Origin of the sequence: uncultured Campylobacter sp. (assembly GCF_937921625.1) — a bacterium.
Lineage (GTDB): Bacteria > Campylobacterota > Campylobacteria > Campylobacterales > Campylobacteraceae > Campylobacter_B.
In genome coordinates this window covers 1-44,306 of record NZ_CAKZTI010000047.1, presented here as the reverse complement: position 1 = coordinate 44,306, position 44,306 = coordinate 1, and the positions used below count along the sequence as shown (strand labels likewise).

At 46.3% G+C, this 44,306-nt stretch carries 43 protein-coding genes; 20 read left to right on the top strand and 23 right to left on the bottom strand.

Translation table 11 applies throughout. The features are described from left to right. Positions 1 to 211: 211 nt before the first annotated feature. The 3 genes from Q0101_RS07665 (at position 212) to Q0101_RS07655 (ending at position 3,883) form a co-directional block, all read left to right on the top strand. Positions 212 to 781 carry a hypothetical protein gene (locus Q0101_RS07665; RefSeq protein ID WP_297943955.1) on the top strand — a complete coding sequence of 190 codons (570 nt, stop codon included), beginning with the start codon at positions 212 to 214 and terminating at the stop codon, positions 779 to 781. A 21-nt stretch (positions 782 to 802) separates the two neighbouring features. Beyond that, a complete protein-coding gene (locus Q0101_RS07660; RefSeq protein ID WP_297943952.1) occupies positions 803 to 3,250 on the top strand; it encodes a molybdopterin-dependent oxidoreductase in 2,448 nt (815 codons plus the stop codon). Between the two features lie 429 nt (positions 3,251 to 3,679). Beyond that, positions 3,680 to 3,883 (top strand): hypothetical protein, encoded by a 204-nt coding sequence (locus Q0101_RS07655; RefSeq protein ID WP_297943950.1) that lies wholly within the window; start codon positions 3,680 to 3,682, stop codon positions 3,881 to 3,883. Between the two features lie 66 nt (positions 3,884 to 3,949). Here the strand turns inward: Q0101_RS07655 and Q0101_RS07650 are convergent, their stop codons facing one another. Next, positions 3,950 to 4,084: a hypothetical protein gene (locus Q0101_RS07650; RefSeq protein WP_297943947.1), complete on the bottom strand. Its 135-nt coding sequence runs from the start codon at positions 4,082 to 4,084 to the stop codon at positions 3,950 to 3,952. A 94-nt stretch (positions 4,085 to 4,178) separates the two neighbouring features. On the opposite strand from Q0101_RS07650, the gene Q0101_RS07645 reads away from it, so the two are divergent. Then, entirely contained in the window at positions 4,179 to 4,397 is a 219-nt protein-coding gene (locus Q0101_RS07645; RefSeq protein WP_297943945.1) for a hypothetical protein, read from the top strand. A gap of 275 nt (positions 4,398 to 4,672) precedes the next feature. Here the strand turns inward: Q0101_RS07645 and tpx are convergent, their stop codons facing one another. After that, entirely contained in the window at positions 4,673 to 5,197 is a 525-nt protein-coding gene (gene tpx, locus Q0101_RS07640; RefSeq protein WP_297881845.1) for a thiol peroxidase, read from the bottom strand. A gap of 89 nt (positions 5,198 to 5,286) precedes the next feature. Here tpx and Q0101_RS07635 point away from each other — a divergent pair, with 89 nt between their 5' ends. The 6 genes from Q0101_RS07635 (at position 5,287) to Q0101_RS07610 (ending at position 12,763) form a co-directional block, all read left to right on the top strand. Then, entirely contained in the window at positions 5,287 to 6,765 is a 1,479-nt protein-coding gene (locus Q0101_RS07635) for an NINE protein (RefSeq protein WP_297943942.1), read from the top strand. A gap of 60 nt (positions 6,766 to 6,825) precedes the next feature. After that, a complete protein-coding gene (locus Q0101_RS07630; protein WP_297943939.1) occupies positions 6,826 to 7,269 on the top strand; it encodes a DUF805 domain-containing protein in 444 nt (147 codons plus the stop codon). A 216-nt stretch (positions 7,270 to 7,485) separates the two neighbouring features. Beyond that, positions 7,486 to 7,998, top strand: a complete 513-nt coding sequence (gene hutX / locus Q0101_RS07625; protein ID WP_297943937.1) for a heme utilization cystosolic carrier protein HutX — start codon at positions 7,486 to 7,488, stop codon at positions 7,996 to 7,998. 1,023 nt (positions 7,999 to 9,021) lie between these two features. Next, positions 9,022 to 9,621, top strand: a complete 600-nt coding sequence (locus Q0101_RS07620) for a disulfide bond formation protein B (RefSeq protein WP_297943934.1) — start codon at positions 9,022 to 9,024, stop codon at positions 9,619 to 9,621. 20 nt (positions 9,622 to 9,641) lie between these two features. Continuing rightward, positions 9,642 to 10,250: a cytochrome C gene (locus tag Q0101_RS07615; RefSeq protein ID WP_297943931.1), complete on the top strand. Its 609-nt coding sequence runs from the start codon at positions 9,642 to 9,644 to the stop codon at positions 10,248 to 10,250. Continuing rightward, entirely contained in the window at positions 10,247 to 12,763 is a 2,517-nt protein-coding gene (locus Q0101_RS07610; protein WP_297943928.1) for a molybdopterin guanine dinucleotide-containing S/N-oxide reductase, read from the top strand. Before Q0101_RS07615 ends, Q0101_RS07610 begins: the two co-directional genes overlap by 4 nt. A gap of 820 nt (positions 12,764 to 13,583) precedes the next feature. Here the strand turns inward: Q0101_RS07610 and Q0101_RS07605 are convergent. The 10 genes from Q0101_RS07605 to Q0101_RS07560 all read right to left on the bottom strand — a co-directional run bounded on the left by Q0101_RS07605 (position 13,584) and on the right by Q0101_RS07560 (position 23,513). Further along, positions 13,584 to 13,847: a Txe/YoeB family addiction module toxin gene (locus Q0101_RS07605; RefSeq protein WP_297901723.1), complete on the bottom strand. Its 264-nt coding sequence runs from the start codon at positions 13,845 to 13,847 to the stop codon at positions 13,584 to 13,586. Further along, a complete protein-coding gene (locus Q0101_RS07600) occupies positions 13,844 to 14,107 on the bottom strand; it encodes a type II toxin-antitoxin system RelB/DinJ family antitoxin (protein ID WP_297943925.1) in 264 nt (87 codons plus the stop codon). The genes Q0101_RS07605 and Q0101_RS07600 overlap by 4 nt, the downstream gene beginning before the upstream one ends. 124 nt (positions 14,108 to 14,231) lie before the next feature. Next, positions 14,232 to 15,545, bottom strand: a complete 1,314-nt coding sequence (locus tag Q0101_RS07595; RefSeq protein ID WP_297943921.1) for a sodium-dependent transporter — start codon at positions 15,543 to 15,545, stop codon at positions 14,232 to 14,234. A 657-nt stretch (positions 15,546 to 16,202) separates the two neighbouring features. After that, positions 16,203 to 17,516: a hemolysin family protein gene (locus tag Q0101_RS07590; RefSeq protein ID WP_297943960.1), complete on the bottom strand. Its 1,314-nt coding sequence runs from the start codon at positions 17,514 to 17,516 to the stop codon at positions 16,203 to 16,205. Positions 17,517 to 18,198: 682 nt separating this feature from the next. Next, the gene (locus Q0101_RS07585) at positions 18,199 to 19,008 is read right to left on the bottom strand and encodes a M48 family metallopeptidase (protein WP_297943918.1); all 810 of its coding nucleotides are present in this window, start codon (positions 19,006 to 19,008) and stop codon (positions 18,199 to 18,201) included. 1,110 nt (positions 19,009 to 20,118) lie between these two features. After that, entirely contained in the window at positions 20,119 to 21,378 is a 1,260-nt protein-coding gene (locus Q0101_RS07580; RefSeq protein ID WP_297943915.1) for a hypothetical protein, read from the bottom strand. Positions 21,379 to 21,389: 11 nt separating this feature from the next. Further along, complete coding sequence (locus tag Q0101_RS07575) at positions 21,390 to 21,650, bottom strand: DUF493 domain-containing protein (protein ID WP_297943912.1); 261 nt, start codon at positions 21,648 to 21,650, stop codon at positions 21,390 to 21,392. Beyond that, entirely contained in the window at positions 21,628 to 22,098 is a 471-nt protein-coding gene (moaC, locus tag Q0101_RS07570) for a cyclic pyranopterin monophosphate synthase MoaC (RefSeq protein WP_297943910.1), read from the bottom strand. Before moaC ends, Q0101_RS07575 begins: the two co-directional genes overlap by 23 nt. A gap of 605 nt (positions 22,099 to 22,703) precedes the next feature. Then, the gene (locus tag Q0101_RS07565; protein ID WP_297943907.1) at positions 22,704 to 23,150 is read right to left on the bottom strand and encodes a hypothetical protein; all 447 of its coding nucleotides are present in this window, start codon (positions 23,148 to 23,150) and stop codon (positions 22,704 to 22,706) included. Next, positions 23,151 to 23,513, bottom strand: a complete 363-nt coding sequence (locus tag Q0101_RS07560) for a DUF1508 domain-containing protein (protein ID WP_297921438.1) — start codon at positions 23,511 to 23,513, stop codon at positions 23,151 to 23,153. A gap of 116 nt (positions 23,514 to 23,629) precedes the next feature. On the opposite strand from Q0101_RS07560, the gene Q0101_RS07555 reads away from it, so the two are divergent. Continuing rightward, positions 23,630 to 24,109, top strand: a complete 480-nt coding sequence (locus tag Q0101_RS07555; RefSeq protein ID WP_297943905.1) for a hypothetical protein — start codon at positions 23,630 to 23,632, stop codon at positions 24,107 to 24,109. Positions 24,110 to 24,342: 233 nt separating this feature from the next. On the opposite strand, the gene Q0101_RS07550 is transcribed toward Q0101_RS07555, so the two are convergent. Further along, positions 24,343 to 24,468: a hypothetical protein gene (locus Q0101_RS07550; protein WP_297943901.1), complete on the bottom strand. Its 126-nt coding sequence runs from the start codon at positions 24,466 to 24,468 to the stop codon at positions 24,343 to 24,345. A gap of 70 nt (positions 24,469 to 24,538) precedes the next feature. Between Q0101_RS07550 and Q0101_RS07545 the strand changes: the two genes are divergently transcribed. From Q0101_RS07545 to Q0101_RS07525, 5 genes are all read left to right on the top strand, one after another. Then, the gene (locus Q0101_RS07545) at positions 24,539 to 25,381 is read left to right on the top strand and encodes a DUF3737 family protein (protein WP_297943898.1); all 843 of its coding nucleotides are present in this window, start codon (positions 24,539 to 24,541) and stop codon (positions 25,379 to 25,381) included. Between the two features lies 1 nt (position 25,382). Continuing rightward, positions 25,383 to 26,576 carry a MalY/PatB family protein gene (locus Q0101_RS07540; protein ID WP_297943895.1) on the top strand — a complete coding sequence of 398 codons (1,194 nt, stop codon included), beginning with the start codon at positions 25,383 to 25,385 and terminating at the stop codon, positions 26,574 to 26,576. Positions 26,577 to 26,773: 197 nt separating this feature from the next. Further along, complete coding sequence (locus Q0101_RS07535) at positions 26,774 to 27,097, top strand: hypothetical protein (protein ID WP_297943892.1); 324 nt, start codon at positions 26,774 to 26,776, stop codon at positions 27,095 to 27,097. Positions 27,098 to 27,346: 249 nt separating this feature from the next. Continuing rightward, positions 27,347 to 28,159, top strand: coding sequence for a DUF3137 domain-containing protein (locus Q0101_RS07530; RefSeq protein ID WP_297943890.1), 813 nt, complete (start codon positions 27,347 to 27,349; stop codon positions 28,157 to 28,159). Then, positions 28,156 to 28,284, top strand: a complete 129-nt coding sequence (locus tag Q0101_RS07525) for a hypothetical protein (protein WP_297943887.1) — start codon at positions 28,156 to 28,158, stop codon at positions 28,282 to 28,284. The genes Q0101_RS07530 and Q0101_RS07525 overlap by 4 nt, the downstream gene beginning before the upstream one ends. Before the next feature lie 465 nt (positions 28,285 to 28,749). Here the strand turns inward: Q0101_RS07525 and Q0101_RS07520 are convergent, their stop codons facing one another. The 5 genes from Q0101_RS07520 to Q0101_RS07500 form a co-directional block, all read right to left on the bottom strand. Further along, entirely contained in the window at positions 28,750 to 29,610 is an 861-nt protein-coding gene (locus Q0101_RS07520; RefSeq protein WP_297943884.1) for a cysteine ABC transporter substrate-binding protein, read from the bottom strand. Between the two features lie 20 nt (positions 29,611 to 29,630). Continuing rightward, the gene (locus Q0101_RS07515; protein WP_297943880.1) at positions 29,631 to 30,368 is read right to left on the bottom strand and encodes an amino acid ABC transporter ATP-binding protein; all 738 of its coding nucleotides are present in this window, start codon (positions 30,366 to 30,368) and stop codon (positions 29,631 to 29,633) included. Then, a complete protein-coding gene (locus Q0101_RS07510; protein ID WP_297943878.1) occupies positions 30,368 to 31,024 on the bottom strand; it encodes an amino acid ABC transporter permease in 657 nt (218 codons plus the stop codon). Before Q0101_RS07510 ends, Q0101_RS07515 begins: the two co-directional genes overlap by 1 nt. Positions 31,025 to 31,026: 2 nt before the next feature. Next, a complete protein-coding gene (locus tag Q0101_RS07505) occupies positions 31,027 to 31,680 on the bottom strand; it encodes an amino acid ABC transporter permease (protein WP_297943875.1) in 654 nt (217 codons plus the stop codon). A gap of 166 nt (positions 31,681 to 31,846) precedes the next feature. Next, entirely contained in the window at positions 31,847 to 33,193 is a 1,347-nt protein-coding gene (locus Q0101_RS07500) for a DASS family sodium-coupled anion symporter (RefSeq protein ID WP_297943958.1), read from the bottom strand. Positions 33,194 to 33,834: 641 nt separating this feature from the next. Here Q0101_RS07500 and Q0101_RS07495 point away from each other — a divergent pair. Next, positions 33,835 to 34,464: a hypothetical protein gene (locus Q0101_RS07495; RefSeq protein ID WP_297943872.1), complete on the top strand. Its 630-nt coding sequence runs from the start codon at positions 33,835 to 33,837 to the stop codon at positions 34,462 to 34,464. 801 nt (positions 34,465 to 35,265) lie between these two features. Here the strand turns inward: Q0101_RS07495 and purB are convergent. After that, positions 35,266 to 36,597 carry an adenylosuccinate lyase gene (purB, locus tag Q0101_RS07490; RefSeq protein WP_297882648.1) on the bottom strand — a complete coding sequence of 444 codons (1,332 nt, stop codon included), beginning with the start codon at positions 36,595 to 36,597 and terminating at the stop codon, positions 35,266 to 35,268. 75 nt (positions 36,598 to 36,672) lie between these two features. Between purB and Q0101_RS07485 the strand changes: the two genes are divergently transcribed. After that, positions 36,673 to 38,061, top strand: coding sequence for an RluA family pseudouridine synthase (locus Q0101_RS07485; protein ID WP_297943869.1), 1,389 nt, complete (start codon positions 36,673 to 36,675; stop codon positions 38,059 to 38,061). A 1,061-nt stretch (positions 38,062 to 39,122) separates the two neighbouring features. Here Q0101_RS07485 and Q0101_RS07480 read toward each other — a convergent pair. From Q0101_RS07480 to hisF, 4 genes are all read right to left on the bottom strand, one after another. Continuing rightward, a complete protein-coding gene (locus tag Q0101_RS07480; RefSeq protein ID WP_297943866.1) occupies positions 39,123 to 39,548 on the bottom strand; it encodes a hypothetical protein in 426 nt (141 codons plus the stop codon). Between the two features lie 65 nt (positions 39,549 to 39,613). Then, positions 39,614 to 40,723, bottom strand: a complete 1,110-nt coding sequence (rlmN, locus tag Q0101_RS07475) for a 23S rRNA (adenine(2503)-C(2))-methyltransferase RlmN (protein WP_297943863.1) — start codon at positions 40,721 to 40,723, stop codon at positions 39,614 to 39,616. Then, a complete protein-coding gene (locus Q0101_RS07470) occupies positions 40,720 to 41,265 on the bottom strand; it encodes a purine-nucleoside phosphorylase (protein WP_297943860.1) in 546 nt (181 codons plus the stop codon). The genes rlmN and Q0101_RS07470 overlap by 4 nt, the downstream gene beginning before the upstream one ends. Before the next feature lie 353 nt (positions 41,266 to 41,618). Then, the gene (gene hisF, locus Q0101_RS07465) at positions 41,619 to 42,473 is read right to left on the bottom strand and encodes an imidazole glycerol phosphate synthase subunit HisF (protein ID WP_297943857.1); all 855 of its coding nucleotides are present in this window, start codon (positions 42,471 to 42,473) and stop codon (positions 41,619 to 41,621) included. A 91-nt stretch (positions 42,474 to 42,564) separates the two neighbouring features. Here hisF and rsmA point away from each other — a divergent pair, with 91 nt between their 5' ends. Both rsmA and Q0101_RS07455 read left to right on the top strand, forming a co-directional pair. After that, entirely contained in the window at positions 42,565 to 43,425 is an 861-nt protein-coding gene (gene rsmA / locus Q0101_RS07460; protein WP_297943853.1) for a 16S rRNA (adenine(1518)-N(6)/adenine(1519)-N(6))-dimethyltransferase RsmA, read from the top strand. Then, positions 43,406 to 44,306, top strand: a 901-nt coding sequence (locus Q0101_RS07455; RefSeq protein WP_297943850.1) for an MBL fold metallo-hydrolase, incomplete at its 3' end; no start/stop codon positions are given. The genes rsmA and Q0101_RS07455, both read left to right, overlap by 20 nt.

The window sequence follows — 44,306 nt, the reverse complement described above, 5'->3', positions numbered from 1 at the left end:
AGACTCAAAAGTAAAATTTTTACAGAGCTTGTGTTTGCTTGTATTTTTAGCCATCAAAACAATCGATAAAACTCATTGATAAATTTTCTGCCAAATCTTATTTTTAATAAAAATGAATATTAACTTTCTTAAATAAAGCTAAATATAACAATGTAATTTTAAGCCATTAGGTTATAAGATTTTTTTAAATTTTATTTTTAAGGATTGCAACATGAAAATGCTATTTTTAGCCCCTGTCTTAGCATGTAGTCTTGCTTTTAGCGCCGATGTCATCGCAAAAGATACCAATATAACGCTAGATGGCAAGATGATCGGAAAGATCGAGGTTTTAACACCAGTTGAAGTCGTCGAAAAAGGCGATAAAACGAGCAAGATCAAGGTTAGTGGCGTAGTTTCGGCAAATTACTTAGCCCAACTTCAAAGAAGTATAGAAGATCCAGAAATCTTTGTAGCTTTTAATGACGAGAGTGAGGCAAATTTCAAAAAAGTAAAAGATCTTGAAGATGACTACGGCGAAGTATGGTACCAAGCAGAGGGTGTTTACGAAGTGCCAAATGATGCACTTGGTGGCGATACAAAAAAGCTTTACGTAAAAGCACAACAAATTTACGAAGAGACTTGTTCCGCATGTCATAGACTTCATGAGCCAAATAGCTTTACAGCGGCTCAGTGGCCAGCAAATTTAGCTGGAATGGTCGATGCAAAATTTGTAGCACTAGACGAAACTGACCTAAATTTAGTGCTCAAATACTTACAACACAATGCCAAAAAAGTAAAATAAATTTTTCATAAGGGAGAAAATATGAAAAGACGAGATTTTATAAAATTTTCTGCACTTGCAGCCACAGCAGCGCAGGCAAACAAGATAGAGGGTGTGACTAAGACCATTTTTGACCAAAAGAAAACCTTTGGCGCAAATAGATTTGGGCTATTTTGGGCAAATACCAACTCAAATCAAATCGTCTCCGTTGATCCATTTGACGGCGATAAATTCCCAAATACAATGAATAACAGCTTGCCAGACCTCATCCAAAATGAAAGTCGCGTACTCTATCCGTACGTAAGAAAAAGCTACCTAAAGGCAAAAGGCGCAGCAAAAAGTGAGCTTCGTGGCAAGGAAGAATTTGTACGTGTTAGCTGGGATACGGCACTTGACCTTGCTGCAAAAGCCCTAAAAGAAAATTTTGACAAATATGGCCCTGAAAGCATTTACGGCGAATGCTACTGGTGGGGCGGCAGTGGTAAGATCAGCTGGGGTAGAACCGTTGGTCACAGGATGCTAAAAGTGCTTGGTGGATATGTTGAAGAGAGTGGCGACTACTCAACGGGAGCTGGGCTTGTCATCATGCCTCACGTCCTTGGAAATAGTGCAGTTTATGACGCTCCTACAAAATGGGAAGCTATGGTTAAAAATGCTAAGAACATCGTATTTTGGGGTACTGACCCGCTTGTAACTGGTCAAATTTCATGGCAGCCACCAACACATGATGGTTATCTTGGCATTAAAAAGATAAAAGATGCTGGTATTAAAACTTATAGCGTTTGCGTCTTTAAAAACGATACCACAAGATACCTTGGCTCTGAAGCCATCATCGTTCGTCCAAACACTGATGTAGCAATGATGCTTGGTATGTGCCACTATCTTTATGAAAACAAGCTTTATGATGAGGAATTTATCAAAAAATACACCGTCGGATTTAATAAATTTAAAGCGTATTTTTTAGGCGAGAGCGATAAAATCGTAAAGGATGCAGCTTGGGCAAGCAAAATTTGCGGGCTTAGCGAGGATGCTATTGCGAAATTTGCTACAGCGCTTGCAAAGGAGCCGAGCACGATCCTAATCGGTCGCGGTTTGCAGCGCGCAGATCACGGCGAGCAGCCTTTCTGGGCGCTAGTGGCGCTTAATGCGATGCTGGGGTATATCGGCAAGGAGGGTCTCGGCTTTGAATTTAGCCTGGGCTACGGCTCTGCGGGCGCTACGAATAAGGTGGCTCCGATTTTAAAGGGACTTAGCACGCGCATAGATGAGAAATACGAAAACACTGGCTCTGCGCCTTGGAAAAGCGCGAAAAACATCACCATCCCGTCCTCTCGCAGCATAGAGGCGCTGGAGCATCCGGGCAAGCAGATCGATTATGACGGCACCAAGATCAAGCTGCCGCATATGAGAGTCGCATATATGGCGTGCGGATCGATGTTTACGCGCCATCAAGACGTGAATAATATTGTGAGGCAGTGGCGTAAATTTGATACCGTTATCACCGCCGAGCCTTACTGGACGAGCACGGCGAAGCTTAGCGACATCGTACTTCCCGTCGCGATCGAGGTCGAGCGCAACGACATCAACCAAACTGGCGCTACGGGCGAATATATAGTCGCTTACAGGCCTGCAATCGAGCCGATGGGCGAGAGCAAGAGCGACTTTTGGATATGCGAGCAGATCTGCAAGCGTTGGGGATACGGCGAGGTCTTTAGTGAGGGCAAGGACGAGCTAGGCTGGATGAAGGAATTCTACGCCGATGCCGTAGAGCAAGCCAAAGGCCTAAATATAACGATGCCTAGTTTTGAGGAATTTTACGACAAAGGCTTCGTGCGCTTTGAAAAGGACGACGAGAGCAGCGCGCTATATACGCGCCTTGCGGCATTCCGCGAAAATCCCGCCAAAAACCGCCTCGGTACGCCGTCTGGCAAGATTGAGCTCTACTCGCCGGTAATCGCTAAGATGGGCTATGCCGACTGCCCGCCGATGCCTACTTGGATCGAGCCTAAGGAGTGGCTAGGCGATGCGAAAAAGACGGCGAAGTATCCGATTCACGTCGTAAGCCCGCACTCTCGCTACCGCCTGCACAGCCAGCTAAACAACTCGATCATCAGAAATTTTGCCGAGGTTGGCGGCAGAGAGCCGGTGCTGATAAATCCAAAAGACGCCGAAGCGCGCGGGCTTGCGAACGGCGATATCGTGCGCGTTTTCAACGACCGCGGCGAAATTTTGGCAGGCGTACTCGTTACCGACATCGTGCCCGAGCGCGTCGCAGCGATCTGCGAGGGCGCATGGTACGATCCAGAGGTTTGGGGCGAGAAGAGCCTCTGCCAGCACGGCTGCGTAAACGTGCTTACGTTCGATAAAGGCACGTCAAGTCTCGCGCAAAGCAACTCGGCTCACACCGTGCTTGCCCAAATCGAGAAATTTAAGGGAGAGATTAAGCCGATACAGGCGTTTAGTAAACCTAAAATCTTGCAATCTTTGTAGCGCGTTGTCTCGTGAGTGCTTTTTGCGGAGCTAGTAAAATTTCGGCTCGATGAACTATACGTTCTATCTACGCCGAAATTTTACGTCGCAACCACAAAAATCATCTCAAAACAAGCGTAGCGTTTTTGCAAAGCAAAATGTTTCTGTAAAATACTTCCGCTTGTCTTTTTGGCGGCGCATCGTCTCGCGAGCGTCTTTAAATGAGTTTGAAAATTTTGGACTGCGGCAGACTACTTTCTAGCCTTGACTTAAAATTTCTGCACAACTCTCAAAATCATCTCGCGATACTTCCGTTTGTCTTTTTGTGCTCAAATTTGGTGAAATTTGAGCGTAATTTACTTCTTTCGTGTTCGTCAAATTTGAATGTAAATTTTGCGCAGGTTAAAAACTCTGCTAAAATTTGCTCAAATTTAACCCAAAGGCCGCGCCGTGCAAATCCCGAATTTGATCCAAAATTTTATCCGCAAACGTATCGTTTCAGAGTGCATTTTACTACCTTTTTTCTACCCCGAGGGGGGCGAGTTTGAGAGTTTTCAAGAGGGATATAGGCTCGCTAGCCGCAAAACTGGCGAGGAGCTAGCAGACGGATGCACCAGGGCAGTGGCGCAAGAGCTGGCAGGTCATCGCGCGTAACGGCATGGATGATCCGTTTTTCGTAGATTTTGCCCTGGGGGACGCCTCGCCCGTGTATTTTGCCTATCACGGCGCTAGCTCTTGAGAGCCGATAAAGGTCGCGGACGACATCGTTAAATTTGAAGAAATTTTAACCGCACTTGTCGCGCTTAAGGCGCCTTGCTCGCTTGAAGCGATCGCGCCGCTTACTGATTTAAACAACGAATTTTACCGCGAGCTAGCGGACGACTACGCGCGGAAAGATGAAGCGTGCGAGGAACCCAAATATAAATATTTCAGCGTTTTTACCCTGGACTTGGGCGCGGATCAGGTAAAAACGCTCGTATTTTTAAAGAAATTTTTTGAAGACGAGAACTTTACGGCGACTAAAGAGAGGACGCAAAACCTGCCGCTTTGCGTATTTAGCGGCATAGAGGAGCTGGCGCTACCGCTGCAAGACAAACTCGCCTCGCTCGGAATTAAATTTTACGCGCGGGAGATCTCTTTTAGCGAATTTATCGCGCGGAGTAGTTAAGCGGGCAAATTTTAAAATTTCAACTCCCGCTGCTGCTAAATTTAAAATTTAGCAGCAGGCGATCCTATAAATTTTGTTCTTATCCGCTTGCTATCGCAGTGCGTTAATAGCTTTACGTACGCTGGAGCACAAATTAAAGCGTAAAATCAAAATGTAAAATTGAAGTGGATTTTAAGCGCCCTACTTCGTTTTTTACTTGCAGTAGGGCGAATTTGCTTAAAGTAGTGAACTAAAGCGAGGCGAAAATTATCCAAACCTTGGATCTGTTATCTTGCTCAGTTAGAGCAGCTGTTGCGAGCGACGAGCTCTGCAAAATCTAGCGCTGCGTCGTAGTCGGGCTCAGAGGCTATGTCGCTTACGAGCTCTTTATAAACCACAACGCCTGCGGTATCTATGACGAAGATCGCTCTGGCGCTGAGACCTGCTAATGCGCCGCTGGCGATGAGGGTGCCGTAGCGGCGGCAAAATTCCTTATCGCGGAAATCGCTTGCAACGCGTAGATTTTTGATCCCCTCAGTCGTACAAAACCTTCCCATCGCAAATGGTAAATCCATCGAAACGACGATTACTTCGGTGTTGGGAAGCGATGCTGCGCGCTCGTTGAACTTACGTGCCTCCGTCGCGCAGACGGGCGTATCTAGCGATGGCACAGCGACGATGATTTGCACGTGCTTGCCGCTAGCGATCTCGATTTCGCTTAGATCTTGAGCTACTAAGCGCACTTGCGGCGCGCGATCACCTAGATTTATCTCTTGTCCGCTTAGCTCTACAGGCTTTCCTTGAAATGTTACTTTTGACATTTTTGTCCTTTGTTTTGAATTTGTAGCGGCGAATATACAAAAATTCCTTAAATTTCAGGTAAAATTGCTTTAAAAATCAAGGAGAGCAGATGGGCGAAGATATTTGGGGCGGCAGCAATTCTGCGTCGCTAGCTAGCATAAGACGTAAAAGTGGCGAAGAGAAAAAGCCCCTGGATGAGAAACCACAGGAGCAATCTGAGAATTTAGATTTAGCGCAAGAAGCTCTTGTGGCGGATGATACTAGCGAGCAAAATTTCGCGGCTCAGAATTCTACTTTTACAAAACAGAATTTCACACCACAAAATTCTGTGGAGCAAAATTTAGCTTTTGCAGCTCAAGGCTCGGATGAAGAAAATTCTATTTTACGAGATTCTGCTGCGACAGGCTCTGGCGAGCAAGATTCTAACGCTAAAAGTTTGAATTCTACCGAAGATGCTACGAACTCGCAGAATTTTGCAGAGCAGAATTCCACTTGGCAAAATTCAGCTTCCTCAAATTCCGATAGAATTAGCTCTACACAAAGCTCAGCAAGGCAGATCTCAGCGGCTAAGGCTTATGATTTAAATAAAGCCTACGTATTTTATATGTTCCTCGGGCCTTTCGGTGCGCATAGATTTTATCTTGGGCGTATAATTTCCGCGATTTTTCAGCTTTTAGGCGGGCTGCCATTTCTCATCTGGCTTTTTTTAGTAGTGGTTGCTGTCATGTGGACGAGTATAGAAGGTAACGATCTGTTAGCGCTTATAAACTCGTCTCGTCCGGATTTGGGTGTGCAAGCATCAGACCTAAAAGATATAGAACAGGGCTTTTTTCATTTTATGGTTATTTTCTCGGTGCCTAATGTTTTGTTTTTAATTTGGCTTGTTAGCGACTTTTTTAGGTTGCCTGATATGGTGCGAAAGCTAAATGTATCCGTAGGCGCGGGAGCAATCCTGTATGTTTATGCGGATGACGCTAAAGAGCAGAGCGAAAATCTATCTACTGCCAAAACTACCCTTTACATAGCGTTTGGGCTTGAGGCGTTAAATGCGGTAGGCAGATATATCAAGAATGTAGATAAAGTGGGTGCGTTGGAAGGCGTCGGACTTATATCGATGATATGCCTAGCTGTGGGGCTATATTTTTTAGCGCGCGCTATACGCAGCACGGATCTGCTATCAAACGCCGTGATAGTTGGAGTTTCCTCGGCTATAAGCGCAGTAAGCACTATATTTGTAGGATTTGAATTGTTTAATCCATCAGTTTTTATGATAAGCATTTATTGTGTATGCACAGCGGTATATCTGATCTATCAGCTGCTAGTTAGTAAAGAGCTTTATGATTGTAGCGGAGAGAAAAACTATCTAAGAGCGTTTTATGTTATTGCAGCTACGGAGATAGTATCTCTAGTCTTGATAGCGCTTGACTCGCAGCTTTTTGCCTTAGTATTTGCCATAGGGTGGTTAGCTTCGGTAATTCTAAATGTTTCGGCGGTTTATGGCACTAGAGAGGTTACCGCTTCAAAAGGCGGCTACGGCCTAGTGCATCTGGCGTATCACGTAAGGCAGATGAACGGGCGGGAGTTTTAGGTATTTAAATTTAAGGGGCGATTAGTATAATCCTATATTATTTTAAAAAAGGAGTTTTAAATGACTTTTATGGAGTCCGTGCAAACTTGCGTCAAGCAAAAATACGCCGCATTTAGCGGGCGAGCATCGAGGTCGGAGTACTGGTGGTTTTTTCTATTTACCGTGCTTGGCGGGATTGTTTTGAGCTTGATAGATGGCATTTTAGGCACTACGATAGGGTATAATCAAATAATAGCCGGCAAAATCGTCCATCAAGAAATCGGCATTATAGATGCGCTTTTTCAGCTGGCTATGCTCGTGCCAGCCATCGCCGTATCGGTCAGGCGACTACATGATACCGATAGAAGCGGCTGGTTTTTTATGCTTATTTTAACGCCGATCGTGGGTGCTTTTTTCGGCGATATCGGGCTTTTGGTATCATTTGTGGGTTGGATAGTGCTGCTTGTATTTTTCGTGCAGCGCGGCGATAGCGGGTCCAATCGCTTCGGATACGATCCGCTATGATATAGCTCTAAACTTTGCGGAATTTTAGAATTCTAAAATTCCGTGCAGATAAAATTCTTTGTATTGTCGTTTAAAATTCTACGCATAAGCACTTTGTAGCGCTAAATTTTTCTTCAAATAAGCTTTGAAAATTCACTCTAATTGATTGCCGTTATCTGTAACTTAGAATTTTTATATTATAATGGCTCTTAAAATTTTATTTACGAAAGGGTAAAAATGAAAGAGAGAATCGAGGCGCTGTTTGCGCAAAACCCTAAAATTTCGATCGCGCAGATCTGCAAGGAGCTGGGCGCGAAGGAGATCGACGTGCTGCTAAACTTGCCCGAGCGCTTCGGAAAGAGCGCGGGCGGCGATAAATTCGGCGAGGTCATTAGGGAGCTTGAGGGCTGGGGCGAGGTGCTTTTCGTAAAAAATACGCCGAGCTTCATCATCGAGTTTAAAACCAAGATCCCAAGTGGCAAGAGCGCGCGTGGATTTTATAATTTCGGCATGGGCGCAAACGGCGATGAGGCGCATGGGCTGGGCATTTTATCAGGTCATCTAAAGACGGATGAGATCGATAAGATCATCCTCGTGACGCAGACTTTCATGGGGATGCTCTCGAAATTCGTGGGCTTTTACGACAAGGCGGGCGAGAATATCTTTAAAATTTACGTCTCGCGCGACGAGAAAGGACAGCTGCTAGCCGAGCAAGACGCGAAATTTGAAGCGCTAAAAGCCGCGATTTAGCGTTCGCGCAAGACCGTTTTTGCGCGGCTTGCGTAAAATTTACTCTTGTCGGGTATTTAGACTTGATCTCGCCTTTTGCGCGCGAGATCAAATCCGTAAAATTCTACTGCGAAATAACACTGCGCGCACTCTTGCGGGTTTGCGCGCAAAATCGATCCGCCGCCGCCCTCTTTATCTCCCGCCTATGCGCATTTATGGTTTTGATCTGCGGCGTAGAATCGCCTCCTTTTCTCGCCGCCTTCATTCAGAATCGATCTTGTCGGTTTAATTTACCAAACCGACTTTAGCGTGCAGGAATAGTTTTTCGAATTTGACGCAGAATCGCCCTTTTCTTTATTTCATCCCAAGCGCGCGCAGTATCTTGGGCGCAAAGAGTTTAAATTTAAACGGGCTCGTGGCAGGGCGAATTAAACTGATAAAATTTAGTCGGAGGATTTATGCAGCGGCGTTTTTAGCGGCTTTAAATTTTAAATTTTAGATTTGTTGCGCCACGCCGCCGTAAGGCGTAAATTTCGATCACGGGCTGTTTTGATCGAGCGCAACTTCGGGCGATTACAATTTTAAGCGCGCATGATTTTAAAATTTGCGCCGCACCGCTAGCTTTATTCTATCTTGTCGCGCCGGATTCCGTTCTACCGCGCCTATCTTCTGCCGCATCTCGTCTTGTCCCGCTCTCCTTTCTGCTCTGCGCCCGTTCGTTTTTTAAAAAGCGGCGTGAGAGCGAGAAAAAAACCGCCCTACTTCGGATCAAAATTTTATTTTTCCTCAAAACAGATCCCGACAAAGATAAAATTTTATAAAATCTACCATCTTAATTTCATATCTCAAAAACTTTCCGCCGCCACGCAAGGAGCGTCAAATTTTAAAATTGAAATTTTATACGTTAAGCTTAAAGCTCATAAAACTCCGATATTTAGGGCAATACGGACCTAAATTTTTATCTTTTATTGCTATAATTCCCTCATAAATTTAAATCTTAAGATTAAAAAGTATTCTTAAGAATTTTATAAGATGGAGGAGATCTTGAATAGATTGATTTTAAAGATTTACGCATGGCAAAATAGTGCCACGCCATGGTTTTGGCTCTTTGTGATAAGCGCAGGCTATCTTGCGGTATCATATTTTTTCTTTCAGCGCTGCCTTTTTATGTCGCCTACGCAGATGAGCGCCCTCGTGCGTCTGGGCTTTGCCGTAGCGGGCGCGGGCGCGCTCATCGGCTTACTGCTACCGTTTAGCTTCATAGCAAGGCTCATTGCTTACCTGCTCGGCTTTGCAGGCGCGATATACGGCTATTTACAAAGCTCCGCGCCGCACCCCGCCACAGATACCGCAAATTGCCTCGCAGCGCCTGCATTTCCTTTTGCGGCGCCGCTTGATAGCCTGCTGCCGGAGCTATTTCGCCCCGCAAGCTGCACGGGCACTCCGTCCTTTCCCGCAGACACCGCGCTTAGCGATGTGCAGAGCTTTTTTGGCGGATTTTACGGCGAGGGATTTTATCTGGTGCCGAGCATTAAATTTGCAGATGCGGCGCAATGCGCGCAGGTAGCGTTTGCGGCATTCGCGGCCGTTTTGGTCGTGATGTTTGCGAGCTTTTTATACGGCAGATTTACGAGAAGTTTTTAAAATTTTAAGAAAGGATAAGCATGAAGTTTTTAAATTCTATTGCGGCTGCAGCGGCTCTTGCGGCTGCGATCGCAAGCTACGCTGGCGCCGAGGTCAAGGCGGGCGAGACGCTTTACGGCACGGTGCTAAAGCAGGTAAGCGTAAGCGGCGATTTGTCGCACAAGGACGGCAGGCTGCTGCCTACGAATGCCATAGAGGTCTTGGAGGTCAAGGACGGAGTAGTGAAATTTTCGCTCATCGGCTATCAAAATCCAAAGGCGCCCAACGTTATTTATTTCACGCCCAAAGCGCGCATAATCGCGGTGGCATTTTCGAAGCAGGCTAAGTTTAAAAGCGAGAGCTTAGGCGAAGAGGACGGCTTTAATAAGGTTAAAATAACCGCCTACACCGACGAGGGCGCGCTAAGCGGCGACGTGGATAAAATTTTCGCGGGTGCTAAAGAGAAATTCGAAGCCTCGTGTAGCGTCTGTCACGCTCTGCACCAGCCCGTCAGCTACGAAGCCAACAGATGGCCGGGCTACATCAAATCAATGCTCTCGCGCACGCCTATTAGCAAGGATGAGAGCTGGACGGTGGTGCAGTATCTGCAAAAGCACTCCAAGGACGTAAATTTAAAGGATATGAAATGAAAAGACGAAATTTTTTAAAGCTCGGAGCGACGCTCTCGGCGCTTCCGCTCATCCCAAGCTCGATGCTCGCGGCGGATAAGCTTACCGCGCTTAAGAAAAACGGCGAAATTTTAACCGCGGCGCGATGGGGAATTTTAAAAGCCAGCGTCAAAAACGGCAAGATCGTAAAATCTGCGCCGTGGAAGATCACCTCTAAAATTCCAAATACTCTTCAAAATACGATGGCGGATCTCGTTTATAACACGCGTATCAAAGCGCCGATGGTGCGAAAATCATATCTCGCCGATCCAGATAATCCAAAGCCTGAGCTTCGCGGACTTGACGAATGGGTCGAGGTAAAATACGAAGACGCGATCAAACTCGTCGCGCGCGAGCTTAAAAAGACGCGCGAGCAGAAGGGCGCGAGCTCGGTGTTTGCGGGCAGCTACGGCTGGCAGAGCACGGGCAACGTGCATGTCTCAAGGACGCTGCTTCATAGATTTATGAATTTAACCGGCGGCTTTACGGGCGTCACGGGCGATTACTCTACGGGCGCGGCACAGGTCATCATGCCGCACGTAACGGGCTCAAATCAGGTTTATGAGCAGCAAACCTCGTGGCCGGTGGTGCTTGAAAACTCCAAAGTAGTGGTCTTTTGGGGGCTCAATCCGATCTCTACGCTTCGCGTAGCGTGGACGAGCTCGGACGAGCAGGGATTTAAGTATTTCGAGCAGCTAAAAAACAGCGACAAAGAGATCATCATCATCGATCCGATCAAAACCGTAAGCGGCAAGTATTTCGAGGGCAAGGCGCGATGGATCGCCCCTCGCCCGAACACCGACGTGGCGATGATGTTAGGCATGGCGCAGCATCTCTACTCACAGGGCAAGTACGATAAGGAATTTTTACAAAACTACACCGTGGGCTTTGAAAAATTCGTGCCGTACCTTACGGGGCAGAGCGACGGCGTAGCCAAGACGCCCGAGTGGGCTAGTGAAATTTGCGGCATTAGCGCGGATGTGATAAAAGAGCTTGCGATAAAATTTTACGAAAATCGCACGATGATAATGGCGGGTTGGGGTATCCAGCGCGCTCATCACGGCGAGCAGGCGCACTGGATGATCGTAACTCTATGCGCAATGCTGGGGCAGATCGGACTTGCCGGAGGGGGCTTTGGCTTTAGCTACCACTACGCTAACGGCGGCGCGCCTACCTGCGCGGGCGGCGTGATCGGCGGAATGAACGCGGCAAGCGTCGGCGTTGTTAAGGACGGCAAATTTTTAGGGCTTGCGCAGGATCAGAAGCAAGGCGGCGAAGCTACTCAAGCGTGGCTGGTAAATACGGCGAAGGTTGCCTTTCCTCTAGCTCGTATTGCAGACGCGCTGTTAAATCCGGGCAAGACGATCGACGCAAATGGCGCAAAGATCACTTATCCGAAGATCGATTTTATCTACTGGGTCGGCGGCAATCCGATCGTGCACCATCAAGACACCAACACCAACATCAAAGCTTGGCGCAAGCCGCGCACCATCGTAGTGAATGAAATTTACTGGACGCCTACTGCGAAGATGGCGGACATCGTGTTTCCGACCACGACGGAGTATGAGCGCAACGACATCACGATGAGCGGGGACTACTCCAACATGCACATCATTCCTATGAAGCAGGTCGTCGCTAAGCAGCACGGCGCGAAGGACGATTATCAAATTTTTACCGACCTTTGCAAGGCTTACGCAGACGGGCTTGCCGAGGCTTATACGGACGGCGGCAAAACGGAGATGGATTGGATCAAAGAATTTTACGAAGGGGCAGCTAGCGCCGTGAATGCAAACACCGCTTTGGGCGTGCAGATGCCGAGCTTTGAGCAGTGGTGGGAGAAAAACGAGCCGACGGAATTTTACGAAACGTCAGAGAGTGCTGCATACGTGAGCTTTGAGGATTTTAGAAATGATCCCGTTTTGGAGGCTTTGGGAACGCCTAGCGGGCTGATTGAAATTTACTCCGATACGATCGCTGCGATGAACTACAAAGACTGTGGCGCACATCCGATGTGGTTTGAGCCCGTCGAGTGGCTCGGGATGAAGGATAAGCCTGCGAAATTTCACCTGCTTAGCATCCATCCGTATGACCGCTTGCATTCGCAGCAGAGCAATACCTCAAATCGCAAGAGATACGCCGTCGCGGATCGAGAGCCGGTGTTAATAAATACCGAGGACGCTAAGGAGCTAGGTATCAAGCAGGGCGATCTGGTGCGCGTATATAACGCTCGCGGCGAAATTTTGGCGGGAGCCAACGTAAGCGACGACATAATGCGCGGTGTGGTGCAGATATTCGAAGGCGCGTGGTACGATCCTAACGCCGAGGGGCTTTGTAAAAACGGAAATCCGAACGTGCTTACGATCGATCTTCCTACGAGCGAGCTTGCCAACGGCAACATCGCGCACACGGCGTTAGTAAATATCGAGCTTTATAAACACAAGGCGGGCGAGGACATCAAACTAACCGCATTTATGCCGCCTAAAGGGGCGAAGTAGGGATTTGGAGCGGTTTAGGTTTTAAGACTGGCTCATTGCTGGCTTGGACTAGATACGCCGATCCTCTACAGGCTTTAGCCAAACTCGCCGTGGTTTTGATACGGCGAGACGTATCGATTTCGACTTGCCGCGGCTTTATATAGTCCGGCTGTGTATTGGGACCAATTTGCTTGCTACAGCCTCGCGACTGCAACGATAGGTCGCGGGGCTGATTTAAATTTTATAGCCTTGCGCTTGCAGTGATGACTGAGTTGATTTGATTTATCGTAACTTTGAGCTGTGTGGCAGGCTGGAGATAACAGCGAGCAATATTTGCCTCGCCGCCCTACTCTCTACTTGCTCGTGAAATTCTCGCCAAATTTAAGAACTTGCCGTTTGGACTAAAATTTCAATCCAAACTAAAAAATCGCCTAAGCTTCCATTTAAAATTTTTCTTCGGAATTTGCGTATCGCTAAAATTGTCGCTGTAAATTTCATTTTTATCGGTGAAATAACCGCTGTTTTGAGCCTGCGGTATAAAGTCGGTCCGATCTTCTATTTTTACGTTTAGCGCCTTGAAATATTGCAGTAGCTCATGATACTCTTTTGCAGATACGGCATTTATTAAAAAGCAATTTCTGTTGTTAAATTTAACGACGAAATTTCTTTTTAGCAGCCAAGGTAAAATTTTGAAATTTACTGCTTTAAATCTGCACTGAATTTCAAAATTTTAAGCCATAAAATAAGATAAAATTTTAAAATTCCACGCTTTTTTTTGGTGTGAAAGTTTTTATTTTGGGACAAATACTACCGCTTTGATATTGATGCTTTTGTACGTATTTTACTTATCTCCATAGTGAGTTTTACACTGAGCTATTTCTATGGCGCCATTAGATATTCTAAATACGAGCCGATTTTTTCCATCTATTCTAACACTATAAAGCCCCGATAAATTGCCCTTTAGCGCTTCGGGTTTGCCTATACAATCGTAGCCGTTACGCTCTATATCTAGGATTAACTTATTTATACGCTTTAGGATATTTTTATCATTTTTCTGCCAATACAAATAATCCTTCCAAGCTTCTTGCGACCAGATTTTTTTCATCGATCCGCTTCTAACAAATCGTGCTCAATCCCGCTATTTTCCTTTAATTCGTCAAAAGAGTGCTTAAGATGAGATAAATTTTCGTGGCTGTAAAAGGGATCTGCCGTCAGCTCGAAAGGAATTTTGCGTTCTTGCAATACTTTTTTAGCAAATATTGTAAAAGCAGTAGTTAAATTTAGCCCCATTTCAGAGCATACTTCCTCCAACCCTTTTTTAAGCTCGGCATCCATTCTAAAATTTACGTTTATAGATCGCGTCATATTGTCTCCTTTTTGACTGCATTATACATTATTTATATGGATAATGCAATGATTTATAAATGTGCTTTGCTAAAATTCCATTACGAGAGAACACTATTAATTCTAAATCTAGCAAGATTTTAATTCAAAACGAAATATGCATACTAAGCGCGATTATGCATAAAAGTAGCGCCAGCGGGACATAGACAAAGCGCCCAATATCATACCAGAGCTTGCCGCGAGCCATATCTGCGCCTAGATTGATCTCATCTAAAATTTCATTCCGCTTAATCACCCAAAACCACGATATCGCGCCGATTACTGCTCCGATCGGAATGATATAAATCGATACGAAATCCATCCACGGACCCCATGAGCTTATCGCTTCCATACCAAGGCCCGCACCAAGGCAGATCGCGCACAATAGCGCAAGCGTGAATGCACGGCTTAGCCTTGGAAACTTATGCATTAGCGATTCAGCGACTACTTCGAACATATTTTGAAGCGATGAAATTCCACCAAAAATCACGGCGGTAAATAAAATCACTGCAAAAATTCTACCACCTGCCATATCTTGCAAAATTTTAGGCAGAGTTACGAAAAGTAGCTTAGGCCCCGCCGCAGGATCCATTCCGTAAGCAAATACTGCAGGGATCATCACTAGCGCAGCTACCATCGCGGCTAGCGTGTCAAATAACGCGGTATTTTTCGCCGCAGATACGATGTCTTCGTCCTTGGATAGATACGCGCCATAGACGATCATCCCTGAGCCCGTAATCGATAGCGAGAAAAATGCCTGTCCCATCGCAGAAATCCAAACCATCGGATCTGCTAGCTTAGTAAAATCGGCGCCGAAAAGAAAGGCATATCCGCCCGCAGCGCCTTGCAGTGTCGCAACCCTAACCGCCAAAATCGCAAATAGCACGAAAAATAGCGGCATCATAATTTTATTCGTTTTTTCGATGCTTTTGGCGCCGAAAAACAGCGTCAGCAACGTGCCTGCAACAATTATGCAGTGATAAGGTACCACGGAGTAGGGCGTCAGGGCAAAAGAGTTGAACCACGTATCGGTATTTTCACTCATTAGCGAGCCGTCTATGGCTTGGACTAGCGCTTTTAGAACGTAGGCGATGATGACGGCATAGCCCACTGCGATACACATCGAACCGGCAAGCGGTAGCCAGCCGATAACCTTACCGATAGCGCCCAGTCCGCGGCTTTTCCACGCGTATTCGTATGAGCCTAGCGTGCCTGTTTTGGCGCGGCGACCGATCGCGTATTCGGCGCTTAGGCCTACGTATGAAAACAGCGCTACAAAAAAAACGTAAATTAGCAAAAATGCGCCACCGCCGTTCGTGCCGAGTTTATAAGGGAAGCCCCAGACATTTGCCATACCTACAGCAGAGCCCACGCAAGCGATGATAAAAGCCCAACGCGATGAGAATTTGTGTTTTGTCATAAAGAGCCATCCGTGCGAAAAATTTTCGTTATGGTAGCAAAAAGGAATTTAAGATTTATTTATGCGGAATTTTAAGGCATGCCGATTTGATTACTTAGGAATTTTTAGAATTTAAAATTGCGAAGTTTTAAAGCAAGATTGGCGGAATTTTACGATTAAAATCGATAGAGTTAATTCTGCGATACTACGCGGCAAAATTTTATCTTTAATAATTTTAGAATTTCTTCGCGGAATTTTGCGCTTAGGCTTTGGCTTTAAAATTCACTTAGCCCAGGCTTGTAGCAGGGCTTGATATTTAAGTTAGGCGAGAAATTTAGATCAATTGAAATTTTAAAATTCCGCAAAATTTTGAAATTTTTAAAATCTACGATCTCGCAAAATTTAAAAATAGGCTCATCGAGAAATTCTATCTAGCGTCGCTCTGGCAGAATTTTCGCGGTAGAATTTCGCCTTTCGTTTGCAGCGCGCTTATAAATAGCACTTTTGGCGCTCTGAAGGGCGGTGGGAATTCCTCTACCCGCTATTAGGGCATCTATACGGGAGCGGCAAATAAATTTTCACCCTAGATGGGAATTGGGAGCGTCGCAAGTGGCAGCGCGCTTAAAATTTACGGCGCGCAGCATTGCAAAGTGAAATTTTATTAACCCGCACTTTGGCTTAGTTATTTTTCTCAGCCTCTTCGTTTTCTTGCGGCTGCGCGACTACTTTTTTGATCGCTTTTACGAGCGAAACTCTTGTGCCATCCATTCGCAGCACTTCGTAGTCGCAGTTTTCATCGCTTATTTTATCGCCGATTTCAGGTAGGCTGCCGAAGAGATTAAAGACGTAGCCGCCGATCGTTAGCTGTTCGGTCTCCTCATCAAAGTCGATGCCCATCACCTCCTCGACGCCTTCGATCTCGAAGCGGCCTCTAAACTCAAAGGTGTTCTCGTCGATACGTTTGAAATTTTGCGCATTCGCGTCGTGCTCGTCGTTGATGTCGCCAAAAATTTCTTCTATTATATCTTCCATCGTCAAAAATCCCGCCGTGCCGCCGTATTCGTCGATGACGAGCGCGGCAAAAATGCGCTGCTTATTCATCATAGGCAAAATTTTAGAGATTGGGCTGTTTTCAGGCACGATGATGAGCTTGCGCACGATCTTATCGAAGCTTTTATCTCCCTTTTGCTGGATGATGTCGCGGATGTGGATGAGGCCTAGGACGTTATCTTTGCTGCCGTCGATATATGGGAAGCGCGTAAATTTCGACTGCAATACGGTTGCGTAGTTTTCATCGTAGCTTTTTTGCTTATTTAGGCATATGAGATCGCGCCTCGGCGTCATTATCTCTTTAGCGACTGTGTCGCTGAAATCGACGGCGTTTTTGATGATCTCGGTCTCTAGGCTATCGAGCACACCACCTTTTAGGCTCTCGCTCGCGATGATTTTGATCTCTTCGTCAGAAAGCGCGAGCTCGCTCTCTTTAGCGGGCTTTACGCCGATGATTTTAAGCGAGACGGCGGCGATGAAGTCAAACGCCTTTATGATCGGAAAAAACATAATCCAAAAAATATGAAGCGGTCTAGAGATGAAAAGCACGATCTTCTCGGTTTTGGCAATAGCGATGGATTTTGGCACCAGCTCGCCGAGCACGACGTGAAATAGCGTAACGAGCGTAAAAGATATGACGAAGGCGATCGTATGCGCCGCCGCTCCGCCGCCTATGCCGATGGATCTTAGTGGCAGCTCGATCAGTCTCGATACCGCGGGCTCACCGATCCAGCCGAGGGCGAGCGAGCTTATCGTAATGCCTAGCTGTGTGGCGCTGAGGTAGGTGTCAAGGGAGTTTGAAATTTTAAAAGCGAGCTTTGCGTTTGGAATTTTATCCTTGATAAGCTCTTCGAGGCGAGACTTTCTTACTTTGACGATTGAGAATTCCGAAAGAACAAAAAAAGCATTCATAAAGATGAATACAAAAGCTAAAACTAACATTAAAACTGAACTGTCCGTGTCCAAATTTTTTATCCTTTGAAATTTAAAAATAAATATTTATGATTATATCTAAAAACGCTTTAAAATCCAAAAGATATGGAAAATGCCTCGCGCCCGTGCGTAGAATTTTACGGAGTTGAAATTTTACTTCTTTTATCGCGCGAAATTTCATCTGCCCGCGCGAAACCTCTCGCTACGCAAAATAGCGCTAAAATCTGCTACCCGGCCGAATAAATTTTATTTTCATACTGGGCTGCGGCTGCAAAATTTCATTTGTATACGGCCGCAGCGAAATTCTATCTGCGCCCGAAGGGGCAAAATTTTACTCCAAATTTCGTCGCGCTTAAAATCGTAAAATTTCGCGCCGTAAAATTCTGCATCGACGGGCATTTCGGCCTCCTATGCGGCAGAATTCCGTCCGGCGCTTGCGTTTTGAAATGAAATTTTGTCTCGGCGCAGATCATATTTATCGCGCGTATTGGTGGAATTTTGCGGTAATTTAAAATTTCGCGCTGCGGCAGGTCTTTGTCTCAGCGAGATTTTATCGAAATAGAGCTACAGCGCTGCGGCGGATAATCCTAGCGCCGCGCGCAAGTCCATTAAGAAATTTAAATGCTACGATAAAACTCGCTACTTAAAAAACCTTAGCGCGCAAACTCTTGCGAAATTTTAAATCGCAAGACTATCTATTTCTTGTGGCAGCCTCGTAAAGCGGCAAGACTTTCGGCATCACCTCTTTCAGATCAGCGATGCGATCTTCGTTTGAAGGGTGCGTGGACATAAATTTAAGCGGATGGCTCTCATTTAGCTTATTCATCTTCTCCCAGACGTTTATCGCCGCTCGCGGATCGTATCCCGCGCGCGCCATCAGCTCGACACCCATCAGATCAGCCTCCGTCTCATGCGTGCGCGAAAACGGTAGCGTGAATGTGTATTGAGCCGCCATGTTCAAAGCCGCTGAGCCTAGATCTCCAAGCCCTGCTGCGGAGCTTGCTACAGCGATACCGACATCTTTCATCTGTTCAGTCGAGGCTCGCTCGCGACTGTGTTCGCGCAGTGCGTGCGACATCTCGTGCCCCAAAATAGCAGCCAGCTCGGCATCGGTAAGCCTAAGCTTTTCGATGATGCCCGTATATACGACGATGCGACCGCCAGGCATACACCAAGCATTGATCGTAGGGTCGTTGATTACGTTTACCTGCCAGTTCCATTTTAGTGCGTCTTTGCGGAATGCGCCGACTTGAGCGATTAGGCGCTTCGAGATGCCTCTAACGCGATCAGTTAGCTTTTTATCGGTATTTAGGACGTGCTTGGCGTTTGCTTGGGCGGTAATTTGCTTGTAGGCAAGCGCGGCACTTTGATCCATTTCAGCTTCGCTTACTGTGATGAATTGCGAGCGGTCGATGCCTACGGCGCCACCTTGCGTGGTGCTCGCGCAGCCGGTAAAAATCATCATCGCAGCAAAGGATATTAAAAGAGCTATTTTTTTCATCTTTTCTCCTTAAAATTTTGCGGCGATTTTAGCGAAATTTGGTTAAATTTTTAGAATTTTATTTTGGATCGTTGGATTTTGTGAGCACGATCTATTTGGAATTTGTCGTGAAATTTAAGAACACCCGCCGTCTTTAAAATAGAATTAGGCTTTGTAATTTAGGGATAAAATTTAGCAGTGATTTTGCAGAATTTTATCGCGGCGTAAACAAGGCATTGCTATGTGAAAGTAGTGGATTTATCCAAGTGCGGCGCTGCATAAACAAAGCACCTCTGCGCCTAAATAGAGGGGGGCGCGGTTTTAAATTTATACTGCGTAGGCTACGATAAGTCTAGCGGAATTTTATTTGCACTAAGCGCTCAGTTTGGGCAGATAAGAGCAATTTGAAATTTGCGCAATCAAATTGCGCGATAAGATGGGCTCGGATGTCGCTATGATTTGAGATTAGTCGCGTTGGTATTTCGTGGCGCATAAATTCTAATTATTAACTTGGCAAAAGGCACTACACCACTGCATCTTGTGCTGCAATGAAATTGCGTTTTATTGGAATTGAAATGATCGCAGAAATGTCAAACGCCATAAGTGCTTTTTCTTAGAATTTATCTCGCGAAATTTCATTTGCGCGTCGGGATAAAATTTCAAACTGCAAGTCGCACTGTATCATTTTGGACGGAATTTTAAAATTTTACGCGTTTAGAATTTTAAAATTCGGCTACGCAAATCTATGCGATGAAATTTTAAGCTTAAAAATCCGCGCCGGCTTTGGAATTTTATATGTGCCGCGTCAGCTATAAAATTTTACACTTAGAATTTTATCGCTGCGGCAAGATTTGGTTGGACCGGGGTCTCGCATCGCCGTAGGATTTTTGGCGGCACGGAATTTTGCAGCGCGCATCTAAATTTAGCTATGCAAAATTCGTAAAATTCTTTATCGGCATGGAATTTTACAGCGCCGTTAGAGCGCATAAAGAATTCTGCGCAGGCCTCGCAAACTCTAACGAAAGCTCCATTATTTGGAGGGTGCGGACTTTAAGGCAAGCGAGTAAATTATGCAACGTAAAGCCGTGGGCGCCATACTTGACGCTAGGATTTCGCGCCCGCGGCGCCCATTTAGTCCTTTTTGGATTTTAGCTTGGCGATCGTTTCTTTTGCGGCCTCGTAAGCCTTAGCGCTCATCTCGCGCGCCCTTTCGCTTACGTTTTTGGCGACCTCGGAACTTTTTAGCTCGGCAAATTTTTGGCTCATCTTCTTTTCAAATTCGCTAAGCTCTTTTTTGATTGCGTCCAGTTTCTCGTCCAGATCGAGGTTTTCGATGATTTTGGCGCTTTTTTGGCTCAGCTCTTGAGTGATTTCGCGTGCCTTGGCGCTCGCCTTTTTTGCGCGCTCGCCAAGCTCGATCTCACCGATTTTGGCGCTTAGTTGCTCGGCAAGATCGCTTGAAATTTTTCTAAATTTAGCCAGGTAGCCTCCAAATTCTTCATCGGCGATCTTGGCGATCTCGCTTTTAGCGGGCTCCTCCGAGCTTGCGACCGCATCGCTTAAAACCGCGCTAAATAGCTCGCTCATCTGCGAAATTTGAAGTCTTTCGTTCTCTAGGCTTTGTGCGTCGCTTGCTGGCGAGAAACTTAGCTCGTCGCGGTATCTCTCGGCGGCTTTGTTTATGCCGTCGTAGCAGCCTAAAATCGCGCCTCTAATCAGCGCAGAGGCCGTATTTTTGCTCTCATTTGCGACGAAAATCGCGCGATTTATGATGATTTTTGAAATTTCTTTAGTGCGGAATTTCGTAAATTCTCCGTCGCCGATAGCCGAAAATGCGATGTTTTTCGCCGTCTCGTGCGCGGTATCTTCGATGTCGGTGCCGCTTTCGAGCACGCTTATGAAGGCTAGTTCGCTTGCTTCTTTCAGCACGTCCGCAAGCGGAAGTTTGCTCGCGATCGCTCGCTGTAGCGCCGAGCCTATGCGCTCTTTTAGCTCTGTTTCGCTTGCGTTTTGCAGCGCGGTATCCAGATCATCATAGCTGCGCAAAACAAGGGTTTTAATCGCCTTTTGCTTACAAGCGATCTTTTTACGCAGATCGTCGTAGTCGTAGATGAGCTTGTAAAGAGCCTGCTCGTCCTCGTCGCACAACGCCTTTTTAACGCCGTTAAGTAGGGCTTCTGCCGTCTCATCGCTAAGCGCGCCCGCGTCTTTTAACTCGGCTGCGAAGTCTAGGATTAATTGCGTGCTTTTGGCGCTTTTACTCTCGTCGTCAAGCTCACACAAAGCCTTCGTGGCTTCTTGCAAGGCGAGCTCTTGCACACATGAGGCTAGCTCGGCTTGTGAAATTTGCGCGAGATCGGCGCCGAATTTTTTGATTATTACTTCTTTCATTTCATCTCCTGTCACAATACATATTTAAAGTGGGCTTTTAAGCGCTCGAAAATTTCGTTTCGATGCAAGTCGTCTTTAACGAAAACGCTTACGTTGAAGCTCATATATTTGCCGCCGTTTGAAAAGCGCGAGAAGTCTATTTTGTAATTTTCGCCCTTTAAAATTTCATCGATCTGCTCGCGCTTTTGGGTAGTCGCGTCTAGGACTACTTTGTATTCCCAAAAGAGCGGGTAGTCGATTTTTGGCTTTTCAGCCCCTAATATACACGCCACTCTTGCCCCCCTCTTTGCGTTGCAGCACGATGTCGGTAATCTGCATCGATTTATCTATCGCTTTTAGCATATCGTAAATCGTCAGCAGCCCCACGCTTACGCCTGTTAGCGCCTCCATCTCGACGCCCGTTTTGCCCGTGATTTTAACCGTTACAAAAAGCTTAAACGCGCATTCGCTCGCAAGCTCCTCAATATCGGTTTTAATCGAAGTAATCGTAAGCGGATGGGTCATGGGTATGAGTTCGCTCGTCTTTTTAGCGCCCATTATCGCGGCAACGACGGCGGTTTGAAGCACGGGGCCTTTTTTAGCCGTGTTTTGCTTAACGGCGGCAAACGCCTCCGCGCTCATTCGTATGATGCCGCTAGCGGTGGCTACGCGCTCGCTCTCGTCCTTGGCGCCGACATCCACCATGCGCGGCATATTGTTTTCGTCGATATGTGTAAGCATAAAATTCCTTGTAGTTTTTGGCGGGATTATAGCAGAATTTCGGACATAAAAAAAGCCCGAGCTTTTAAACTCGGGCTTCATACAAAAAGGAGGTTTTATCTTGTCGGACGAGAACGATTATACTACCTAAACAGTAAATAGAAATAAAATATATCCTTTTTAGACCAACTCTTTCGCGCTTAATTTATAGCCGTTTTTAAAATTTTGATGAAATTTGACGACTTATTATGACGCGCTGCGCGGGAATTTGAATGGGTAGCGAAATGAAACGGAGCCAAAGAGCGATTAAATTTAAAGCGTACGCTTGAAGGACAAAGATAAAATTTAAGCGGCATTTGAGATTGTTTCATCTTGAAGCGAGGGTTTAAAGAGGATCGAGCGGGGTGCTCCGTCAAGGTGCCATAAACAAAACGCTGCAAAGGCGAAACGGGCTTTTGCTTTAAATTTGAGTCCGCCTTAATTAAGCGCGAGGTTTTTGCGCGCAATGCAGCGTAAATTTAACCCTTCACGCGAGCGTTAAACGGTGCAGGCACGGATTAAAATAACGCGCGCAAATTTAAGCATAGTCGCGCAAAATCCGACCTGCGTTTGAAATTTGGCTGCGTTTAAATTTTAAACGTTTTTAGCAGGCTGCCTAAATTTAGCCCCTTGCCTTCGCCGTTTGCGCCGCCTCCTAAAAGATCGCTCAAAAAGCTACTTGCGTCGTTGATATCGACTTTGCCGTCGCCGTTTAGGTCGAGCTTGGCGCTTGCGATTTTGCCGATCAGCGCGCTAAAATCCACCCCTTTGCTATCGACAGCGTTTGCTTGCACGTCCTCGACGCCGCCCAAAAGTCCACCCAGCATCGAGCCTAGCGAGCCAGATCCGCCGCTTTCGTTTTTGCTTAAGAAATTTGAGCTGATGCCCGCAATTATCGCATTTATCTGATCGTCGGGCAGATCCACGCCTAGAAATTTCTCGATAAAAGCGACAGGGCCGCTTTGAAATTCTCTTAAATTTTTATCGTCGCTTTTAAGCGCAGAGACCATATTTACAAGTCCGTTTATGTCCATTTACGCCTCCTTGATCTTGGCTTTTGGGGCCTGTTTTACGATAAGCTCTATTACTTTTAGGGCGTCCGCTTTAGCTTCAAAATCTTTGCTAACGGCGATGATCTGTCCGTTACTAGCCGTTAGGCGAAAGCGAACCTTGTCTGCTTTATCGGTGTAAAGCTCAAATTTTGGATTGTTTAGCTTTTCGCCGCCCGCGATTTGATCCTCGATCTTATTTAGTGCGGCGTTTTTTGCGACGCTTTCGATGCCGTTTTTGCAAGCGGCCTTGCTCGTGTAAACCTCGGAGGTGCACAGTACGTGCCCGTCATAAAGTAGATCGAATTTGCAGCCGTCCTTGGCGTCTTTGATTAAAAACTCAGCCATTTTTCATCCTTTCGTAAAAGATATCGTTATTTTAGCTAAAATTTTAATAAATATTTTTAATAGGCGCGGAATTTTCTGCTAAAATTGCGCACAAATTTCATTTACAAAGGATCATAATGATAAAGGCTCTACATTTTAGCTTGATTTTCGCCGCTACTTTGGGATTTGGCGCGGATGAGAGCGATGCATTATTTAAGGACATAAGGACGCGTCTGGGCTGCAATCTAGCCGCACAGGATTGCGAGACTAACGCGGGCGGGCAGAAGGCGCTCTTTAGCGTGGCACGCCATCCGATCGAAGCGGGAGCAAACGAGCTAAAAATAAGCGGAATTTCGCGTGAGCTGAAAAATCCGAGCGTTAAAATTTCGGGTGTGAGTATGAATATGGGCAATGCGGAATTCCCGCTAAAGCGCAGCGCAGACGGCTATGAAGCGACGCTTGATGTTGCAGTGTGCACGCACGCCGTAATGCGCTACAAACTTGAAATTTACGAGGATGGCGAGCCTAGCGGGCTTTTTGTGTATTTTGATCTGCGAAAGCGCGCTACAGATCGAGACCGCGGCGAAGACACGCACTTGCATCATCACGAGCATTAGACGCATCCCGTTTATGCGCGGGGTAAAATTTACGCTTTTTCAGACACGACGCTTTAGAGGAACTTGCACGTTGATTGTAGAAAATTTTACAAATTTTAAAGCGCCGCTTGCGATAAATTTTATGTATCTTTCGAGCGACACGCGTCGCGAGCAGATACAGATGCCTGCGTAAATACGCGGCTAGCCGTGGCTACCTGACGCGCTTATGGGCATTTTGCACGCACACCATTGACTTATAGGCGCGCGGCTATTTGCCGCGCATTCGCCGCATATGTTTCGTAATCACTACCGAGGCGCGTCAAATTTAGCCCCTCGCCGCCTTTAAATTTTAAAATTTTTAAAATTCGCTTGCGTTTCATACGCCTAATCTATGCGGAATTTTGAAATTCCTTGTATAATCTGAAGCAAATTTTAAATCTAAGGAAAGCCATGCAAATATTAAAACAAAAGCACTTTAGCGGCGAGCGCGCGCTGTTCGGCGCAAAGGATCTGCGGATCGAAAATTCCGTCTTCGGCGAGGGCGAGTCGCCGCTAAAGCACAGCGCAAATATCGTCGCGCAAAACTGTAAATTTGAGTGGAAATATCCGTTTTGGTACGCCGAAAATATCCGCGTGCAGGACTGCTTCTTTGACGAGGTCGCGCGCGCAGGGATCTGGTATAGCCGCGGCGTGGTGCTAAAAGACTGCCTCTACGGCGCGCCCAAGGGGCTTCGCCGCGTAAAAGACGCCGCGCTTCAAAACGTAGAATTCCACGACGCGCAGGAGACTTTGTGGCACTGCAGCGACGTCACGCTAAAAAACGTCACCGCAAAGGGCGCGTATTTCGGGCTTGATTGCGAAAGCTTAAGCATCGAAAATCTATCGCTCTTCGGGGATTACTGCTTCGACGGCTGCAAAAACGTAACAATCAAAAACTCCAAGCTCCTCTCCAAAGATGCGTTTTGGAACTGCGAAAATATCCTCATCGAGGACTGCTTCATCGCGGGCGAGTACTTCGGGTGGAATTCCAAAAACGTAACGCTTAAAAATTGCAAGATCGAGAGCCTGCAGGGCTTTTGCTATATGCAAAATTTACGCTTGCAAGACTGTGAGCTCATAAATACGACGCTGGCGTTTGAATACAGCGATGTGCATGCCGAGATAAAAGGCGCGATCGATAGCGTCAAAAATCCAAGCAGCGGGCTAATCCGTGCGGCAAGCATCGGCGAGCTGATCCTAGACGGCGCAACGGATGCGTCTAAAACTGAAATCATTACTGAGTTAAGGGCGTAAGATGGGACTTTTTGATTTTACCTTCGGCAAGGAGAAATACGACTTCGACGCGTTGCCGAACCGCCGCGGCACGAAGTCGCTTAAATGGGACGTAGGCGAGAATGAGCTTCCGATGTGGGTCGCGGATATGGACTTTGCCGTCGCGCCCGAGATCATCGAGGCTCTGCAAAAGCGGCTAAACGAGCGGGTTTTAGGCTATTCGCTTGTCGATGATGAGTGGCGCAGCGCGTATCAAGGCTGGTGGCTTGCGCGACACGATTATGAAATCCAAAAGGAGTGGCTGATCTATGCCGGCGGCACGCTGCCTGCGATCGATTCGATCATCCGCAAGCTCACCTCGCCCGCCGAAAACGTGCTACTGATGAGCCCGGTTTATAACTGCTTTTATTACTGCATTAAAAACGCCGCCCGCGTGCCGTTGCAAAACGAGCTTGCCTACGCTAACGGCGATTATAGCATCGATTGGGAGGATCTACAGACTAAGCTAGCCGATCCGCAGACGACGCTTTTTATCCTTTGCAACCCGCACAATCCGGTCGGCCGCACTTTTAGCAGGGATGACCTTGCCCGTATCGGCGAGCTGTGCGAGAAGCACGGCGTGACGGTGCTTAGCGATGAGGTGCATTGCGATCTGACCGAGCCCGGCGTGCGTTACACGCCATTTGCCGCGGCAAGCAAGAGCTGCGAGAGGATCTCGGCTAGCATAATCGCGCCAACCAAGGCGTTTAATATCGCGGGGCTACAAAGCGCGGCGGTCTTTGCCGCGGATAAACGCTTGCGTCATAAAATTTCAAAGGCGTTAAATTCCGACGACATCGCCGAGCCGAATTTTTTCGGCGTCCAAGGAGTGATCGCCGCATTTACGAAGGGTGCGGCGTGGCTGGACGCGCTGCGCGAATACCTCAGCGAAAATCGTAAATTTGCGACGGAATTTATCGCGCGTGAGCTTCCGCAGGTGCGCGTCGTGCCGCAAGATGCGACCTATCTTATGTGGCTCGATGCGGGCGCTTACACGCAGGATAGCGCGGAGCTTGCGCACTTCATCCGCGAAAAAACGGGGCTGTATCTCTCCTGCGGCGCGCAATACGGCAAGGGCGGCGAGAAATTTTTGCGCCTAAATATCGCGACATCTAGGGCGCTGCTAAAAGACGGGCTAGGGCGGCTGAAAGAGGCGCTAAAGATTTGTCTGCATTAAACGAACTGCGGCGCGGCAAGGACGAAATTTAAAATTTTACAGCGGCTAAATTTAAAGCGGCGGAGCAAATTTTAAAATTTTGCGGCAGGGCGCGAGCTTTGCGCTAAATTTAGCGACGATCAGGCGGCGGCGCGCGGTTAAATTTAAACATTTGCGCGGCAAAAACCGGCGCTTAAATGCGCTACAAAAGGCGGATTATGGATAGAAACAGCGATCTGGAGGAGCTTTATCTACTTGAAAAACGGCACGAAAAGCTCGCGCGCATTAGTAAGCTCGTCTCATTTTTGATAACCCTGCTGCTGCTCGGGCTTTACCTGTTTTTGAATACCAGGGCGGAGCTCGTCTCGTTTGATACAAACTGGCTTATAATCGCGCTTTTCATCATCTTTCCCCTCTTAAATGGGCTGCTCTACCGCCTATTTTACAGCTTAAGCTTTGGCAAAAACGGCGGCACGCAGCGCGCAAATTTTGATAAATTTAGCGGCTTTGATACGGCGCAAGATACAGGCGCGTTAGGGTAGGGTGTAGCACAAAATGGGCAAATTTTAAACACCGATGCGAAAGAGGGGCGGGTATTAAAAGCTGAAATAGGCGAGGGCGGTAGCTACGAAAGCAGTGATAGCCGCGAGAGCGCTATTTACGAGAGGTTTGAGCCCAAAGCCGCCGAAGGTGAGGGCGGGAGCGAAAAAGACGGCGCAACTCAGTCAAAATTTAACTTTCTAGCCGATCTGCAGAGCCTAGAAGATGAGCGCGCGGCGCTGCAAAAAGCGGTGAAAAAGGCCAACATCATCGCCGCTGTCGTAGGGACTGGCGTGGGCGCACTGGTGGCGCGCTTTTGGGACGAAGTGGCACCCGGCGTATTTTTCGGCATCTCCGTTTATGGCGTCGTGAGCGCTTTTTTGACGGCGAGCAAAAGACGAAATTTCAGATCAAATTTCAAAAGCAGGATTGTCGCGAGCATCGTAAAAAGCTTCGGGCTTAGCTACGACGAAAGCGGCGGGCTGGGGACGGATGAGTTTTTTGAAATTTACGACTGTTACATAAACGAACAATCGAGCGAGGATATGATGAGCGGGGAGGTACAGGGCGTGCGCGTTAGCTTTAGCGACTTTTACGCCGCCGAAAAGGTGCGCACCAAAAATGGCACTCGCACTGACGTAAAATTTCACGGAGTGCTTTTCGTCGCGGACTTTCACAAAAGGCTTAACTGCGAGGTGCGGGTGTGTCACAAAAACTCGCGAAATCTGCGCAGATACGGGCAGCGAGCGAATATGGACGACGTGAAATTTGAGGAATTTTTCGACGTCTATACGACCGATCAGGTGGGTGCGAGATACGCTCTGACACCGCTTTTGATGCAGCGACTGACGGAGGTTTATCTAAGACTGGGCTCGCAGATAAACGCGGTGCTAAGGGAGGATAAAATTTACGTGGCGATCGAGACCTGGCGCGATAATTTCGAGCCTAGAATCGACTGCTCGCTAAAGCAGGACGCCACGATAGAGCTTTACGTAGATGAGATCGGCGCGCTTGTAGGCATCGTGAGCGAGCTAAATTTGAACCGTAAAATTTGGAGCGAATGAGGCAGGCGGTGGCGCTGTGGAGTATGACGGAGGCTGCTGCTGCATACGGCTCTGGCGACACACAGATATGCAGACAAAGCGCGCGGGATCGTAGGCTTAGCGGTACAAATGCGCTGTGTAGCTGAATGTGGAAATGTATGCGTTGCGCGGCTTATGCGCTTGGCTTTTAGATCGGTACGGAAATTTAGCCCGCGCGCAAATTTACAAGTCGCTTTGAGCCGATAAATTTTATAAATTCCCGCTCCGTTAGCGAGCGGCCGCTCGCGATTTATCACTGCTCGTGCGATATAAATTTTTATCGCACGAGCAGTTTGTGTTAGAATTCTACTATCGCTTGAAATTTTATGCCGCCGCGCGCGACTTAAATTTTGCCGCGACGATCCGCGCTAGGCTGCATTTTGGCTCGGCTAAATTTGTCGTGCGAGAGCAAAACTTTGCCGCTAGATCGATAAATTTAGCTAGCTTATAAAAGCGCTCGCCGCCTATGGGCGTTTATGGACGCCGTTTTGGTAAAGCTACAACGCCAGCGTCGCTGCGAGCTTGCGGGGCTTAGTAAGATTGCCCCGCTAAACTAGACGGCGAATCTAAATTTATAGCTTCCCGCCCTCGATTACGACGTCATCAGCCTTGATGTCGTCGCCGTAAACAGGCGCTAGCGTCGCGTCGTAGTCGGCGTGGAAAAATTTCTCGTCCGCGAGTTTCACGATTAGATCGTCAAGCCATTTGCGAAGCTCGTCGTTGCCCTTTTTGACCGCAGGCGCGATGACGTCCTGATCGCCCAGCGAGCGGATACCCACTTTAAAGCCCGGGTTCGATTTCGTCCATGCAAACAAAAGCGTATTATCATGCGCGATCGCATCGCCCCTGCCGTCCAGCATCGCACCGAAAGTCTCAGTATTTTGGTCAAATTTTAAAAGCTTGATCTCGGGATGGTTTTTCGTAAAATACAGATCCGCGGTCGTGCCTTTGTTGATTAAAAGCGTTTTATCCTTAAGCTGTGAAACATCGGTGATATCGCCATTTGGGCTTGCAACGCCGAGGGCTACCTTCATATACGGCAGTGTGAAATCCACGACCTCCTTACGCTCCGGCGTGACGGTAAAATTTGCAAGCGTGATATCGACCTTATCCGACGCCAAAAATTCCGCGCGATTGGCGGCCTCTACGAGCACGAACTGCACCTTGCTCTCATCGCCTAAGAGCTCCTTTGCGATGCGTTTTGCAAAATACACGTCATATCCCGCGTTTTTACCCGTCTCGTCGATATAACCAAACGGCGGCTTATCGCCGAAAACCGCGATCTTTACTACACCGCGCTTTTTAATCCCGTCGATATAACTTTGCGGCGCGGCGGAACTTTGCGCGGAATTTGAGGAGCCTTTGCCCTCGTCGTTGCAACCTGCGAAAAATAACGCACCTAAGATAAAAAGCGTGCTTAGCGTTTTTTTCATCTTTTCTCCTTTATTAAAATTTATTTTTTAAATTCGAACATATTTAAAAATTTCTTCGCGCGCTCGCTCTTCGGCGTGGTAAAGAACGCCTCCGGCTCGTTAATCTCCACGATGCTTCCCTCATCCATAAAAACTATGCGATCGGCTACGGCGCGCGCAAAGCCCATCTCGTGCGTTACGATTAGCATCGTCTGTCCCTCTTTGGCGAGATTTAGCATTACGTCGAGCACCTCGCGCACGATCTCGGGATCAAGTGCTGCGGTAACCTCGTCAAAAAGCATGATCTTCGGCTTCATCACCAGGCTTCGCACGATCGCGATGCGTTGCTTCTGCCCGCCGCTAAGCTCTTTGGGGTAGGCTCGCTCTTTATTTTCTAGTCCTACGATTTTGAGCCAATGCCTGGCTAGCTCTACAGCTTGCTCGCGCGGTACGCCTTGGACTTTCACGGGACCTAGGATTATATTATGTAGCACATTTAAGTGGTCGAAGAGCTCGTAGCTTTGAAAGACCATGCCGATCTTTTGACGAATTCTGCGCCACTCTTTAAAATTTTGATCGATCCGCTCGCCCTCGATTATAAAATTTCCGCTTTGTACCGGCTCTAACCCGTTGATCGTGCGAAGTAGGGTGCTTTTTCCACAGCCGCTAGGGCCTAAGATCACAACGACCTCGCCCTGCGCGACGCTAAGACTGACGTCCTTTAGCGCGTGCAGCTCGCCATAAAATTTATTAACTTTGTCGATTTTTAAAATTTCCATCAGCTCCACCTGTTTTCTAGTTTTTTCGAAAGCGCCGAGATCGGATAGCAGATCAAAAAATATACGAAAAATATCGCTCCGTAGATGATTAGCGGCGCGTAATTGTCGCGGAAGACATTCACTTCGATGATCTGCTGTCCGACCTTGACGAGCTCTATGACGCCGATTAGTACGGCGATCGAGGTTGTTTTTATCATCCTGCTGAATAAATTTATCGTTGCGGGCACCAGGCGCCTCATCGCAAGCGGCAGGATGACGTAGAGATAAATTTGAGATCTGCTAAATGCGAGCGCTTCGGCGCTTTCGAACTGATGCTTGGGTATGCTAAGTACGGCGCCGCGCACTAGATCCATCATCTCAAAAACGCCCCAGATGCTAAAGACGATGATCGAAGCCGCGATATTTGAGATGTGGATGCCAAATGCCTTACTCGCGCCGAAATACACGATAAATAGCCAAACGATGGGCGGCATGATACGCACGATCTCTAGGCAAATTTTAAGCGGGATGTATAAGGCTCTGCGCCCAGAGGCCATTAAAATTCCAAGTACCAAGCCTAGAGCGAGCGAAACCGCGATTGAAATGAGCGCGATTTGCAGCGTGACCCCGAGCCCGCCAAGAAGCCTGATTAAATTTTCGCCGCTGAATAGTTCCATCGCTAGCCTCTCATATACGCAAGGCGCTTTTCAAGCAGCGTAAGCGCGAGCGAAAGCGGCAGGATTATGATCAGATACGAAATGCTTAACATAAATAGCGCCTCGTTCGTCTTGTAATACAATCCGATCACGTCCTTTGCGGCATAAACGAGATCGGCGAGTGCTACGATGCTAACGATCGAGGTTTCTTTAAGCAGAAAGATTATGTTTGCGCTGATGGAGGGTAGGGCGATCGCAAAAGCGCGCGGCAGCACGACGTAAAACACTATCTGTGCTTCGCTAAGACCGAGGCTCATCGCGCTTTCAATCTGGGATTTTTTTATCGCCTCAAAACCAAGCCTAAAGCTCTCGCTCATATAGCTTCCGCCCAAAAACGCAAGACCTACAATCGCGCAGGTAAAGCCTGAAATTTGAATGCCTAGCTTCGGCAGGCCGTAGTATAGAAAAAATAGCTGAATTAAAAGCGGAGTGTTGCGAGATAGCTCGATATATGCGTTTACAAGCGGACTTAGCAGAGGTACCCTTTTATATTTTATTAGCGTGCAGATAAAGCCGATGATGATGGATAGTAGAATCCCGTAAAATGCGAGCTTCAGCGTTAAAATACCCGCCTTTACGAACATCGGGCTAAATTTGGCTATAAAATCAAAATCCATAAATTCTTCTTTCCGTAAGATATGCGTATTATACAGATAACTGATTAAAATAGTATTAAATTAGAATTTTTTTATAAAGATTCCGAAAATTTAGGAGTTTAAAAATATATCTCATAAATATATTTAGTCCGAGTAGATACCCGGACTATAGAATTTTGACGGAATTTTACGAGTAAAAAATATACGCGTAACCCGAAACTAAAATCGCAGAAACCACTGCTAAAATTCCGCCGCTTCGCACCATCTCTATCTGACGGATACGTCCCGTGCCGAAAACCAAAGCATTCGGCGGCGTCGCTACCGGCATTACGAAAGCGCAGCTCGCGCCTACGCCGATGATAATCGTAAGAGTTTCTTTCGGTAGCCCCATCTGAGCCGCTACTCCCGCAAACACAGGCACTAAAAGCGCAGCAGAGGCGGTATTGCTGGTAAATTCCGTTAGGCAGATGATAAAGATCGCTGTTACAAGCAGTATTACGTAGGTAGGTGCTCCGCCGAAAGTGTGCGCGACTAGATCGCCCAGTACCTTAGAGGCTCCCGAATCGCCCAAAACAGCACTTAGAGTAAGTCCGCCGCCGAAAAGTAGCAATACGCCCCACTCGGTATTTTCGGCGATGTCGTGCCACTTGGCAAGTCCTAGTATGACGATTACGACTGCCGAGCAGATAGCGACGTAAGCATCGTCCACTTTAAAGCCCACAAGGGCTGAAATTTGCTTTGAAAATATCCAGCCAAGCGCTGTTAGAGCAAATACGACGATAGTAATAATGCGCTCGCGCGTCCAAGGGATATGCTCCAGATCCATCTCTATTTTATGGCTTAAATTCGGCTTGAAAATTATATAAAGCACCACAAGCATTATCGGTAGCATCACGCACATTAGCGGCAAACCTACCTTCATCCAGTCCGCGAAGCTGTAGTGCAAGGCTTGAGCCACGATTAAATTTGGCGGAGATCCCACGAGCGTGCCCAGACCTCCGATGCTTGCAGAATACGCGATGCCTAAAAGCAAAAACACAAGCGTGCCGCGATCTTTGCTCTCGTCCATGTTGGCGCAAATTCCAAGCGCGATCGGAAGCATCATCGCAGCAGTTGCGGTGTTTGAAACCCACATCGAAAGGATCGCCGTAGCAAGGCAGATTAAAATCGCAGCTACACCCAAGCGACCGCCTGCGCGGGCGATTAGCCACATCGCGATCTTTTTATCGAGCTTTTGCATATGCAGAGCCGTTGCCAGAGCAAAACCGCCGAAAAAGGTAAAGATCGTAGGGTTTGCAAAATTTGCAAGCGTGCTTTTGATGGTGGCAGCCGTGAAAGTGCCATCTTTAGCGAATTTACCAAGTCCGATAGCTACCGCAAGCACTGGCACCATAAGTGCGGTTACCGTGATATGCACGGCCTCTGTAAGCCACATAATCGCGATAAAAGCAAGCAGCGCAAGGCCTTTTTTGACATTGGGCTCAAATGGTAACGCGGCATATAGAGCAAAGCCCACTGCAGCGGCAATCGCCATAATGATGACGCCGCGCTTAGGAAACGGCACGGTGTCGGTGAGCCTGTCTAAACCCAGCTCGTCTACGTCTGAGTCTAGCGGCCCTTGTAAGCGGGAGTTGCGTAACTCCACTTTGTGTTCTTCCATAGATACTCCTTTTTTGGATTTGGCTTATGATACAAAAATGAGGCGGGAATTTTATAAATTCCAAATCAAATCGTCTTAAATTTTTAAAAGTGCAGTTACTATCGGTAACATGGCACTTATCTCGTGTGTAAATTTTAAATTATAGATAAAAACGAACAACTAAGTAAGCGCTTTAAATTTCATCACAGATTATTTTTTAATGACACCCGGCATTTAAATTTGCTAACTGCTCAAGGGAGGCGGTGTAGAATTTCGTCGAATTTCATCTAGGCAATCGAGATAGAATTCTGTCCTTAGCAAACGAGATAAAATTTTATGCAAGGCGAGTGAGATAAAATTCTGCGTCTTACCTCAAAAATTTATCGAAATTTAAGTGGGGGGGGCTATTATAATCAACAAATTTTAAACGGATTTGTAAGCGAATCCGGTGGAGGAGGCTCAAAGATCGTAAGTTATAAAACGGTAAGAGCGGCTGTGGCGAGAAGCCTTGAAATCATAAATTGTAAGGAGAAAATATGAAAAACAAAATTTTAATCGCGGCGTTTGCCGCTGCGGCTTGCGTTAGCGTAGGCTCTAGCGAGGGTTTACTTTTAGGCATCGAGGGAGATTATTCATTTAAATCTAGCATTACTTCTAAGTGGACGGACGAGGATTATTCGGATACAGATAAAGACAGTAAAGGGCAAGCTGCGATAGGTTTTAAAGGCGGCTATGATTTTGACATAGCTAGGGTATACGGCGAGTATATGTATGATTTCAAGACTTCAAAAAGCGGCAGTGATGAATATGGAAATTTCAAGCACGAGTGGAGCAAACATAGCCTGCTAGTAGGTGGGGATTTTACGCCTGAGATTACAAATGGCTTTAGGCTAGTAGCGGGCGCATATACGGGGGTTTCGTTTTTGAAATACAAAGATTCTTATAACGACTTTGACGGCACTAGCGGCTCCGCATCTAAGACCGCACCGGGTTGGGTCATTGGCGCAAGACTGGGCGGGCTATATAGCTTTGATGAGCATAACGAGATCGAGTTTGGCTACAAGGCGGACTATACGAGATACAAGGCTAGCAAACTAGATGAAGACTTAGATAAAGTATATGAAACCAACCACGGGCTATATCTAGGATATAACTTCAAATTCTAAAAATTCTAACGTGCTAGCGCAGGATGGGGCGAACGAACTCCCGCTCCATCCGTTTTAAATTCCAAATAATTATTAGACATCAAATCGCAGGCAGGATTGTTTAATCCGAAATTTGCGAGCAATTCGGATGCAATTATATGATAATCAAGGGTGCTGCCGATATTAGACGTCAAATTTTACCCGCTTACGCGTATAAAATTTTAAAATTTTTAAAAATATCATTACACAAGCTTAATTTCCTATTTTTAGTGCTATCTGCTAAGCTCTTAAATTGATGGAATTTATGAAATTTTACTCAATCCGCTTTTTTCTAAGAATCGTTAAAATCTCAAGTTGAAAAAGCGGAATTTTATTAATGTCTCCATTTGCCACTTTAAATTTGTTTCATAATTGCTTCGGATATCTCACGACCCCCAGTTCGAGTACGGCGCAGAAATGCCATTTTGCTTTATGGAAATCTCGCATTTACATCTTCGGGATTAGCACTTAAATTTTGCGGTAAAATTCTAAAACTACTACACCTAAGAATTTTACCGTTTTAAAGCATTAAATTTTTACGATTTTAAGGTTAGTTGCAACCGTAGAAAAATTCGCAGTAAAAGTGGTGGATGCCTGTCGTGCGGATTTAGATGCTAGATTAATCCGCAAGCGCTACGCTTTTACTAAAATTTTATCTTTATCAAAATTTTAAAATTTCAATCGCTCTTTTTAAAGCGCTTCGGCGCAAACATAAATTTCTAGCCGCTTCGCTATATTTTGTAGGCCCGTTCGGAGCTTTAAAATAGCAAGTCTTCGTGCCTGCTATTTGCCAAAAACCCTAGCGAAAATCGCGTCCACGTTTTTGGTGTAATATCCGTAGTCAAAGCACTCTTTGATCTCGCTTTCGCTTAGCTTTTCTCGCAGCTTTGTATCTGCGAGCAGATTTTGTAAAAATAGGCTATGCCCTTGCTCATCTATAGCTTTTTTGCCCTCTTGCAGATCCGCCCAGACCTTCATCGCATTACGCTGCACGATTTTATAAGCATCCTCTCTGCTAACTCCTCGTTTAGGCAGTTCTAGCAGTACGCGCTGCGAAAACACGAGCCCACCGGTTAAATTTAGATTTCTCATCATATTTTCGGGATATACGAGCAGTTTTTCGATCAAGCTCGTCAAGCGATTTAGCATAAAATCGGCGGTTATAAAGCCATCAGGGAGGATAAATCGCTCGACCGAGCTATGGCTGATATCGCGTTCGTGCCATAGCGCTACGTCCTCCATCGCGGGTATTGCGAAGCTGCGGATCATACGGCATAGTCCCGTTACGTTTTCGCTAAGCACAGGATTTCGTTTGTGCGGCATCGCAGAGCTGCCCTTTTGACCTGGGCTAAAAAATTCCTCCGCCTCATAAACCTCGGTGCGTTGATAGTGGCGGATTGCGATAGCGATCTTTTCGCAGCTGGAAGCCAGGATCGCAAGTGCGCTCATTACCTGCGCGTAGCGATCGCGCTGGATGACTTGATTGGACGCGGGAGCGGGCTTTAGCCCTAGATATTCGCACACCAGCTCTTCCAGCTCTAGTGGAGCGTGGGCGAAATTCCCCATCGCACCGCTTATTTTGCCGTAGCTGATGACGCTTTTTGCGTGTTGCAAAAGCTCTAGCGCGCGATTTATCTCATCATACCAGACCGCAAGCACGAGTCCGAAAGTGATCGGCTCGCCGTGGATACCGTGGCTGCGCCCGACCATCAGTGTCATTTTATGCTTCATGGCTTGAGATTTTATCGCGGCTTTTAAATTTTGCACATCCTCAATGATAAGCTCCATGCTTTCTTTGATTTGTAGCGCGACGGCGGTATCGATGCAATCGCTGCTAGTCATGCCGTAATGCACGAAGCGGCTCTCCTGCCCAAGGCTCTCACTCACGCTCGTTAGAAATGCAATCACGTCGTGCTTGGTGGTCTTTTCGATCTCATCTATCCGCTCGATCCTAAAGCTTGCGTTTTGTAGAATTTTATCTTTATCGCAGTCACTTATTAGACCTAGCTTATTCCACGCTTTAACCGCCGCGAGCTCGACTTTTAGCCACGCGTCGTATTTGGCTTGCAAGCTCCATTTTTCAGACATCTCTTTTCTTGCGTATCTTTCGACCATTTTAGTAGCCTTTCGGTTAGAATTTCTTGTATAATGATGGCAAAAATTATATAAAAATGGGGCTGAAAGTTTAATATGGGTTATGAGAAAAGAAGCTTGGGAAGCTTTGAGGGACGCAAAATTTACGAAATTCTGCTTAGCCTCGGATACGATATGAAATCCGCGCAGCGCATCTGTGACAAGCATCGCGTAACCGATGCAGAGGATCAGAATTTGCATAAAAATTCCGTCGCGCACGGAGAAATTTTTTTGATCGATTACAAATGCAAGCCGCGCGGACTGAAGCCGATCTTTGAGTGCGATGCGTTTGCGGCATTTGACAAGCCGAGTGGAATTTTAAGCCACCCGAGCGGGCGCAACTCGCCTTATAATATGTATGACGAGATCTGGTCGCTATACGGGCAGGACGCGTGCGTGGCGCACAGGCTTGATTTAGAAACCAGCGGAATTCTTATCGTCGCCAAGGATAAAGACGCGGCGCGCGAGCTTAAAGAGTGCTTCGAACAGCGTAGGGTGATGAAAAGCTATCTAGCGCTCGTACGAGGGGATTTGCAAAGTGCTGCTTGCAATGGTGAGATAGAGAATTGCTATGCGCTAGGTTCGTATGAAATTTGCAGATCAAAATTTGCGGACGATGCTGTGAGTTTACCAGATAACGTATCGGATCTGCGCGATATGCGAGCTTTAAAAGGGGCAGGCGATAAATTTGGATTTAATATCTTGTCTAATAGTGCGAGTAGGAGATTATGGTGCGATACTCTATCTGACGGCATGCAAGCTAAATTTGAATCTGACGCTCCTGCTGGCGATGTTGGCAGCGGATCTGAATTTGATGCTTTATCCTACGGCGTGAGCGATAAGCTTAAACCCGCTATCGCGATGAGTAGCGCGGATAACGGACATAAACCTTGCGCCTTACCTGCGGCCAAATCTTTGCCAGCTACTTCTAAGGGCTGTGTAAATTTGAAAAAATTTGAGCCTGCAAAATACGCAAAATTTAGCGAGAAACTGAAATTTTTAAAGGATTTTGAGGGGTTTGTGATTGATGCTCCGATCGCTCCTAGCGACGAGTTTGCCGATCTTAAAATTCGTATGAAAATATCGCGCGACGGTAAGGAGGCGATCACGCTGATACGCCCGCTGCGATATTTCTCGGACATAGACGCTAGCCTGATCGAGTGCTATCCGCTGACGGGTAGGCAGCATCAGATCAGGCTGCATCTATTTGCCGCGGGTGCGCCGATATTGGGAGAGCCGCTGTATGGGCTTTCGCGCGAGCAAGCGGAGCGGATATTGGATAAAAAGATGGATGAGACAGAGCGGATCAGAACGACGGGAGCGCCGAGATTGTTGCTACACGCGAATGCAATTCGCTTTGAACTAGGCGGCGAACGATACGAGATAAAAAGCGAATTTGACGCCGCAAGAGAGTTTTATAATCTCGCGAAAATCGGTAAAATTTAGGTAACTCAATAAAATCTGGATGCTTTGGCGGATCAGATAAATTTTTAAGATAAGAATTTATTTTGTGCGCGTATTTAGAAGCTTGGTGTGTATAAAATTTCTTGGAATTTTTGTGTAGCTTTTAATGAGATTTGTTAAAAGGTCAAATATAGCGTGCGTTATAAATCAAATAAGTCAAATCTAATTATATTTGCTAAAGCGCAAGGTGGGATGATAAATTCTACTACGATGATAAGGCGCGCCTAGACGTACATTTATTGTAAGCACGTTTTGTTTTTAAATTTTATTAGTTTTTTACGCCTTACGATATACCATAAAATTTTAAAATTTCAGCAATTACTTGCTTTGCCGTAATCTATAGCGCTAGGACAAATTTCTTTCATGCAGCGCGTTAACCTATCATTCTGATAAGTCTTTTATTTTGGTTTAAATTCTTGATTTTATTGAGTGGCCTTTTAGAACTTTGAAAAATTCTGCTTTAAAATCTCTTCTAATAAAATTAGAATTTAGGAAAATAATTTTTGGCTGCTATCGCACGCGGCTAAATTTATATAAACGCGGATCCGATTGCCATAAAGCATGTAGCTAAATGCATATTTATGCTCTATAATCGTCATAATTTCGCAACTTACGCGAAGTTTCAAATAAACAATTTTAAACTAAATTCAAATAGCCATAAACGCTACTTCCGCTTCGCCGATATTTATGACCTTGCCTTTGCGCGTCATAATGTCCAAATCGTGCTCCATATTCCACGAGTAGCTAAACTGAAAGCCGATTTTGCGTCGTCTAGGATATAGATATTTTACAGCTCCAATAGTTCGCTAAGCTCCTGTGTGGCGTGCTGATGCCTGGCATGAAATCGCTTTTCGTCTCACTCGGATAGTCGTAGATCTCCTGCCATTTTGGGTAGTTTTTTAAAATTTCAGCTAAGATGCCCGTTAAAATTTATTCCTGATTTTGCTTTAAAAACTCGATTGCGTTTGAGTGCATGCGGCTTGGCTCGTCCGTCTCTTCGCCGTCCTCATCTAAAAAGGTGCAGCAAAACTCGCCTTCTTGCTCTAAAGCTTTACCGAAATACTCCAGCCGCAGCGGAAAACTAAAGTCCTCGTATTCTTCATCTTCAAATTTAGGCAAAATTTTAGGTTCTGCAAGATGTGCATTAAAAAACTCCGCGGCCTTTGGGCTGCGGGTGAAAAGGTACTCCTATTCGCTTCGTAGCTTTTGCGCAAAAACTCAAGCGCCTCCTGCTCCGCGCCGCACTCGAGGCAGCATTGGCCCTTGTAATAATCGCTCACGTAGGGCGGATTTTCATTGCTTCTGGCGTGCTTGTCCATCTCGCCTAGCCAGCGCAGCATATTTGGGGCGTCGCCCGCCCATTTTGCCTCGATAAAGCGGATAATTTCCGCCTTTGTAATCTTGGATTTTTTAAGCAGCGATCTGTCTAAGAAGACGCCGATCTCATCCATTATTTTTTGCGTGTTCATTGCTACTCCTTTATAAATTTTTTGCCGATTTGCCTTATGATCTGGAAATATTAGCCAAATTTTTTCTATTTTTTTAAAATTTTATCCATATTGACGCCATTTTGATCTAAAATTTTACCCTGCTCGTTTCTTTGTTTGAGCTGTCCGCACGCCGCACTGATATCTAGCCCCTTGCTCTGGCGGATCGTGCAAGTAATGCCGTGCGCGCAGAGATAGTCTTGGAATTTCACCATGTTTTCGGGGCTTGGCCTGCCAAAGCTCGAGCCTTCGTGCGGATTAAAATAGATCAGATTTACTTTTGCGCGAATGCCGTGCAGAAGCTTCACTAGCGTTTTGGCATCGCTTGAGCGGTCATTTATCCCATCGATCATTAGATATTCAAACATCACGCGCTTTCGCAGATCGATTGGGAACTCGCGCACCGCCTGCATGATCGATGCAATATTGTAGGCGCGATTTATCGGCATTAGTTTTTCACGCAGTTCGTCATCCACTGCATGCAGCGAGATTGCAAGCAGCACGCCAAGATCCATTTCGCCAAGCTTTTTTATCTGCGTAGAAAGTCCGCTCGTACTTATCGTTTGGCGACGCGGCGCTATTGCGAGTCCGTCGTTTTCTTTTAAAATTTGCACGGCTTTGGCAACGTTGTCTAGGTTATTAAGCGGTTCGCCCATCCCCATATATACGACATTGACGCGGCGCTCGTACGGGATCGCGTTCATTTTCTTGATGAGCCAAATTTGAGCCACGATCTCGCCTGGAGTTAAATTCCGTACGAAGCCACCTTTTGCTGTCAGGCAAAAGCTGCAGCCAATTTTGCAACCCACTTGCGAACTTACGCAGATTGAGTAGCGCGCGTGTCTTATGATTTTTTCGTTTTCGTCTCGCAGCTCATCCTTCATCGGCAATAAGACACTTTCTATCGTCTTGCCGTCTTTGAGAGCGAAAAGGTATTTGATACTGCCATCACTACTTGTTTCGGATCTGACGCATTCAAGTGGATCTAAATAAAAATTTTGAGCTAAGCTTTGACGGATCTCTTTTGGTAGATTTAGCATTTGTGTAAAGTCGTCCACATTCTTTTTGTAAATCCATTCGTAAATTTGCTTGGCTCTAAATTTCGGTTCGACGAAATTTTCAAGCTCTTTCATTGTAAAATCAAAGATATTTTTCAAATTAATGCCTTAGTTTTTAGATATTTAGTTAAATTTTCTTTTGCAGCGGCGTGATTTTTTAAAAAATCCGTGTGAGCATTTGAATCACAAAAATTCGTCGCACAAAAAATTCCGTAAGCGGGGATTTGAAATTTTTGTGCTACCTTGAGAACCGCAAAAAATTCCATATTTTCTAAAAAATAACCTCGCTCAAAGAATTTTAACGCAGATTTTTTATCGGTCGTGATAAAATTTGAGCTATTGGTTATTGTTTCATATGAAACATCGGCAGAATCCCTAGCTATAATTGCATAGTTAATTGGAGAGTATGAAAGTTCATAAAGCGCCGATATCTCGCAGTTTACAGCCGATCTGCTTTCATAAATTTTTAGAATTTCACCCTCTTTATATAGCCCTGCAGAACCCACGAAAATGATTTCACTCGGCAAGCTTTGCCTATTTTCGCATAAAAATTTAGTCAAATTTATACTCATATCCACTAGCCCTACGCCCATAGGCAGGGCAAAATCAAAAATTTCATTTCGTCCGGCAGAGATTATCATTTACGCATTCACGCTTTCATTATTTTTCACTAATCATAGCAAAATGACGATAAATTTAAGGCTAAATTTTGAAATTTTTTCGTCGTAAAGTATCGGGTGAAATTAAAATCAATTTAAGCAAATATCTATGAGAGCTGTACTCTTACCTTTCATAATGGTAGCAGTGCAGGTGGTGGGTAGAAGATGGAAAAGTATTTAAAAAAGCTTATGATTTGGCTAAAACGAATAAATTTTATCTAAGCAAAAACGATACTTGCAAAAAAACTTGCAAGATAATAAAGGCTGAAATAAAATTAATTATTTGGTCGCTTTGGCGGCTAAGTTTCAACCCTGCGGTATAAATCTGACCAAATTTACAGTCTCACTTCGATATCTTGCTCCTGCAGATACGCTTTTAGTGCCTTGATTCCGATTTCTCTGAAGTGAAAAATCGACGCCGCCAGGCATGCGTCCGCGCCCGCTAAAAAGGCGTCCTTAAAGTGCTCCATTTTACCTGCGCCACCGCTTGCGATCACGGGGATGTCAAGCGCGCTGAAAATCCGCGTTAAATTTAACTCAAAGCCGTTTTTAACGCCGTCGCAGTCCATCGACGTGAGTAAAATTTCGCCCGCGCCGCGCTCCTGAGCTTCTTTCGCCCAAGCAAGCGCGTCCCTGCCGGTATCCAGCCTGCCGCCGTTTATAAACACGCTATAGCCGCAAGGCTCGCCGTTCCCAGTTAAAATTTCATCCTGCGAACCGCTTGAAATTCTGCTCAAATTCTGAGTCACGTCGCATAAATTGCCACGCGAAATTTCACTCGAATTTCGTTTTGCGTCGATCGCGACTACGACGCACTGCGAGCCGAATTTATTCGCTGCTTCGTCTATCAAATTTGGATTTTTTATCGCGGCGGAGTTGAGACTGATTTTGTCGCATCCGACGTTTAGCAAACGCGAGATATCGTCTATCGTACGGATACCGCCACCCACGGTTAGCGGGATAAAAAGTTCGCGTGCGACCCGTTCCACGACATCTACGATCGTATCGCGCTCAAGGTGCGACGCCGTGATGTCGAGGAAGCACAGCTCATCTGCGCCCTCCTCGTTGTAGCGTTTGGCTATCTCGACCGGATCGCCCGCATCTACGAGACCTACGAAATTTACGCCCTTTACCACGCGCCCGTCTTTGACATCTAGGCATGGGATTATGCGTTTTGCAAATCTATTCAAAGCAGCCCTTCGGAATAAAATTTTTTATGATTTTAGCCAAATTTTACTTAACATAATGACTTTATAAGTAAAATTTGGCTAGACTCTCGCGATGATTAGGGCGAAAAAAGAGTTCGGGCAAAATTTTTTAAAAGACGAAGCTGTTTTAAGCAAGATCATCCAAGCGATCCCCGAGAGCGTACAGAATGTCGTTGAAATCGGGGCTGGCTTAGGTGATTTAACTCGCAAGCTTTTGGAATTTTACAGATTAAAAAGTTTCGAGATAGATGAAGATTTATATCAAATTTTAAGCGCTAAATTTGCCCAGCAGATCGCTAGCAGCGAGCTTGAGCTCGTTTTGGGCGATGCTTTGCGGATTTGGCAGCAGCGGGGACTTGAATGCGGCGAATATTTTTTAGTCGCAAATTTGCCCTACTACGTCGCTACGAAGATGATTTTGCAAGCGATCAACGATGAGCTATGCAGTGGGTTTTTGGTGATGATCCAAAAGGAGGTTGCTTTAAAATTCTGCGCCAAAGCCGGGCAGAGCGATTTTAGCGCTCTTTCGATCCTGGCGGATCTTGCGGGCGGTTGCGAGCTTCTGTTTGACGTTGAGCCGAGCTGTTTCGAGCCTGCGCCGAAGGTAACCTCATCGGTGATACGGCTCGTAAAAGGCAAAAATTTCAAACCCGGTGTCGAGAAAAACGCAGATAGTCTCGGCGCAAAAAGTTGCGACCGCTTTCAAAACCTCGATGAATACGAGAAATTTAAAAGCTTTTTGCGTGTATCTTTCAGCGCGCCGCGAAAGACGCTTATTAAAAATTTAAGCGCAAAATTTGATAGAGGCCTAGCCGAAGAGATCTTTTTAAATTTGAAAATTCCGCCCACAGTTCGGGCGCACGAGTTAAATTCCACCCTTTTTTTAGAAATTTTTAAAAATTTAAAGGTAAAAGATGGAAGAAAACAGAAATGAAAACGGCGTCGAACGACTCAAAAAAAGCAATCGCTACAAAAAACGCAAGGAAAATCTAAAAAAATCTATCGCGAGTGAGGGCTCTGCAGGCGGCGCGGAATTTGGCGGCGAGCATGAAAACGGCCCCCGCAAAAATAAAGGCGCGAAAAACGCGCAAAATTCCGCTCGTTCAAAGGGTTCAAAAAACGGCTCCCGCAACGGATCGAATTCTGTGGGTGGCGCGTCAAATGGCGGTTTAAATGCTACGCATTCAAACGGCGCGAGCGGTGCGCATTTCGCAGGCGCATACCCAAAAAACAACGAAAACGGCGCGGGCGGCGCAAATTTAAACGGTGCCGCAAAACCGGGCGGCAATAACGCAAAAGGCGCAAATTCTAACGCCTCGGACGATACGAACTATTCGGACTCGCAGAAAAGGAAAAAGCACAAAAAGCGCTCAAATATGCCAAAAAGTCTTACTGGCAACGAGCCGTGGCAAAAGGCGATGGACGATGCGATCGCGCAAAACAAGCTGATCCACGAGGAGCGCCTGCACCCGCTTAAAGACGCTAATCGCAGCGATGAGACGGTGCGTATCACGCCGCTTGGCGGACTGGGCGAGATCGGCGCGAATATGACCGTTTTTGAGACCAATACGAGTGCGATCATCGTCGATGTGGGCATGAGCTTTCCGGAGGAGAGCATGCTCGGCGTGGACATTTTAATCCCCGACTTCGATTATGTTCGCAAGATAAAAAACAAGATCAAGGGCATTCTCATCACCCACGCGCACGAGGATCACATCGGCGCGATGCCATATTTTTTCAAAGAATTTCAATTTCCGATCTACGCTACGCCGCTTCCTTTGGGGATGATAAGCAATAAATTTGAAGAGCACGGCC

Coding starts and splice junctions, on each gene's coding strand:
- Q0101_RS07665 (WP_297943955.1), top strand. CDS start 212: ATGAAAATGCTATTTTTAGCCCCTGTCTTAGCATGTAGTCTTGCTTTT.
- Q0101_RS07660 (WP_297943952.1), top strand. CDS start 803: ATGAAAAGACGAGATTTTATAAAATTTTCTGCACTTGCAGCCACAGCA.
- tpx (WP_297881845.1), bottom strand. CDS start 5,197: ATGTCAAAAGTAACATTTCAAGGAAAGCCTGTAGAGCTAAGCGGACAA.
- Q0101_RS07635 (WP_297943942.1), top strand. CDS start 5,287: ATGGGCGAAGATATTTGGGGCGGCAGCAATTCTGCGTCGCTAGCTAGC.
- Q0101_RS07630 (WP_297943939.1), top strand. CDS start 6,826: ATGACTTTTATGGAGTCCGTGCAAACTTGCGTCAAGCAAAAATACGCC.
- hutX (WP_297943937.1), top strand. CDS start 7,486: ATGAAAGAGAGAATCGAGGCGCTGTTTGCGCAAAACCCTAAAATTTCG.
- Q0101_RS07615 (WP_297943931.1), top strand. CDS start 9,642: ATGAAGTTTTTAAATTCTATTGCGGCTGCAGCGGCTCTTGCGGCTGCG.
- Q0101_RS07610 (WP_297943928.1), top strand. CDS start 10,247: ATGAAAAGACGAAATTTTTTAAAGCTCGGAGCGACGCTCTCGGCGCTT.
- Q0101_RS07605 (WP_297901723.1), bottom strand. CDS start 13,847: ATGAAAAAAATCTGGTCGCAAGAAGCTTGGAAGGATTATTTGTATTGG.
- Q0101_RS07600 (WP_297943925.1), bottom strand. CDS start 14,107: ATGACGCGATCTATAAACGTAAATTTTAGAATGGATGCCGAGCTTAAA.
- Q0101_RS07595 (WP_297943921.1), bottom strand. CDS start 15,545: ATGACAAAACACAAATTCTCATCGCGTTGGGCTTTTATCATCGCTTGC.
- Q0101_RS07590 (WP_297943960.1), bottom strand. CDS start 17,516: ATGTTAGTTTTAGCTTTTGTATTCATCTTTATGAATGCTTTTTTTGTT.
- Q0101_RS07585 (WP_297943918.1), bottom strand. CDS start 19,008: ATGAAAAAAATAGCTCTTTTAATATCCTTTGCTGCGATGATGATTTTT.
- Q0101_RS07580 (WP_297943915.1), bottom strand. CDS start 21,378: ATGAAAGAAGTAATAATCAAAAAATTCGGCGCCGATCTCGCGCAAATT.
- moaC (WP_297943910.1), bottom strand. CDS start 22,098: ATGCTTACACATATCGACGAAAACAATATGCCGCGCATGGTGGATGTC.
- Q0101_RS07565 (WP_297943907.1), bottom strand. CDS start 23,150: ATGGACATAAACGGACTTGTAAATATGGTCTCTGCGCTTAAAAGCGAC.
- Q0101_RS07560 (WP_297921438.1), bottom strand. CDS start 23,513: ATGGCTGAGTTTTTAATCAAAGACGCCAAGGACGGCTGCAAATTCGAT.
- Q0101_RS07555 (WP_297943905.1), top strand. CDS start 23,630: ATGATAAAGGCTCTACATTTTAGCTTGATTTTCGCCGCTACTTTGGGA.
- Q0101_RS07550 (WP_297943901.1), bottom strand. CDS start 24,468: ATGAAACGCAAGCGAATTTTAAAAATTTTAAAATTTAAAGGCGGCGAG.
- Q0101_RS07545 (WP_297943898.1), top strand. CDS start 24,539: ATGCAAATATTAAAACAAAAGCACTTTAGCGGCGAGCGCGCGCTGTTC.
- Q0101_RS07540 (WP_297943895.1), top strand. CDS start 25,383: ATGGGACTTTTTGATTTTACCTTCGGCAAGGAGAAATACGACTTCGAC.
- Q0101_RS07535 (WP_297943892.1), top strand. CDS start 26,774: ATGGATAGAAACAGCGATCTGGAGGAGCTTTATCTACTTGAAAAACGG.
- Q0101_RS07525 (WP_297943887.1), top strand. CDS start 28,156: ATGAGGCAGGCGGTGGCGCTGTGGAGTATGACGGAGGCTGCTGCTGCA.
- Q0101_RS07520 (WP_297943884.1), bottom strand. CDS start 29,610: ATGAAAAAAACGCTAAGCACGCTTTTTATCTTAGGTGCGTTATTTTTC.
- Q0101_RS07515 (WP_297943880.1), bottom strand. CDS start 30,368: ATGGAAATTTTAAAAATCGACAAAGTTAATAAATTTTATGGCGAGCTG.
- Q0101_RS07510 (WP_297943878.1), bottom strand. CDS start 31,024: ATGGAACTATTCAGCGGCGAAAATTTAATCAGGCTTCTTGGCGGGCTC.
- Q0101_RS07505 (WP_297943875.1), bottom strand. CDS start 31,680: ATGGATTTTGATTTTATAGCCAAATTTAGCCCGATGTTCGTAAAGGCG.
- Q0101_RS07500 (WP_297943958.1), bottom strand. CDS start 33,193: ATGGCGATTGCCGCTGCAGTGGGCTTTGCTCTATATGCCGCGTTACCA.
- Q0101_RS07495 (WP_297943872.1), top strand. CDS start 33,835: ATGAAAAACAAAATTTTAATCGCGGCGTTTGCCGCTGCGGCTTGCGTT.
- purB (WP_297882648.1), bottom strand. CDS start 36,597: ATGGTCGAAAGATACGCAAGAAAAGAGATGTCTGAAAAATGGAGCTTG.
- Q0101_RS07485 (WP_297943869.1), top strand. CDS start 36,673: ATGGGTTATGAGAAAAGAAGCTTGGGAAGCTTTGAGGGACGCAAAATT.
- Q0101_RS07480 (WP_297943866.1), bottom strand. CDS start 39,548: ATGAACACGCAAAAAATAATGGATGAGATCGGCGTCTTCTTAGACAGA.
- Q0101_RS07470 (WP_297943860.1), bottom strand. CDS start 41,265: ATGATAATCTCTGCCGGACGAAATGAAATTTTTGATTTTGCCCTGCCT.
- rsmA (WP_297943853.1), top strand. CDS start 42,565: ATGATTAGGGCGAAAAAAGAGTTCGGGCAAAATTTTTTAAAAGACGAA.